A 56,571-nucleotide genomic window follows, 5' to 3' on the forward strand; every position below is an offset into this window, starting at 1 on the left:
CTTCCCACCCGGGCCCCTCCTGAACCCGCCCCAACAGCCCTGGTCACACCCAATCCGCACGGAAGACGACCTTCCGGACCTGCCGTACGGGGGCGGGGGGCCGGGTGCGATGATGGGCCCGCCATGTCTGTGTCTGTGGGACGCGCCGGAGCCGGTCTGCGGCTACTGAGGGCCGCGGTGTTCGCCGCGGTCTGCGTCGCGTTGTCCGCGGCCGGGCACGCGCTGGCCGCCTGCGCGACCGTCCCCTGGTGGACCTTGCTCGCCGCGTTCACCGGTGTCCTCGCGGTGGCCGTCCCCCTCGCGGGGCGCGAACGCTCCCTGCCCTCCATCGCCGCTGCCCTGGCCGGCGGACAGCTCGCCCTGCACACCGTGTTCGGGGTGGGCACGCATACGACGGCCTCCGGGGCCACGGGCGGCGAGGACGCGCTGATCCGGTTCGCGGCGAGCCTCGTCTGCGGCGCCGGACCCCATCAGCTGAACGCCACCGACGCGCGGCACATCGTCAGCACCGCGGGCATCGACCCCGCGGCGGTGACCGCCCAGGCGCACCAGCACCTGGTCGCTGCCCCGGCCGGCGGCATGGACGGCCTCTCCGGCACGCTGCCCAGCCTGCCCATGCTGCTCGGGCATCTGCTGGCCGCCCTGGCCACCGGCTGGCTGCTTCGACGCGGCGAGGTCGCCCTCTTCCGCCTCGCCCGGCTGTCGGCGCACGGTGCCCAGCAGGTCGCGGCCGGGGCGAGGCTCCGGGCGCTGCGGGACGCGTTCCGTCTCGTCTCCGCCCTGCGCGCGGGCCTGGGCGCCGAGCCCGCGGCCGGGCCGCGCACCCCTCGTACGGCCGTGGACGCACCGCGCCCGGTCACCGGGGATCCGTTGCAGCACATGGTGATCAGGCGCGGACCTCCCTCCGCACTCGCTCTCGCAGCCTGACGCGACGCCCTCCACGCGATGCGTACCGGTCCCCGCACCCTTCGGTGCGGACACGGGCCCGGCGCGCATTCCGCTCGTACGGAAGAGGCGTCGCGATGCCGGTGCGCACCCGTGCGCCGGAGCACCTTCCTTCGTGCCTCTGTGGAGTGATCCCTGTCATGAACGTTTCCCGCATCGCCCTCGCCGGCGGCGTCGCCGCGTCCACCGTGCTGCTGCTCGCCGGTACGGCCTCGGCCCACGTCAGCGTCCAGCCGCAGGGCGAGGCCGCCAAGGGCGGCTACGCCGTCATCAACTTCAAGGTCCCCAACGAGCGTGACAACGCCTCGACGACCAAGCTGGAGGTCAGCTTCCCGACCGACCACCCGCTGGCGTCCGTCATGCCGCAGCCGGTGCCCGGCTGGGACATCGAGGTGACGACGAGCAAGCTGGCCAAGCCGCTGGAGATGCACGGCAAGACGATCAACGAGGCCGTCTCCAAGGTCACCTGGACCGGAGGCAAGATCGAGCCAGGCCGCTTCCAGCAGTTCCCGCTCTCCGTCGGCCAGCTCCCCGAGGACGCCGACCAGCTGGTGTTCAAGGCCATCCAGACGTACTCCAACAAGGAGGTCGTCCGCTGGATCGAGGAGCCGAAGGAAGGCGCGGACGAGCCCGAGACCCCGGCTCCCGTGCTCAAGCTGACGGCACCTTCCGACGACGCGCACGGCGCCACCGCCGCGGCCGGCTCGGACGCCTCGAAGTCCTCCGGTTCCTCCCACGAGGACGAGAAGACCACCGCCGCTTCGTCGTCCTCCCAGGACGGCACCGCCCGGGTGCTCGGCATCGTCGGCATCGTCATCGGTGTCGCCGGCGTGGCCTTCGGTGTCCTGGCCGGGCGCCGTCGTACGACCTGACCGGCCCACGGGGGCCAGGGATCTCCTGGCCCCCATCTGCTCCACCGACCCATCAGGAAAAGTGCTCCATGGTTAAGAAGATCGTGCCGGCCGCGGCGCTCGTCGTCGCGGCCGCCCTCACCCTGTCCGCCTGCGGCGGCAGCGACAACGACAGCAAGAAGCCCATCGCCGATGTGTCGATGCAGACGAAGACGCAGGCCGCGACGGTGCTCGACCAGCCGTTCACCAAGCCGGACCTCGTCCTTACCGACACGCACGGCAAGAAGTACGACCTGCGCAAGGAGACCGAGGGCAGGCCGACGCTCATCTACTTCGGCTACACCAACTGCCCCGACGTCTGCCCGCTCATCATGAGCAACATCGCCGTCGCCAAGAAGTCCCTGCCCAAGGCCGACCAGGACAAGCTCCGGGTCGTCTTCGTCACCACCGACCCGGAACGCGACACCCCCGCCTCCCTCGGCAGCTGGCTCAAGGCGCAGGACCCCTCCTTCATCGGCCTCACCGGCGACTTCCCGGCCATCCAGGCCGGCGCCCGGCAGATCGGCATCGGCATCGACGCGCCGAAGAAGGAGAAGGACGGCACGGTCGTCTCCATGCACGGCTCGCAGGTCATCGCGTTCTCCCCGAGGACCGACAAGGGATACGTGCTGTACAGCGAGGACACAACGCCCGACGACTACACCAAGGACCTCCCCAAGATCGTCGAGGGGAAGAACCCGTGAACCACCGCACGGCCCTCGCCGGTGTCCTGGCCCTGACCACGGGCCTGGCGCTGGCGGGGTGTTCGTCCTCGTCGGACGTGCCCGAGCTGAAGGTCATCGGCGGGTTCATGCCGCAGCCCGTCAACGACATGGCGGCCGGCTTCCTCGTCGTGCAGAACAACGGCACCGGGGACGACCGCCTCACCTCGGTCACCAGCCCGCTGTCGGACGACGTCACGATCCACGAGACGAAGGACCAGGTCATGCGCGAGGTGACGTCCTTCGACGTGCCCGCGGGCGGCGAGCTGGACCTCGAACGCGGCGGCAGCCACATCATGTTCATGAAGCTCAAGCGGCAGCCCAAGCAGGGCCAGAAGGTGTCCGTGGAACTGCACTTCGAGAAGGCCGGCGCCGTCAAGGTCGACCTTCCCGTGAAGGAGACCACCCACAACCCGAAGAAGCAGTGAGGGACTGACAGACATGACAGCCACCGCCCCGCCCTTCGGGCCGTCCCCGTCCGCCCCGCGACGGCCGCTCACCGCGGCCGGACTCCTCACCGCGCTGCTCGGCGCCGTGTTCGGTCTGCTGCTGGCCGTCGCGAGCCCCGCGTCGGCCCATGCCGCACTCACCGGGAGCGATCCGCAGGACGGGGCGGTGGTCGCCACCGCGCCCAAGGAGGTCACCCTCACCTTCTCCGAGCAGGTCGCCCTCGGCAAGGACTCCATCCGTGTCCTCGACCCGTCGGGCAAGCGCGCCGACACCGAGGCCGCCCCGCGCGACCTGCACAGCGGCTCCACCGTGAAGTACGGCGTCGCCCTGCGCGGCAGCCTGCCCGACGGCACGTACACCGTGGCCTGGCAGGCCGTCTCCGCCGACAGTCATCCGGTCTCCGGTGCCTTCACCTTCTCCATCGGGGCGCCCTCCGAGACCACCGTCGCCCTCCCGGACAACGAGGCCGGGGGCGGCCTGGTCGGCACGCTCTACGACATCGCGCGCTACGCCGCGTACGCCGGGTTCATCGTGCTCGCGGGCGGCGCCGCGTTCGTCCTGGCCTGCTGGCAGCGCGGTGCGGGCGCGCGTCCGCTGCAGCGTCTGGTCGTACGTGGCTGGATGACGCTCACCGCGGCGACGCTTGCGATGCTGCTCCTGCGCAGCTCGTACACCGGTTCCGGGAAGCTCGGGGACGTCCTCGACCTCGACGGTCTGAAGGCGGTCCTCGACACCAAGCCCGGCGCCGCGCTGGTCTCACGGCTCCTGCTGCTCGGCGCGAGCGCGCTGTTCGTCGCGGTGCTGTTCGGCACGTACGCCAAGCGCGAGGACCCGCGCGAGAAGAAGGACCTCACCTTCGGCCTCGCCATCGGCGGCGCGGTCATCGCCGCCGGTATCGCCGGCACCTGGGCCCTGGCCGAGCACGCGTCGACCGGCATCCAGCCCGGCATCGCCATGCCCGTCGACGTGCTCCACCTGCTGGCCGTGGCCGCCTGGCTGGGCGGTCTGGTGGCCCTGCTGACCGCGCTGTACCGCACGCCCGACCTGACCTCGGCCGCCGTACGCCGGTTCTCCACGATCGCGTTCGTCAGTGTGCTGGTCCTCGTCGCGACCGGGGTCTACCAGTCGTGGCGGCAGGTCGGTACGTGGTCGGCGCTGACGGATACGGGTTACGGGCAGCTGCTGCTCGTCAAGGTGGGGCTCGTCGCCGTCCTGGTGGGCATCGCGTCCGTGTCGCGCCGGTGGACGGGGCGGCTCGCTGCGGGCAACGGCACGGACGAGGCGGAGGCCGATGCCCCGGGCACGGAGGAGGCCGAGGCGGTCGCGGCCGAGGCGGTCATCGCCGGCCGGACCGAGGCGGAGGCTTCCGAGGATCCCGCCCGCGCCGCCCAGCTCGCCCGGCAGCGGGCCGCCGTGGCCACCGCCGAGAAGAAGCGGATACGCGACGCCGACCCCGGACGTTCGGGACTGCGCCGCTCCGTGCTGGCCGAGGTCGGCGTCGCGGTGGCCCTCCTTGCGGTGACCACGATCCTCACGTCGACCGAGCCGGGCCGTACGCAGGAGGAGGCGGCACGCTCGTCGGCGGCGGCGGCCGGACCCGTGGAGAGCGGACCCGTCACACTCGCCCTGCCCTTCGACACGGGCGGCGAGAACGGCAAGGGCACGGTACGGATGGACATCGACCCGGGACACACCGGGGCCAACGTGATCCACCTGTGGATCGAGGACCCCGGCAAGAAGCCCATGGACGTCCCCGAGGTGAAGCTCTCCTTCACACTCAAGTCCAAGGACATCGGCCCACTGCCTGCCGTCCCGGTCCGGCTGACCGAGGGGCACTGGACCGCCACGGGACTCCAGCTCCCGATCGCGGGCGACTGGGAGGTCGCGGTGACGGTGCGGACTTCGGACATCGACCAGACGACGGTCGACAAGAACGTGAAGATCGGCTGAGCAGGACCGTGAGCGGAAACAGCGCAAGCAGCGACAACAGCAAGGACCGGGCCGTGTCCCGGCGGCGGCTGCTCGGCACCGCCGGGGCGGCCGGGGCGACGGGACTGGTGCTCGGGGCGGCCGGAGGCGCCACCGGCTATGCCATGACCCGCGACGAGGCACCGACCGCGCTGACCGCGGTCGGCTCCACCGAGGTGATGTTTCACGGGAAACATCAACCGGGGATCACCACTCCGCTTCAGGCCCGCGGCCATCTCATCGCCTTCGACCTCGCCCCCAGTGCCGGGCGCAAGCAGGCCGCCGCCCTGATGCGCCGCTGGTCCGCTGTGGCCCAGCGGCTGATGGCCGGTGAACCCACCGGCGGTGCGGCGGACGGCCCCGGACATGACACGGGTGTCGCGCTGGACGCCGGCCCGTCCTCGCTGACCGTCACCTTCGGCTTCGGCGCCACCTTCTTCGAACGGACGGGCCTCGTCGCGCACCGGCCGCCGGGGCTCGACCCCCTCCCTCCGTTCTCCTCCGACCATCTCGACGCCGGCCGGTCCAACGGTGACCTCTGGGTCCAGATCGGCGCCGACGACGCACTGGTCGCCTTCCACGCTCTGCGCGCCGTACAGAAGGAGGCCGCCTCGACGGCGACCGTGCGCTGGCAGATGAACGGCTTCAACCGCACCCCCGGCGCCACCGCGAAACCGATGACGGCCCGCAACCTGATGGGCCAGATCGACGGCACCGGCAACCCGAAGCCCACGGACGGCGACTTCGACAAGCGCGTGTTCGTCCCCGGTGGCCAGGACGCGGCGTACGACTGGCTCGCGGGCGGCTCCTACGCGGTGGTCCGGCGGATCAGGATGTTGCTCGACGACTGGGAGAAGCTTCCGGTCGAGCGGCAGGAACGGGTCATCGGCCGGCGCAAGGCGGACGGCGCCCCGCTCAGCGGCGGCACCGAGACGACCGCGATGGACCTCGACAAGGCGGGCCCGGACGGCAAGCTGCTGATCCCGGACAACGCGCATGCCCGGATCTCCTCCCCCGAGCGCAACAGCGGTGCGGCGATGCTGCGCCGGCCGTTCTCGTACCACGACGGCATCTCCTCGGACGGCACCCCGGACGCCGGGCTGCTGTTCATCTGCTGGCAGGCCGACCCGTTGCGCGGATTCGTCCCGGTGCAGCGGAAGCTCGACCGGGGGGACGCCCTCTCCCCCTTCCTGCGCCACGAGTCGAGCGGCCTGTTCGCGGTGCCGGGCGGTGCGTCGGACGGGGAGTACGTGGGCCAGCGGCTTCTGGAGTCCTGAGCCGTCACCGCGCATTAGGGTGACGGTATGTCCGCCACGCGCTACGCCTATCTCGGCCCCGAGGGCACCTTCACCGAGGTCGCCCTCCGTACGCTTCCGGAAGCCGCCACCCGCGAACTCGTTCCGATGGTCTCCGTGCCGGCAGCTCTGGACGCGGTACGCAGCGGTACGGCCGCCGCGGCGCTCGTACCGATCGAGAACTCCGTCGAGGGCGGCATCACCACCACGCTCGACCAGCTGACCAGCGGCGAACCGTTGATGATCTACCGCGAGGTGCTGCTCTCCATCACCTTCGCGCTGCTCGTGCGGCCGGGCACCAAGCTGTCCGACATCAAGACCGTCACCGCTCACCCCGCCGCTCAGCCGCAGGTACGCAACTGGATGGCCGACCATCTCCCGCAGGCGGTGTGGGAGTCGGCGGCGTCCAACGCCGACGGCGCGCGGCTCGTGCAGGAGGGCCGTTTCGACGCGGCCTTCGCGGGGGAGTTCGCGGCGGCCACGTACGGGCTCGAACCGCTGGTGACCGAGATCCACGACGCGGAGAACGCACAGACCCGCTTCGTGCTGGTGGGCCGGCCGGCCCGGCCCGCGGCACCGACCGGCGCGGACAAGACCTCCGTGGTCATCTGGCTGGGCGACGACCACCCCGGCGCTCTGCTCGAACTGCTCCAGGAGTTCGCGGTGCGCGGGGTGAACCTGATGCTGATCCAGTCGCGGCCGACCGGGGCGGGCATCGGCAACTACTGCTTCGCGGTGGACGCCGAAGGCCACATCTCCGACCGGCGGGTCGGCGAGGCGTTGATGGGGCTCAAGCGCATCTGCCCGAATGTGCGGTTCCTCGGCTCCTACCCGCGGGCCGGTGTGACGCCGGCGGATGTACGCCCCCTGCGCGCGGGCACGTCCGACGCCGCGTTCACCGAGGCTTCCGACTGGCTGGCCCGCAACCAGGACGGGCGAGCCTGACAACAGCCGGGTCCGGCCGCCGGGCACCCGGTGGGCCAGTGCCGGCACCTGCCCGCACGACCGGTGGGATCAGAGGATTGTCTTCACCGGAAAGTTATCCACAGGTGCGGGTCGACGCCTGGGGACAAGTCGACACCGCAATCCGACATGGTCGACAAATCAACGCAGCCCACTCGGACAGGTCCACAGGGCTTCACAGTGCCCGATGTCAGCCCAATTCCATTGATCAACTCTTTAGAGCTAGCAATTCCCACTCGAACGAGCGCGTGAAGCGGGTTTGAGCAGTGAATCCGCATGCATTGACCAACCCCCCGGAATGATCTCCTCCACGTCCACAGACTTCCCCCACAGCCTGTGGATAACTTTGACAGTGCACCCCATCCTGTGGACAAGAGGCACTCAACTACCCCGCCACGCAAGGTCGGTGCGTCAAGATTCGCCACCCCTTCTGCACCTTTTAGGGGAATAGGCCGCCGCTCCTTCGCGCACGCCCGAACCCCCGCCTCCCGCTCGACCCAGAATGCCGAATACCGGCAATTCGGGCAAAGCGCCACGCTTACCTCTATGCGTTCAAGCGGGGGAAGCCGACACCGGTAGCCTGGAGAGGTGATTGACCTTCGCCTGATTCGTGAGAACCCCGACCGTTTTCGCGCCTCCCAGCGCAACCGGGGAGAGGACGTCGCACTCGTCGACGCCCTGCTCTCCGCCGACGAACGGCGCAGGTCGTCCGGGGCCGCGTTCGACGTGCTCCGTTCCGAGCAGAAGTCGCTCGGCAAACTTGTCGCCCAGGCCTCTCCCGAGGAGCGCGCCGGGCTCCTGACCCGGGCCGAGCAGCTCAAGGCCGATATGAAGGCGGCGGACGCGGCCCAGCACGAGGCGGACGCGGAGACCAGCAACCTGCTGCTGCGGCTCGGCAACCTCGTCCACCCGGACGTGCCGGTCGGCGGCGAGGAGGACTTCGTCGTCCTGGAGACGCACGGCACGATCCGCGACTTCGGCGCCGAGGGATTCGAGCCCAAGGACCACCTGGAGCTCGGCGAGGCACTGGGCGCGATCGACATGGAGCGCGGCGCCAAGGTGTCCGGTTCGCGCTTCTACTACCTGACGGGCGTCGGCGCACTGCTGGAGCTCGCGCTCGTCAACGCGGCCATCGCCCAGGCCACGGAGGCCGGCTTCACCCCGATGCTGACCCCGACCCTGGTCCGCCCGCGCGCCATGGAGGGCACCGGATTCCTCGACCAGGCCGCCGAGGACGTCTACCACCTGGACAAGGACGACCAGTACCTGGTCGGCACCTCCGAGGTACCGCTCGCGGCGTACCACATGGACGAGATCATCGACGCGGACAAGCTGCCGCTGCGGTATGCCGGTTACTCGTCCTGCTACCGCCGTGAGGCGGGGACGTACGGCAAGGACACCCGCGGCATCTTCCGGGTCCACCAGTTCACCAAGGTCGAGATGTTCTCGTACGTCGACCCGGCGGACGCGGAGGCCGAGCACCTGCGCCTGCTGGACTGGGAGAAGCAGTGGCTCACCGGCCTCGAACTGCCCTTCCAGGTCATCGATGTCGCCAGCGGGGACCTGGGGGCCTCGGCCACCAGGAAGTACGACTGCGAGGCGTGGATCCCGACCCAGGGCAAGTACCGCGAGCTCACGTCGGCGTCCAACTGCGGTGAGTTCCAGGCGCGCAGGCTCTCGGTCCGGATGCGCGAGCACCGCGACGGCAAGAAGATCACGCAGCCCCTGGCCACGCTGAACGGCACGCTCTGCGCCGTCCCGCGCACCATCGTGGCGATCCTGGAGAACCACCAGCTGGCCGACGGTTCGGTACGGGTGCCCGAGGTGCTCCGCCCCTACCTGGGCGGGCGCGAGCTCCTGGAGCCGGTCGTCCGATGACCTTTCCCTACAAGCTCGTCGCCACCGATCTCGACGGCACCCTGCTGCGCGACGACGAGACCGTCTCCGCACGGACGCGCGAGGCGCTGGCCGCCACCGCCGCGGCCGGTGCCGCGCACATCGTCGTCACCGGCCGGGCCGCCCCGTGGACCCGGCACATCCTGGAGGACCTCGGTTACGAGGGCCTCGCCGTGTGCGCACAGGGCGCGCAGGTCTACCACGCGGGTGAGCGCAAGCTGCTGACGTCGCTCACCCTGGACCGGCAGCTCGCCGGGCTCGCCCTCTCCAAGGTCGAGGCCGAGGTCGGTCCGCTGGCGCTGGCCGCCAGCCGTGACGGGCTCGACGGCGAGGTGCTGGTCGGGCCCGGCTACCACGTGAAGGAGGGCCCGCGTCCGGCCGTCCCCGTCCGGGACCCGGCCGAGCTGTGGGCCGCCCCGCTGAACAAGGTGTACATACAGCACCCGGAGCTGGACGACGACGCCCTGGCCAAGGCCGCGCGGGCGGCGGTCGGGAATCTGGTGGACGTGGTCATGGCGGGCCCCGGGATCGTGGAGATCCTTCCGCTGGGACTGAGCAAGGCCACCGGCCTCTCGCTGGCGGCGCGCCGGCTCGGCGTGAAGGCGGCGGACACGATCGCCTTCGGCGACATGCCCAACGACATCCCCATGTTCGCCTGGGCCCGGCACGGTGTGGCGATGGCCAACGCGCACGACGACCTGAAGGCCGTCGCTCAGGAGACGACCACGTCCAACGACGAGGACGGCATCGCGGTGGTCCTGGAGCGGCTGCTCCGGGAGTCGTAGGCCGCCGCTCCTTCTGCGCGGCTCAGGGACCGGGGCGCCGCCTCGGTCCCTGAGCCTTTTTCTACGCCTGCCGGGGCCGGATCAGCGCTGGTTGCGCCGGTTCAGCTCCTTCAGATTGCGCGCGAGAGCGTCCATGCGCCCGTCGAGCCGGTCGATGTCCCCGGACACCCCGCTCAGCCGCACGCTCATGGCGCCGACGACCTGGTGGGTCGCCTCCAGCCTGCGGTCGAGGCTGTCCAGCCGGTGCGACATCCGGTTGAGGACCGGGCCCAGCTCCTGGAGGGCGGTGCCCACACCGGCCAGGTGGCTTTCGACCCGAGTGACGCGGTATTCGAGCGAGGCGTACCCGGCGCGCAGGTCCTGTTCGGCGTCGAGCAGATACGTACGCACGCACCGCGCGACGTCGCTGTCGCGAAGAAGCATGGCGACGTTGAGGACGGTCCGACGGGTGTAGAGGCGGAGCTGAGTGGCTGCCTGTGGATAACTTCCGGCACCCTCGCCACCCCATAGCGACAGCATGTCGCTATGGAAGTCACGCAGCTCAGAGCCTCGCAGCACGCGCATGCCGTTCTCCGCGAGCTCACTCTGATGCCGGTCGGTCAGCCTCCTGACCGCCCTTGTGGATACTTCGAAGTAACGAGCCACATCCTCGGTGCGAAGGTGAATCCCGTCCGGGAGCATGACAAGGCACTTCACCTTGTCCAGGGCGTCGACGCGCCCCATCTGTTCGACGCGCAGGGCGTGTGATTCGAGCAAGGCGACTTCCGTCGGCATGAGCTGTCTTCCGTTCGTGAAAGCTACGGGCGAATGGACAGCCCTCTCCCCGGGCTTCAGGGGCGGAGGACGCTCACGGTTGCCACTCACTCAAGGAACCGACCGGCGGGTGTTCCCTCGCCGCATCGGCCATCTGCTCATTGACGAACGCTACGACGCCACGGATTCCAGTTGCCTCCACGCACCGTGAACAACGCACCGATAACCGTACAGTTACGCGTAGGACTGTCCGAAGTGTGAAAAGCCCCCGACCGAAGGGCCGAGGGCTTTTCACATCGGAAGACAGGCGCTCACTCCTCGCCGGCGAGCTTCAGCGTGCGCAGCTTCTGCCCCGCGTACCAGGTCGCCGCCACGGTGACCACGGCCAGCAAGACCGTGGCGAGCGGCAGCCCCACGTCCGAGGTGATCGCACCGTTGCCGCCGGTCTTCTCGGCCAGCGCGAGCGACCACTGCTGCACGCTGAGCGTGCGCGCGCCCGGCACCAGGCTGCCGAACAGGGCCTCCCACACCAGCGCGTAGACGAGGCCCAGCACCACCGCGTGCCGGCTGACCGTGCCCAGCAGCAGGAACAGCGCGCTGTAGGCGATCGACGCGACCAGGGCGGCGATCGTGTACGCCACCGCGATCTGCTGGCCGTTGCCGTTGAGGATCAGTCCGGCGATCAGCGTCGGCACCGCCGAGAACACCATGGTCACCGCGATGGCGACGATCAGCTTGGTGAAGATGATCGTCGGCCGGCTCACCGGCTTGGCCAGCAGGTAGACGATCGATCCGTCGTCGATCTCCGGGCCGATGGCGCCCGTACCGGCGATCACGCCGATCAGCGGCACCATGGTGGCGATGGCGAATCCGCCCAGCACGTCCGAGGCCACCTGGTCGTCGGCCCCCGCGAACATCCGTACCGCCACCGCGATGACGATCAGCAGCGCGGGCAGGACGAAGAGGATGGCGGCCCGGCGCCGGCCGAGCAGCGCCCGGTAGGTGAGCCGGGCGACTGTGGGGTCGTACATGACGTCACAGCTCCTTGTCGGCCTCAGGCCGCTACGAGATAGGAAAAGACCGATTCGAGGGACTCGTCGGACGGTGAAACGGTCAGAAGACGAATGCCCTGCTCGCGTGCGACCTTGGGCAACAGTGTGGTGAAGCGGCCGAAATCGATCGCCTGGATACGCAGAGCGTTCTCGCTCAGGTCGACTTCGATCCCGGCCGTCGACGGGTCGGCGATGAGCGCCGCCGCCAGGGCCCGGTCGTCGCTGGACCGTACGAGATAGCGGTGCGGGCGGTCCGTCATCAGCCGGCGGATACGGCGGAAGTCGCCCGACGCCGCGTGCCGTCCCGCGACGATCACCTCGATGTGCGAGGCGAGTTGCTCGACCTCTTCGAGGATGTGCGAGGAGAAGAGGACCGTCCGGCCCTCCGCGCCCATCCGGCGCAGCAGGTCCATCAGCTGCATCCGCTGGCGCGGGTCCATCCCGTTGAACGGCTCGTCGAGCAGCAGCACGGACGGGTTGTGGACCAGCGCGGACGCCATCTTCACCCGCTGGCGCATGCCCTTGCTGTACGTCGAGATCTTGCGGTCCTGCGCGTACTCCATCTCGACCGTGGCGAGTGCGGAAGCCGCCTCGGCGTCGCCCAGTCCGTGCAGTTCGGCATTGGCCACCACGAATTCGCGGCCGGTCAGGAAGTCGTACATACCCTCCCGCTCCGGCACGATGCCGATCTCCCGGTACACCGCCTCGTTGCGCCAGATCGGCTTCCCGTCGAGCGTGACCGTACCCGTCGAGGGGGCGAGGAATCCGGCCATCATGTTGATCAGCGTCGACTTTCCGGCGCCGTTGGGGCCGAGCAGACCGGTGACCCCGGGACCCACGGTCATGCTCACGTCGTTGACGGCGACCACATTGCCGAACCAGCGGGAGGTGTGGTCGATCTCGATGGTGGTCACAGCCCGACCCTCCGGTAGCGGCGCATCAGCACGGCGTACGAGCCGGCGATCAGCGCGAGAACAACGAGCAGGTAGACGACGCCGATACCGGCGCCGGGCCCGTTCCCGCCGGGGAAGGCCGAGGTCGCCCCGAGGAACGCGGTCTGCACCCCGTCGATCAGCGTGATCGGGGAGAACAGCCCGAGGTACGGCACCGCTCCCTCCGAACCGGTCGACCAGGCGATGCCCTGGACGGTGGTGACCGCGCCGTAGGTGATGGTCAGCAGTGCGATGACCGCTGCGACGCCGAAGCCGCGGCGGGGCGTCAGCGCGGCCATCACGAGGCCGAGGCCGGCGAAGAGCACGGACAGCAGCAGCACGGAAACCATCCCCTGGGCGAACCACTTGGTCTGGTCCGCGAAGTCGAACTTCCCCAGCAGCGCGCCGATGTAGAGGATCACCACCGGCGCACCGGTGAGCACGAAGACGGCGGAGGCCATGGCGGCGAACTTCGCGAGGACGTAATCGCCGTGCTCGATCGGCCGTGAGAAGTACAGCGGCACGGTCTTGAACCGCAGGTCCCTGGAGACCGCTTGCGGCGCCTGCGCGGCGATGAACAGGCCGATGACGGCCTGCAGGTAGATCGCGAAGGACGTGTACTTGATCGGGAGTTTCGTCGTCCCCGGGGCGGCAATGGCGACGGCCACGATGATCGCCGCCACCAGGCACATCACGCCGAACAGCAGCATGGGCAGCACCTTTGACTTGGCCGAGCGGCCGAGTCCGAAGGAGCCGCGCAGGGTCTGCGAGTACAGCGAGCGGCGGGCGTAGGCGCGCCCGAGCCTCGGGCCGTCGTAGGCACGGTAGCCGATGTTGTGGATCCGGGAGGTCTCGCTCCCGGTCGCGGCGCCGGTCTCAGTGCTCATCGCGTCCGCTCCCCTTCTGCAGTACGGCTCCGGTCTGCTGTGCGGCCGCGGCCTGCTGCACGATCCCGTCCGGTACGGGCGCGGGCCGCGCCGGCGCCGCCTCGTCGCTGCGGAACACCTCGGCGATGTGGTGGCGGCGCTGTTCCATCCGTACGAGGCCGAGTCCGAGGGCCGCGACGCTGTCGCGTACGAGGTCGTACGTCTCCTCGCCGGTCGCCTCGATCAGCAGGATGTGGCCGGCGCCGGGCAGGCCCTGGGTGTCCAGCCCGTCGAGCCCGACGAGTTTGACGCCCGCGTCGGTGAGGGAACGGCGCAGGGCACCCGTCCCGTCGGGGTGGGTGTCGCTGTCGGTGACCTCGACCGCGAGGGTCGTGGTGGTCTGGGTGAAGTCACTGGTGGAGCTGGAGCGCAGCAGCGTTCCGCCGTCGATGACGACGACGTGGTCGCAGGTGCGTTCCAGCTCGCCGAGCAGGTGCGAGGTGACCAGGACCGAGATGCCGAAGTCGGTGTGGATCCGGCGGATCAGCCCGAGCATCTCGTCGCGTCCGACCGGGTCGAGCCCGTTGGTCGGCTCGTCGAGCAGGACCAGCTGGGGGTCGTGGACCAGCGCCTGCGCCAGCTTCACCCGCTGCTTCATGCCCGTCGAGTAGCCGCCGATGGGGCGGTAGCGCTCCTCGTACAGGCCGACGTGGCGCAGGGTGTCGGCGGTGCGTTCGCGGGCGGCGGTCGGCGGCAGTCCGGACATCCGCGCCATGTGCACGACGAACTCGGTGGCCGAGACGTCGGGCGGCAAGCAGTCGTGCTCCGGCATGTAGCCGACCCGCTCGCGGATGGCGGCGCCGCTGGTCGCGACGTCGAGCCCGAGCACAGCGGCCCGGCCCTCCGTCGCGGGCGACAGCCCCAGCAGGATCTTGATCAACGTGGACTTGCCGGCCCCGTTGGCACCCACCAGCCCGGTCACACCCGGGCCGATGTCCAAGGAGAGCCGGTCAAGCGCGGTCACCCGGGGGAACCGTTTGCTCAGGCCTTCGGCAGCAATGACATTCACAGGTTCGACGGTAGTGGCGCGGACCACAGCGGTCGTCAGACCAGACGGCTGGATCGGCGTCAGACTCGAGTTGTAGGGGACCCGTAAGGGGACCTCAGTGAGGACTACGCGCGGGACCGGCCGAAAGCCGCCGCGGCCTGCACGGAGAGTTGTCCACAGGCCATGCACACCCCTTGACGCAGCCGCCGGTCATTGTCACATTCATCAGTGTCACGTTACGAGCACGTACCGCACACGGCAGGGGACGGACGGTCGCATGGCGTCACGAGGAAAGAAGCAACGGCCTTCGGAGACCGGGGAGTCCGGAGGGAGCGGCGTGCGTCTGCGTGACCTTCCGGGGGCGCGCGAGCGCCGGGTGGCCACGGGCGGCATCGAGCTGTGCGTGGTCGAGCTGGGTGACGTGGGGCGGCCGACGATCGTGCTCGTGCACGGCTATCCGGACAGCAAGGAGGTCTGGACCCAGGTCGCCGTCCGGCTCGCCGAGGAGTGGCATGTCGTGCTGTACGACGTGCGCGGGCACGGCGCTTCGACGGCGCCCAAGCCCCTGCGCGGCGGCTTCACGCTGGAGAAGCTGACCGACGACTTCCTGGCCGTGGCCGACGCGGTGAGCCCGGACCGCCCGGTGCATGTCGTCGGGCACGACTGGGGTTCGGTCCAGTCCTGGGAGTTCGCGACGGTCAGCCGTACGGAGGGCCGCATCGCGTCGTTCACCTCGATGTCCGGCCCGTCCCTGGACCACTTCGGCCACTGGATCAAGCGGCGGATGAACCGCCCCACCCCGCGCCGGGTCGGCCAGCTCCTCGGCCAGGGCGCCAAGTCCTGGTACGTGTACATGCTGCACACCCCGGTCCTGCCGGAGCTGGCCTGGCGCGGGCCGCTCGGCAAGCGGTGGCCGGCCATCCTGGAACGGCTGGAGAAGGTCCCCCCGGGCGACTACCCGACATCCTCGCTGCCCAACGACGCGGCGCACGGGGCCTGGCTCTACCGGGACAACGTGCGCCCCCGGCTGCGCAGGCCGCGCAACGACGCCTACGCGCACGTGCCGGTGCAGCTGATCACGCCGACCGGGGATGTGTTCCTCTCGGAGCGGCTCTACGACGAACTCGAATCATGGGTGCCCCAGTTGACGCGTCGGGCGCTTCCGGCCAAGCACTGGGTGCCACGTACCCGGCCGGACCAGCTTGCCTCCTGGATCGGGGAGTTCGCGGCCGCGACCGAGTCGGCCGGGCAGACCGGCACACCGGTGGAGGTCAGCCCTCAGGGGCTCCACGCGGAGCGGTTCGCCGGTCAGCTCGTGCTGGTGACCGGGGCGGCGGGCGGCATAGGCCGGGCCACGGCTCTGGCCTTCGCGGAGGCGGGCGCCCGGGTGGTGGCCGTCGACCGGGACGCCGAGGGGGCCGAGCGGACCGCCGAGTCGGCCCGGCTGGCCGGAGCACCGGCGGCATGGGGCGAGGCGGTGGACGTGAGCGACGAGCAGGCCATGGAGAAGCTCGCCGCCCGTGTGGCCGATGAGTACGGCATCGTGGATGTGCTGGTCAACAACGCGGGCATCGGGCTGTCCGGTCCGTTCCTGGAGACCACCTCCGAGGACTGGAAGAACGTCCTCGACGTGAACCTGTGGGGGGTCATCCACGGCTGCCGGCTCTTCGGCCGGCAGATGGCGGAGCGCGGGCAGGGCGGCCACATCGTCAACATCGCTTCGGCTGCTGCCTTTCAGCCTTCCCGCGCGCTGCCCGCGTACAGCACGTCGAAGGCCGCCGTGCTGATGCTCAGCGAGTGCCTGCGCGCCGAGCTCGCGGAGAAGTCGATCGGGGTCAGCGCGATCTGCCCCGGGTTCGTCAACACCGGCATCACGTCCACCGCACGGTTCGTGGGGACGGACGACGCGGAGGAGCAGAGGCTGCGCAAGCGGGCCGGCAAGCTCTACGGCGTGCGGAACTACCCGCCGGAGAAGGTCGCGGCCGCGATTCTCCGGGCGGTCGTCCGCAACCAGGCCGTCGTACCGGTGACGCCCGAGTCCCATGCCGTGCGCTTCCTGTCCCGCGTCGGTCCCGGCGTGCTGCGGGGCGTCGCCCGGCTGAAGCCGCCGCTGTGAGCCGGGCCGGTGGCGGCGGCAGCGGATCCGCCGCGGACGGCGCCGTGGTGTCGTCCGGCGGGCGGAGTGGAGCCGAGTACCGGATCGACGGCCTGGCGCACGCCAGCGGTGCCACGGTCCGTACGATCCGCGCCTACCAGGACCGTGGCCTGCTGCCGGCCCCCGAACGGCGTGGGCGGGCCAATGTGTACGGGGTCACCCATCTCGCCCGGCTCCGGCAGATCGCGGATCTGCTGGACCGGGGCTACACCCTGGCCAGCATCAAGGAGTTGCTCGACGCGTGGGACGCGGGGCGCGGCCTCGGCGGGGTGCTGGGGCTCGTCGCCGAGGTGCACGGCCCCTGGACCGACGAGCGGGCCGACCGCGTCAGCCGCGCTCAACTCATGGCACAGTTCGGGGGCATCGCCGATGACCGCGCCGTGGCCGAAGCCGTGGAGCTGGGCGTCCTCGAACCCGTTCCCGGCCACGAGGACGAGTTCATCGTCCCGAGCCCCCAGGAACTTGCCGTGGCAGTGGAGTTGTTCGCCGCGGGCGTGCCGCTGTCCGCTATCGCCGCTCAGCTCAGGGAAGTTCGTGGCCAGGTCGAACAGATAGCCTGCCGGTTCCTGGAGTTCACCACCGAGCATGTCTTCGCCCGGTGGCTCGGCCATCGGCCCCCTACTGATGCGGATGCCGCCGACGCGGCATCGATGGTGCGACGGCTGCGCCCACTCGCTCAGCAGACCGTCGATGCGGAACTGGCCCGCGCCATGCGGCTGTTCGCGACGCGTCACCTGGAGGAGCACCTCACCGCGGAGGGGCCCTACACCCCTGGCTCCGCCGGACCGCGTGAGATGTCCGTCGCATTGCCGGTCGCCACAATCGAGGCGGTGGAGAGCTTGGTTGGCCGGGATCAGGTGGGGGACTTCGTCGCGGCGGCCGCACAACGTGAGGTGAACAAGAGGACGTTGGATGCGCTGGCTTCATCGACGGGCAGGGAGTGACAAGTTGGGCAAAACACCCATTTCGTAAGCCACTTGTCCACAGAATCGCCAACCAGCCTGTGGATAAGTCAAGTTGGCTGTGGATCAAACCTCTGCGCGAAAATCGTTCCGGTGAAGCCCCGAAGAAATGCGGATGCGCCAGGCGCGTGTCACGAGCACGCTGAAGGGATGGACGAAAGACGCACCGTCAAGGTGTCCAAGTACCTCTCCAAGCACCTGCGGCATCAGCCCGAACGGATCGGGCTCACGCTCGACGCCCAGGGATGGGTGCCGATCGACGAGCTGCTGCGTGCGGCGGCCCGCCATCACTTCCCGATCAGCAGGGCGGAGCTCGACCATGTGGTCGCCGCCAACGACAAGCAGCGCTTCGCCGTCGCGGATGACCGCATCCGGGCAAGCCAGGGGCACACCGTGGCCGTGGACCTGGGCCTGCCACCGGCCGAGCCGCCCGCGTACCTCTACCACGGCACGGTGGGGCGCTCCCTGGACGCGATCCGTGCCGAGGGGCTGCACCCGATGAACCGCACGCACGTTCACCTCTCGCCCGACCGCGAGACCGCCACCCGCGTCGGGGCCCGGCGCGGCCGTCCCGTCGTGCTGTCCGTGGACGCGGGCGCCATGCACCGGGCCGGCCACACGTTCTGGGTCAGCGCCAACGGGGTGTGGCTCACGGACGCCGTACCCGCCGAGTTCCTGCGCCTGCCGGGCTGAGGCGGGGCACGCGGACGCACGGGCCCCGGACGACCGGCACGGAACGCGGGAACCCCGGACCGCTGTCACCCGGCGGTCAGCTGCGCCGCGCCCCTCGTCGCGATCTCCTCGAACAGCTTCCCGTCGGGCACCGCGGCGTCGAACCCGGGCCCCTCGGCGGGCACCGGTGCGTGGATGACGATCTCGGTGAACCCCAGCTCCGCATGCCTGCCCGCGAAGTCCACGAACGCGTCGACCGAGTCGAAGGGCCGGCCACCGCCCGCGGCGAGGACCGGGTTGAACTCCGGGGTGAACCCGGTGAGCAGGACCTTGTCGAGCTCCGCCACGTCCCGCCCGGCCTCCGCACAGGCACGGCCCAGCCCGTCCACCTGCCGGCCGAGGGCGTCGAGCGACTGCGCGGCACTGCCCGCCTCGTACAGCTTCGGGTCGCCCGTCGTCACCCACGCCTGACCGTGCCGCGCGGCGAGCGCCAGCCCGCGCGGACCCGTGGCAGCGACGGCGAAGGGCAGGCGGGGGCGCTGCACACAGCCGGGCAGATTCCGCGCCTCGGTGGCCGAGTAGAACTCGCCCTCGTACGACTTCCCGGCCGGCTCGCACAGCAGGGCATCCAGCAGGGTGACGAACTCGCCGAAGCGGTCGGCGCGCTGCTTCGGCGTCCACGGAGCCTCGTCGCCGCGCAGCAGGGTCGTCGCGTCGAAGCCGTTGCCGCCCGCGCCGATGCCCAGCGTGAGACGCCCGCCCGAGATGTCGTCGAGCGTGATCAGCTCCTTGGCCAGGGTGACCGGGTGGCGGAAGTTCGGCGAGGTGACGAGCGTGCCGAGGCGGAGCCGTTCGGTGACCGCCGCCGCAGCCGTGAGCGTGGGCACCGCGCCGAACCACGGCCCGTCCCGGAAGGCCCGCCAGGAGAGGTGGTCGTAGGTGTAGGCGGTGTGGAAACCCAGTTCCTCGGCGCGCCGCCAACGCTCGCCGCCGCCGTCGTGCCAGCGGTGGATCGGCAGAATCACAGTGCTCAGTCGCATGGAACGACCCTATGAGAGGCCGAGCAGGTCCCGCATCGGCTGCGCGGCAGGGGCGGGGCGGGCGGACCCGTTTCGACGGCTGCGATTCCGTCCCAGCGGCACCGCATCGACTGTTCATATGCCAGAGGAATGTTTTCCAGGTCAGGGGCGCGTGCTCTCAAATGTGCGCCCCTCCGCACGCCCGTGCGCCTTCGTACGCGAGAATGTACGGGTGACCACCGTTATCGAACAGTCCGCTCCTGTCGCTCCCCGGCTGATCGCCACGGATCTGGACGGCACCCTTCTGCGCGACGACAAGACCGTCTCGGACCGCACGGTCCGTGCGCTCGCCGCCGCCGAGGAAGCGGGGGTCGAGGTCTTCTTCGTCACCGGCCGTCCCGCTCGCTGGATGGATGTCGTCAGCGACCACGTTCACGGCCACGGTCTGGCGATCTGCGCCAACGGCGCGGCCGTCGCCGATCTGCACGCGGGCGGACGCCTGCTGAAGATCCGGGGTCTGGAGCGGGAGACGGCCCTCGATGTCGTCCACACGCTGCGCGCCGCCGCACCCGGCACGTCCTTCGCCGTGGAACTGGCCACCGGCATCCACTACGAGCCCGCCTACCCGCCCTTCTATCTCGATCCGGCGGCCACGGTGGCGGTCGCGGAGAAGCTGCTGCACGAGGAGGCGCCGGGCGACGGCGTGCCCGTGCTGAAGCTCCTCGCCCGGCACGGCGAGCTCGACCCCGACGAGTTCCTGACCATGGCGCGCGCCGCCGCAGGGGAGCGGGCCACCTTCACCCGGTCGAGCCCCACCGCGCTCATCGAGATCAGCGGGCCCGGTGTCTCCAAGGCCAGCACCCTGGAACTGTGCTGCGCCGAGCGAGGCATCTCGGCCGCCGAGGTGGTCGCCTTCGGCGACATGCCGAACGACGTGGACATGCTGAGCTGGGCCGGGTCCTCCTACGCGATGGGCAACGCCCACCCGGCCGCCCTGGCCGCCGCATCCGGCCGTACCGTCACCAACAACGAGGACGGCGTGGCCGTCGTCATCGAGCGCATCCTCGCCGAACGGACAGGCAGCCTCGCGGACCGCTGAGCCCGAGCCCCACGGGGTGCACGCAGCCCACCACCGGCCGGCCGCCGTCGGCAGGCCCGCTCACAACGGGGCCTGCCACACCACCGTCGTACCGCCGCCGTCCTCCCCGATCCCGGGTCCGAACCAGCTGGCCCCGCCCAGCGACTCCGCCCGGCGGGCCAGGTTCCGCAGGCCGCTGCGCCGCCCGCCCTCCGGCATACCCACGCCGTCGTCGGCGACCGAGAGCCGCACCGCGCCCCGCCCGTCGTCCAGCGTGGCGGTCGCGTCGACGACCACCTCGATGCGCGCGGCACCGGCATGCCGGAAGGCGTTGGACAGCGCCTCCCGCAGCGCCGCGATCAGGTTCTTGCCCGTCAGCTCACCGACCAGGGAATCGACCGCCCCCACGAAGCGGTGGGACGGTGCGAAGCCCAGCGGTACGGCCGCCATGTTGATCTCGCGCAGCACCCGGGTGCGCAGACCGGACGGCGCCTCTGCCGGCTCCTGCTGGAGCGCGAAGATCGCGGTACGGATCTCCTGGATGGTCACGTCCAGCTCGTCCACCGCCCGGCCCACGCCGGTCCGCACCTCCGGCACGTCCGACCGCCGCTGCGCGCTCTCCAGCATCATCCCGGTCGCGAACAGCCGCTGGATGACCAGATCGTGCAGGTCACGGGCGATCCGGTCGCGGTCCTCGTAGACCGCGAGACGCTCCCGGTCGCGCTGGGCATCGGCCATCATCAGGGCCAGCGCGGCCTGCGAGGCGAACTGAGTGGCGAGCGTCCGCTCCGTTTCCGTGAAGGGACGGGCGCCCCTGGACCGGGGCGTGGCGAGCGCGCCCAGTACCCGGCCGCCGCTGTGCAGGGGCAGCAGCATGTTCGGCCCGAACCGGTCCGCCAGCCTGGTGATCATGCGGGTGTCGGTGGCCGAGTCGTCGACGAAGACCGCCTCACCGCTCAGCAGCATCCCCACCACGGGGCTCTGGGCCGGGATGATCACCCCGAGCGAGTCTGTCGGGTCGTCCGCCGAGACGGCGACGATCTCCAGCCCCCCGTCCTCGGCCGGCAGCAGCACGATGCCCGCGGCGGAACCCGCGAGACGCCGGGCCTGCTCGGCCACGACCGTGAGCGCGTCGTCGGCATCGCCGCCGGACAGCAGCGCGGTCGTCACGGCGACCGACCCGTCGATCCACCGCTCGCGCTGCCGGGCTGCCTCGTACAGCCGGGCATTGCCGATGGCGATCCCGGCCTCCGTCGCCAGTACGCGCACCAGGTGCAGGTCGTAGTCGCTGAACTCGCCGCCGCCGTCCTTCTCGGCGAGATACAGATTGCCGAAGATCTCGCCCTGGACCCTGATCGGAACGCCGAGAAACGTGCGCATCAGGGGATGGCCCTGCGGAAACCCGGCGAATCTCGGATCCTTGGTCAGGTCCGCGAGCCGCAGGGGGCGTGGATCGTGGATGAGGGCGCCGAGCAGCCCGTGGTGGCCGTCCGGCCGTCGGCCGATCTCCCGTGCGACGGGCTCCGGAACGCCGTAGGTGACGAAGTCGGAGAGCCCTTCGCCCTCCGCGTCCACGACTCCGATCGCGGCGTAGCGGGCGTGGGCCAGTTCGGCCGCCGTCTCGCAGATCCGGTCGAGCGTCGAGTGGAGTTCGAGGCCGGTGCCCACGGAACGCATGGCTTCCAGCAGGCGCGGCACCCTTGCGGTGAGTTCGGTGGACAGGCCCCTCAGGCTCCGGGTCACATCGGTCGTATCCGCTGCTTCCGTTACGTCGCCGGGCGCGTCCTTCGAGGGGCCCGAGTCCTTCGAGGGCTCTGCGCGGTTCGGGTCCTCCTCTGCCATACCCAGAGCGTAATTAGTCCTATTTGCTAGGGAAAGTCGGGAGCTATGGTCTTCTCCGCTCAGACGCGCGCACCCACGGCCGCGCCCGGCCCTCCCACGCTCTCGCGCTCCCGCGCCAGCATCCGGCGCAGCGGCCCGTCCACCGATGCCAGTACGTCGTACGGGCCGCGCTGTACGATCGCGCCCGCCTCCAGGACCACCACCTCGTCCACCGCTTCGAGGCCGGCGAGCCGGTGCGTGATCAGGACCGTCGCGCATCCCAGGGTCGCCTCCAGCAGGTCCGCCGTCAGGGCGTCCGCGGTCGGCAGGTCGAGGTGCTCGGCGGGCTCGTCCAGCACGAGGACGGGGAAGTCGGCGAGCAGGGCACGGGCCAGGGCGAGCCGCTGGCGCTGTCCCCCGGAGAGGCGGGCGCCGTGCTCACCGACGAGAGTGTCCAGCCCGTCCGGCAGCGCGTCCGCCCAGTCGAGCAGGCGGGCCCGAGCCAGGGCGTCACGCAGTTCCGGCTCGCTCGCGGCGGGGCGCGCGAGCCGCAGGTTCTCCCGGAGCGAGCTGTCGAAGATGTGGGCGTCCTGGGCGCACAGCCCGACGAGCCGCCGGACGGTGTCCCCGTCCAGCGCCGAGGCCTCCACACCACCGATCCGGTAGGTGCCCACCCGCGCGTCCAGGAAGCGGAGCAGCACCTGGGCCAGCGTGGTCTTGCCGGACCCGGAGGGCCCCACGACGGCGATACGGCGGCCCGCCTCCAGGGTGAGGTCGGCGGAGGTGAGCGCGTCGTGGGCGGTGCCCGGGTACCGGGCCGAGAGCCCGTGCACCTCCAGCGGGAAGGGGCTCGCCGGGGGCGTGGCCGGGTGGGCCGGCTCCCGTACGGGCACGGGGGCGTCCAGCACCTCGTACACGCGCTCCGCGCTCCGCCTGACCCGCTGCCGGTACTGGGCGGCGAGCGGCAGCCCGGTCACGGCCTCGAAGGCGGCCAGTGGGGTGAGGACGACGACGGCCAGTTCCACACCGGCGAGCCGGCCGTCCGCAACGGCGGGCAGAGCGACCAGGGCGGCGGCGACCACGGTGAGCCCCGCGATCAGGGCGATGAGGCCGCCCCCGAGCGCAGTGGCGGTCGCCGCGCGGGAGGCGATCCGGGTGAGCACGGCGTCGGCCGCGCGCGTCCGAGCGGTACGCCCCGGGAGGGCGCCCGCAACGGTCAGCTCGGCCGTTCCGCCCAGCAGATCGGTGATCCGCGTGGCCAGGTCGGCGCGTGCGGGGGCCAGCCGCCGTTCCGCGCGGCGGGCGCAGGCGCCGCTGACGAGCGGGACTCCGATGCCGGCCAGCAGCAGCCCCACGGCCAGGACGAGCCCGGCCTGGGGGAGGAGCCAGCCGGTGAAGCCGACGGTCGCGGCGCCCACGAGAACCGCGGTACCGGCGGGGAGCAGCCACCGCAGCCAGTAGTCCTGGAGGGCGTCCACGTCCGCGACCAGCCGCGAGAGCAAGTCCCCGCGCCGGGTGGTGCGCAGGCCGCCCGGCGCGATGCGCTCCAGGCTGCGGTACACGGCGACGCGCAGTTCGGCGAGCATCCTCAGGACCGCGTCGTGCGACACAAGGCGCTCGGCGTAGCGGAAGACCGCCCGGCCGATCCCGAAGGCGCGGGTCGCCGTCACCGCGACCATCAGATAGAGGACGGGGGGCTGTTCGGAGGCGCGGGAGATCAGCCAGCCGGAGACCGCCATGAGCCCGACGGCGGACCCCAGGGCGAGGCTTCCCAGGAGCAGGGCCAGCCCGAGCCGGCCGCGTTGGGCTCCTGCGGCTTCCCGGATCCGGGTCAGCACATGGCCGCCGGGGGTCGTGGTCTCCTGCGGAGCCTCGGGCTCGGATGCGGGTTCGGCGGTCCGGATGCCGTCGGGCGCGCTCGCGGGGCGGGCCGGCGCGGCAGGGGCTTCGAGGGCCGGGGCCGTCAGGGTGACCACCCGGTCCGCGACCGACAGCAGCGCCGGCCGGTGCACCACGAGCAGCACGGTCCGGCCCGCGGCCAGCCTTCGTACGGCCTCGACGATGCCCGCTTCCGTCTCGCCGTCCAGGCTCGCGGTCGGCTCGTCGAGCAGCAGCACCGGCCGGTCGGCGAGGAACGCGCGGGCGAGCGCGATCCGCTGGCGCTGGCCCGCCGAGAGTCCCGCGCCGTCCTCACCGAGAAGCGTCCTGTCGCCGTCCGGGAGGCCTTGCACGAAGTCGTACGCCCCCGCGTCGCGCAGCGCAGCCGTCACCGCGCTGTCGTCGGCGGCGGGCCGGGCGAGCCTGACGTTCTCCGCGATGGTGCCCGCGAAGAGGTGCGGGCGCTGCGGCACCCAGGCGATGCGTTCCCGCCAGCGGTCGAGCGAGAGGTCCGCCAGGTCGGTGCCGCCGACCCGTACGCGCCCCTCGTCGGGTGCCGTGAAGCCCAGCACCACGTTCAGCAGGGTGGTCTTGCCGATACCGCTCGGGCCGACCAGGGCGACCGTCTCCCCCTCCTCGACGGTCAGCGAGGTGGGGGCGAGAGAGGGCTCGGAGCGCCCTTCGTGCCGGACGGTCACCTCGTCCAGCTCCAGCCGCAGCGACGCGGGGACCTCCCCCGTACCGCTCGTGCGGGGCTCCGTCTCCAGGACGGCGAAGACCTCCTCGGCCGCCGAGAGCCCCTCGGCGGCGGCGTGGAACTGCGCCCCGACCTGCCGGATGGGCAGGTAGGCCTCAGGCGCGAGGATCAGGACCAGCAGGCCGGTGTAGAGGTCGAGTTCACCGTGCACCAGCCGCATGCCGATGGTGACGGCGACCAGGGCCACCGAGAGCGTGGCGAGGAGTTCGAGGGCGAACGACGACAGGAAGGCGATGCGCAGGGTGCGCAGCGTGGCCTGCCGGTACTGCGCGGTGATCCTGCGGATCTGTTCGGCCTGGGCCTTGGCACGTCCGAACACCTTCAGCGTCGGCAGTCCGGCCACCACGTCGAGGAAGTGACCGGAGAGCCGGGAGAGCAGCCGCCACTGACGGTCCATCCGTGACTGGGTCGCCCAGCCGATCAGGATCATGAAGAGCGGGATCAGCGGAAGCGTGACGACGATGATCGCCGCCGACACCCAGTCCTCGGTGACGATCCTGGCGAGCACGGCCACCGGCACGACTACCGCGAGCCCGAGCTGCGGCAGATAGCGCGCGAAGTAGTCGTCGAGTGCGTCGATCCCCCGGGTGGCCAGCGTCACCAGCGAGCCGGTGCGCTGCCCGCTCAGCCAGTCCGGCCCCAGCTCCGCCGCCCGGTCGAGCAGCCGCCCGCGCAGTTCGGACTTGACCGCCGCACCCGCCCGGTGGGCGGCCAGCTCGGTGAGCCAGGCCACCAGGGCCCGCCCGAGCGCCACCGCCGCGAGCAGCAGGAGCGGAGTACGCAATCCCCCGGCCGTGAGCCCGTCCTCGAAGCCGCCCACCACGATCTCGGCGACCAGCATCGCCTGGGCGATGACCAGCGCCGCCCCGGCCAGGCCGAGAACCACCACGGCCACCATGAACAGGCGCGTGGCACGGGCGTGGCGGAGCAGACGCGGGTCGATCGGTTTCACGTGAAACACCCCATGCGGCTCGGCTCGGTCGGGACACTCACTGCGTCAGTGCGCATCGGCGATGTGCTGGGTACCGATCCGCTTGCGGAACACCCAGTACGTCCACCCCTGGTAGAGCAGCACCACCGGGGTGGCGATCCCGGCGCACCAGGTCATGATCTTCAGCGTGTACGGGCTGGACGAGGCGTTGGTGACCGTGAGGCTCCAGGCGTCGTTCAGCGAGGAAGGCATGACGTTCGGGAAGAGCGTCAGGAACAACATGGCGACCGCTGCGGCGATGGCCACGCCGGAAAGCGCGAAGGACCAGCCCTCACGCCCCGCCGCGATCATCGCGATCGCCCCGACCAGCGCCACCGCGGCGACGACCATCGCGACCAGGCTCCGGCCGTTCCCGTTGTCGAGCTGGGTCCAGATGAGGAAGGCGAGCGCGACCACCGCCGTGACAGCGCCCAGCTTCAGGGCCATCCCCCTGGCGCGGGCCCGGATCTCCCCCGTCGTCTTCAGCCCGGCGAACACCGCGCCGTGGAAGGTGAAGAGGGTGAGGGTGACCAGGCCGCCGAGGAGCGCGTAGGGGTTGAGCAGATCCAGAACGTTGCCCGTGTACTCCATGTGCGCGTCGATCTTCACGCCCCGCACGATGTTGCCGAAGGCCACACCCCACAGCACGGCGGGGATCAGCGAGGTCCAGAAGATCGCGTGCTCCCAGTTGGTCTGCCACTTCTCCTCCGGCCGCTTCGCCCGGTACTCGAAGGCGACGCCGCGCACGATCAGACAGAGCAGAATCAGCAGGAGCGGCAAGTAGAAGCCGGAGAACAGCGTGGCGTACCACTCGGGAAACGCGGCGAAGGTCGCTCCGCCGGCGCTGAGCAGCCAGACCTCGTTTCCGTCCCAGACCGGGCCGATCGTGTTGATCAGCACCCGCCGTTCCTTGCGGTCCCGGGCCAGCAGCTTGGTGAGGACACCGATCCCGAAGTCGAACCCCTCCAGGAAGAAGTAGCCGGTCCACAGGACGGCGATGAGCACGAACCAGACGTCGTGGAGTTCCATTTCTCGGCTCCCGCTCTCAGTAGGAGAAGGCCATGGGCCGGTCGGCGTCTTCGTGGTCGCCGCCGATCCGGGTGGGCGGGTTGAGGTCGTCGTCCGTGAGCTCCGGGGGCCCTGCCTTGATGTACTTCAGGAGGAGCCGGACCTCGATCACGGCGAGCACCGCGTAGAGCACGGTGAAGACGATCAGCGAGGTGAGCACCTCACCCTGGGAGACGCCGGGGGAGACCGCGTCACGGGTCTGGAGCACGCCGTAGACCACCCAGGGCTGACGGCCCATCTCGGTGAAGATCCAGCCCCAGGAGTTGGCGATCAGCGGGAAGAGCAGGGTCCACAGCGCCACGATCCAGTAGCACCGGGCCAGGCGTGGGCTGAGCGCCTTGTTCTTGAAGAGGACCAGGTTCGGCACCTCGTCCTCGCCCGTGCGCATCGCCTCCGGCAGCATGAACTTCTTCCGGGTGAGCCACAGCCCGAGGATGCCGAGACCGAAGGAGGCCATGCCGAAGCCGATCATCCACCGGAAGCTCCAGAAGGCCACGGGGATGTTCGGCCGGTAGTCACCGGGGCCGAAGCGCTCCTGCTCCGCCTTGTTGATGTCGTTGATGCCGGGCACGTACGAGTGGAAGTCGTCGTCGGCGAGGAAGGACAGCACCCCGGGGATGGAGATCTCCACCGAGTTGTGGCCCTTGCTGACGTCCCCGTAGGCGAAGATCGAGAACGGCGCGGAGTTCTGTCCGTCCCACAGCGCCTCGGCCGCTGCCATCTTCATCGGCTGCTGCTTGAACATCACCTTGCCGAGCTGGTCACCGCTGACAGCGGTCAGGAGGCCGGAGATCACCACGGTGATCAGTCCCAGCCGCAGCGAGGTCCGCATCACCGGGATGTGCTTCTTGCGGGCCAGATGGAAGGCCGCGATCCCGACCATGAACGCCCCGCCGACCAGGAAGGCGGCGGTGATGGTGTGGAAGAACTGGGTGAGCGCGGTGTTCTGCGTGAGCACGTGCCAGAAGTCGGTGAGCTCGGCGCGTCCGCGTTCCTTGTTGATGCGGTACCCGACCGGGTGCTGCATCCAGGAGTTGGCCGCCAGGATGAAGTAGGCGGACAGGATGGTGCCGAGGGACACCATCCAGATGCAGGCGAGGTGGATCTTCTTCGGCAGCTTGTCCCAGCCGAAGATCCACAGACCGATGAAGGTGGACTCGAAGAAGAACGCGATCAGGGCCTCGAAGGCGAGCGGGGCCCCGAAGATGTCACCGACGAATCGCGAGTAGTCGGACCAGTTCATGCCGAACTGGAACTCCTGGACGATGCCGGTGACAACACCCATCGCGATGTTGATCAGGAAGAGCTTTCCCCAGAACTTTGTGGCCCTGAGGTACTTCTCCTTGTTCGTCCGCACCCAGGCGGTCTGCAGGCCGGCGGTGAGCGCCGCGAGAGAGATCGTCAGAGGAACGAAGAGGAAGTGGTAGACGGTCGTCGTACCGAACTGCCATCGCGCCAGGGTCTCCGGCGCCAGAGCTAGCTCCACGTCGTCTTCTCCTTACGTCACCGCCGTCACGCCGGCGATTTGTCCGTGAAATCCAACGGATCACGGGAGGAAGCAGGACACGCTTGTGAACGCGTTCACATTCACAAGCAATTATGGCGCACATGCTTCCGAGACCTTCCTCCGGGGGTCCCCTGTCAGACGCGGGCTCCGCGCCGGGCACACGATAGGCCCCGTACCTCTCGCGAAATACGGGGCCCGGCTGCCGAGGTGCGTCGGCTACAGCTCCCTGCGGTACAACTCCGTCACCTTCAGGAACAGGTCGTTCGCCTCGTTCTCACCGATCGTGACGCGCACACCCTCGCCCGCGAACGGCCGGACCACCACGCCGGCCTTCTCGCAGGCCGCCGCGAAGTCCAGCGTCCGGTCCCCCAGACGCAGCCAGACGAAGTTCGCCTGGGACTCGGGCACGGTCCAGCCCTGACGCGCCAGGGTCGCGTACACCCGGTCCCGCTCGCACACCAGCGAGCCGACCCGGCCGAGCAGCTCGTCCTCGGCGCGCAGCGAGGCCACCGCCGCGTCCTGGGCGAGCTGGCTGACACCGAACGGCACCGCCGTCTTGCGCAGCGCCGCCGCCACCGGCTCATGGGCCACCGCGAAGCCGACCCGCAGCCCCGCCAGGCCGTACGCCTTGGAGAACGTCCGCAGCACCGCCACATTGGGGCGGTCCCGGTAGATCTCGATGCCGTCGGGGACCTCGACATCGCGGATGAACTCCTTGTACGCCTCGTCCAGCACCACGAGCACATCGCTCGGCACCCGGTCGAGGAACCGTTCCAGCTCGGCCCGGCGCACGACAGTGCCGGTCGGGTTGTTCGGGTTGCAGACGAAGATCAGCCGCGTCCGGTCGGTGATCGCGTCCGCCATCGCGTCCAGGTCGTGCACCGCACCGTCGGTCAGCGGCACCTTCACCGAGGTCGCGCCGCTGACCTGCGTGATGATCGGGTACGCCTCGAAGGAGCGCCAGGCGTAGATCACCTCGTCACCCGGGCCCGAGGTGGCCTGCAGCAGCTGCTGGGCCACGCCGACCGAGCCCGTACCGGTGGCCAGGTGCGAGACGGGCACACCGAAACGGTCGGACAGCTCGTTCATCAGACCCGTGCAGGCCATGTCCGGGTAGCGGTTGAAGTGCGCCGCCGAGGCGAGGGCTGTCTCCATCACTCCCGGCAGCGGCGGATACGGGTTCTCGTTGGAGGACAGCTTGAACGCGGCCGGTCCGTCCGCCGACGCCGGTTTGCCCGGCACATAGGCGGGAACGCCGTCCAGCTCGGCACGCAGCTTGGGGCTCGTCTCGCTCACCGCAGGTCCTCCTCGACCGTCCGCACACATCAATACTGCTCACCTTATGAGGATTGGGCGCCGCTGCGAACGGGTGGACAGCGGATTCGTCCGGTGGACCCCGGAATGAGGGGGAGCGCGCCAGGCCGTGGCGCGCGCCGGTGGCTCACTCCGTGGCGCGCGTCCCTCGAAGAGGTGAGTTGAGACCTCTTCGAGACCTCGCCCCGTCGCCAGGCCCATCCGGTCGGATGCATGACACATGACGGTAGACCCCACCAACCCCCTTGATTAGTAAGGTATTTGATGCCTGATGACCTTGCAGAAACGTGCCTGTCAACGCCTGCATATGCGACCAGGCCAACTGCCCGCCCGAGCCCTACTATCGGCTCGCCATGACAGCAGCAGGGAAGCACCAGGTGAGCCGGACGGAGACCCCCCGGCGCGGCGGCAGGCAGGGACGTGCCGGAATCCGGGATGTGGCCGCCGCCGCCGGCGTCTCCATCACGACCGTCTCCGACGCGCTCAACGGCAAGGGCAGGCTCCCGGACGCCACCCGCCGCCATGTCCGCGAGGTCGCAGAGCGCCTGGGCTATCGCCCTTCCGCCGCGGCCCGAACGCTCCGTACCGGCAAGTCCGGCCTCATCGGCCTGACCGTGACGACCTACGGGGATGAACCTTTCACCTTCACCGAGTTCGCGTACTTCGCGGAGATGGCGAGAGCCGCCACCTCCGCGGCCCTGGCCCGCGGCTACGCGCTGGTCATCCTCCCGGCCACCTCACGCCACGATGTCTGGTCGAACGTGGCACTCGACGGCACCGTCGTCATCGACCCCTCCGACCAGGACCCGGTCGTCACCGAGCTGGTCCGCCAGGGGCTGCCCGTGGTCTCCGACGGCCGCCCCGCCGGGTCGCTGCCGGTCACCGCCTGGGTGGACAACGACCACCGGGCCGCCGTACTCGACCTCCTCGACCATCTCGCCGCTGCCGGGGCCCGCCGCATCGGGCTGCTCACCGGCACCACCACCGACACGTACACCCGGCTCTCCACCACCGCCTACCTGCACTGGTGCGAGCGCGTGGGGCAGGACCCGGTCTACGAGTCCTATCCCGCGCACGACCCGTGCGCGGGCGCGGTGGCCGCGGACCGGCTGTTGGCCCGTCCGGACCGCCCGGACGCCGTCTACGGGCTCTTCGACCCCAACGGCACGGATCTGCTGGCCGCAGCCCGCCGCTACGGTCTGCGCGTCCCCGAGGACCTGCTGCTGGTCTGCTGCAGCGAGTCCACGGTCTACGCGACGACCGAGCCGCCCATCACGACGCTCTCGCTGAAGCCCCGGCGGATCGGCACGGCAGTCGTCCAGCTCCTCATCGACGCCATCGAGGGCGTCGACCAGGACGGTCCGGTGGAGCGGGTGATACCGACGGAGCTCATCGTCCGGACGTCCTCGCAACGCCGTCCGCCCCGCACCACGGTCAGTGCGCCACGTTCCCCGGCAGGGGATTGATCAGCCCAATTGGGACCAATCGACCGATGAACCTGGCATGCGGAAGGATTCACCACCCCTGGTGCGTCCCAGAGCACGATCCGCATTCCTATGATGGGCGCACGACACCGCGGACCAACCCGACCAGCAGGGCCCGTCAGGTGTACGGCGGCGCGACGGTGGTGTGGAGGGGTCGATGACACAGGGGGCCGGTCAGGAACCCGTGGTGCGGACGGCGACGTTGCGCGACTTCCGCGTACCGCCCTATGCGCAGTCCCCTGCGCCGCCCGCCTCACCGCAACCCGGAAGCGCTTTCCCGGAGGGCGACGCGCCGGAGGGGTACACCCCGACGGCGCGCGATCTTCCCGTCATCAGCGTCGACAAACCCGCCCAGGTGCAGCCCGTGCCCGAACCGCGCCCCGCAGCCAACCCGGGGCTCGGCCCCCTGTACGTGGTCGGCGACGTCCACGGGTACCTGGACGAGCTGCTCGCCGCGCTCGCCGAGCAGGGCCTGATCGACGCCGAGGGCCGCTGGGCCGCCGGCAACGCGCGCCTCTGGTTCCTCGGCGACTTCACCGACCGGGGCCCCGACGGCATCGGCGTCATCGACCTGGTCATGCGCCTCTCCGCCGAGGCCGCGGCCGCGGGCGGCTACTGCAAGGCCCTGATGGGCAACCACGAGCTGCTGCTCATCGGCGCCAAGCGGTTCGGAGACACCCCCGTGAACTCCGGCGCGGGCACCGCCACCTTCCAGGCCGCCTGGCTGCTCAACGGCGGCCAGAAGACGGACATGGAGCGCCTCCAGGACGTCCACCTCCAGTGGATGTCCCGGCTCGACGCGGTCGTCGAGGAGGACGAGCACCTCCTGATGCACTCGGACACGACGGCGTACCTCGACTACGGCTCCACCATCGAGGACGTCAATGACACGGTGCACGCCATTCTCACGCGCAACGACGCCGACGAGTGCTGGGACCTGTTCCGCAAGCTCACCAAGCGGTTCGCCTTCCGTGACGACTCGGGCGCCGAGGCCGTCCAGGAACTGATGGCGGCCTACGGCGGCCGACGCGTCGTCCATGGTCACAGCCCCATTCCGTACCTGACGGGCGAGGTCGGATCGGAGGACGGCGAGGACGGCGCGGGTCCTCAGGTCGACGGTCCCCATGTGTACGCGGACGGGCTCGCCATCGCCATGGACGGCGGGGTGACCATGGCCGGAAAGCTACTGGTCGTCCAACTGCCACTGCATGACTGACGGCCAGCGGGGAAGACGCATCCTGTCCTGACCACGCCGGGCACTGGGTCTATTTCCGGAAACCCTCTGTCACCCCGTGCTGTGCGCGCTCTACCATCGGCGTATCAGTAGCAGGCTCTCCTCCGTTTCCGCCCAACTGCCCGGACCGAGCGGGCACACAGGCCCGACGGAGCATCGGGGGATGCACATGAACAGCGCTCCGCACCTGCTGACCGAGGACCGGCCCGAGTACGAACGGCTCCTCGACGACGCACTGCGCCACGCTCATGAACGACCGGAACTGGCCGCCGTCGGCGAACGCCTCAACGCCGTCCAGCTGCGCACCATGGCACTGGCGGCCGTCGCCCTGATCACGGCCACGGCCGCCGTCGAGTACGAGCAGTACGTGAAGGCCCGTGACGACCTGCGCGCCGACCCCGACCGCGACGCGGCGGACGACGGCTTCGGCCAGTCGGGCGCCGGCATAGGAGCGGTCGTCACCGTCCTGGCACCGATGCTGGCGGGCACGGCGGCAGCCATCTTCCTGCTGGTCGGCTACCTGCTGAAGCTGCTGGAGCCGCCACCAGCGTTCGCCAGGACCATGATCGGCGCCGGCTGGTTCTTCGCCGCCGCCACCGCCGCCGCCATCTTCGTCGCGGCCGTGGGGCTGCTCATCACCGCCCTGCGCAACGGTTCCACGTCCCTGGCGGCCCGGGAGGCCGACGAGGAGCTGCCCGACGACGTGGCACGGGCCAAGGAGGCCTGGCGGCACGCGCTGCTGGAGCGTGGCATCGTGCCCTTCCTCCGTGACGCGCTCACCGAGCCCGCCGGCCCCGTGATCCCCGCCCCGCACCGCCCTGCGGGCCGCCTCCCGAAGATCGGCTACAGCAGGCCCGACTTCGCGGGCCCGGACGAGGGCCCTGCCGCCGCGCCGCGCCCCAGGTACAGCAGCCCGGACTTCACGAGCCCCGACTTCGGCGGCCCCGAGCACGAACTGGACTGACCGGGGCGGGGCCGCGCCGGGCCCGCAGGCGTCAGAGGCTCCGTACGACCTGGGCCACCGCTCGCTCGACCGCCGCCCGGCCATGCGCCCGGACGAGGGCGAGATGGAAGAGCGACGGCGCGACCGGCGCCCAGTGCCCGACCCGTTCGGGATCCAGCAGGTACCCGATCACGGGCACCGGGCGGAACGGCACGTAGTCGATCCTCCCTGCCTCCCACCGGTCCGCGACCCCTCTGCTCATGCGCGCGCGCAGATCCGCGCCCGTCAGGTCCCTCAGCCGGGCACAGAAGTGGACGCCCCACTGGCGCCTGCCGACGTCGAGGACGAAGGCGAGCAGTTCGAGCGTGTAGTCCTCGGGCTCGACGGACAGCTCTTCCCGCATGCCGCGCCGGGCAACCGCGAAGAGATCAGGAGTGTTCCCGCCCTCGGAGTCGATGTGCCGGGCCAGGCCCTCGTTGACGGAGGAATTCCAGAGGTCCGGCGCCATGCGGACCCGGCCGCTGCGCCGGGTCACGAGCAGCGAGTCGTCGGCGGTCACCACCGCGACGTTCACGCCGAAACTGCACTGCAGGAACGCGGGCGCGCGCAGGACGTCGTCCGGGTCGAGGTAGCGGGACCGCGGGCTCGTGCCGTCGGCGAAGGCCCGGTCGAGCTGCTGAGCCGCGAGAAACGTGTAGTAGTCCGTCGGGCGCAGCCGCAGCCTCACCTCGGGCCGCTCGTCGGATGCGGCACGTGAGACATCGAGCGACTCGACAGCGTACCGGGGGCCGTTCCACGGGGGAGTACGGCCGTCGTCCCGCGCCCCTGCGCTCTCCTTCTCGATCTCGTCGCGCCACCCGGCCATTTCCTGGGGCAGCTCAGTCTCCTCGTCGAGCACCTCGATGCGGACGTTGCCGGCGGGTATCGCTCGCTCGCCGTCCCCCTCGACGATCAGCGCGTCGGTACGAAGGGGGCCCAGTGAGAAGGTGCTCCACACAGAGCAGGAATCAGCCTGTGAACCGCCTCCGTCTTCCCCGCCGCTCCGGCGTTCACGCAGTCCGGACCAGGCATTCCTCACAGTCTGTGCGGCCAACGCCCCGAGTACCGCACCGACAACTCCGCTGATCACTTCGTTTCGTCCCATGCCCAGGAAACTAGGGAAGTTGATCACGCGGCAGGCGGTCTTGCCCCTTCCGTTACACCCTTCGTACACCCCCGTCCCGGGGCGCACAACGGACCGTACGGCCCCGGCGGCGGACACCGGAGCCGTACGCGATCAGTCCCGCATCGGGTCAGTCGGCCAGCGGCAGGTACACCCGGTTCCTGCTCGCCGCGAACTCACGCGACTTGCGCAGCATGCCCTCGGCGACCTCCTCGGCCGTCGCCTCCGCACCGTCCTGCGCGCCGAACTGCTCGCTGATGCTGTGGCTGATCTTCATCGAGCAGAACTTCGGACCGCACATCGAGCAGAAGTGCGCCGTCTTGGCGGGTTCGGCCGGCAGGGTCTCGTCGTGGAACTCCCGCGCCGTGTCCGGGTCGAGCGCCAGGTTGAACTGGTCCTCCCAGCGGAACTCGAACCGGGCGTCGGACAGCGCGTCGTCCCACTCCTGCGCGCCCAGGTGCCCCTTGGCCAGGTCGGCGGCGTGGGCCGCGATCTTGTACGTGATGACCCCGGTCTTCACATCGTCCCGGTTCGGCAGCCCGAGGTGCTCCTTGGGCGTCACGTAACAGAGCATCGCCGTCCCCCACCATGCGATCATCGCGGCGCCGATGCCCGAGGTGATGTGGTCGTACGCGGGCGCGATGTCGGTGGTCAGCGGGCCCAGCGTGTAGAACGGCGCCTCCTCGCAGATCTCCTGCTGGAGGTCGATGTTCTCCTTGATCTTGTGCATCGGGACATGGCCCGGTCCCTCGATCATGGTCTGCACCCCGAACCTCTTGGCGACCGTGTTCAGCTCGCCGAGCGTGCGCAGTTCGGCGAACTGGGCCTCGTCGTTGGCGTCCGCGATCGACCCGGGGCGCAGTCCGTCACCCAGCGAGTACGTGACGTCGTACGCGGCGAGGATCTCGCAGAGCTCCTCGAAGTGCTCGTACAGGAACGACTCCTTGTGGTGCGCGAGGCACCACGCCGCCATGATCGAGCCGCCGCGGGAGACGATGCCGGTCTTGCGGCGAGCCGTGAGCGGCACATACGGCAGGCGTACGCCGGCGTGCACCGTCATGTAGTCGACGCCCTGTTCGGCCTGCTCGATGACGGTGTCCTTGTAGATCTCCCAGGTCAGTTCCTCCGCCCGGCCATCGACCTTTTCGAGGGCCTGGTAGAGGGGGACGGTTCCGATCGGTACGGGTGAATTGCGAAGAACCCACTCACGGGTGGTGTGGATGTTGCGGCCGGTGGAAAGGTCCATGACCGTGTCCGCACCCCACCGGGTCGCCCACGTCATCTTGTCCACCTCCTCCTCGATGGAGGACGTCACCGCGGAGTTGCCGATGTTCGCGTTCACCTTCACCAGGAACCGCTTTCCGATGATCATCGGTTCGGTCTCCGGGTGGTTGACGTTGGCGGGCAGCACCGCGCGGCCTGCGGCGATCTCCTCGCGCACCACCTCCGCCGCCACGTTCTCCCGGACCGCGACGTACTCCATCTCCGGGGTGATCTCACCCCGCCGGGCGTACGCGAGCTGGGTGACGGGCCGGCCGTCCCGGCTGCGCCGCGGCCGGCGAGGACGGCCGGGGAAGACCGCGTCCAGGTTGCGCAGTCCACCTCGCGGCGAGGTGTGCTTGAGCCCGTCGTCCTCGGGACGGGCGGGGCGGCCCGCGTACTCCTCGGTGTCGCTGCGGGCGATGATCCAGTTCTCCCGGAGCGGGGCGAGTCCGCGGCGGACGTCGGTGGCGGTCGCCGGATCGGTGTACGGCCCCGACGTGTCGTACAGCGTCACGTCCTTGCCGTTCGTGAGGTGCACCTGACGGACCGGCACCCGGATGTCCGGGCGCGGGCCCTGGACGTATCCCTTGTGCCAGCCGATGGACTTCCCGGCCTCGTCGCCCTGATTGGAGGCAGGCGTGCGTGTGTCCGATGTGGTCATGAGACCTACTCCCTACGCCGGCATTACCCGGTAACAGGTTCGGCGGTCGGCGCAGCGTTTCCCGTACGTACGTACGGCGATCAGCGCCCTCTCAGCCCGGTGCTCCGAGCTCCCGCGTGTGCAAAGGTGCCACCACGCTAGCCCCCGGACGGGCGGGCTGAACAGAGGGCCCCGTCCTTCTTGCGATGATCGGCCGGTGACGCCCCCTCTTCGCGACCCAGAACCGCAGGGCCACCAGCACGCCCACACGCACAGCCATGGCCCGGCCGCACCCGTCTCCGCCCATCTGCGCAAGGTGATCGCCGCCGTGCTGATCCCCTTCGCAGTCGCCGTGTTCGTCGGCCTCGTCGCACTCTGGCCGGGAGGTGCACCGGGGCACGAACGGACCGGCGTCGGCTTCGACCGGCAGACCCAGCAGGGAAAGGTGGTGAGTGTCGTCAAGGTCGACTGTGAGGACGTGAACGCCGCCCAGCTCCCCGTCGACGGCGCCGCCACCCCGCCGGAGGGGCAGTCGGCAGTCGGCCGCGGCCGCTGCTCGAAGGCCACCGTCGAGGTCGCCAGCGGCCCCGACGAGGGGCGCCGGTTTGTCGAGGTGGTCCAGCCGGACGCGCCCCGGCAACTACGGCAGGGTCAGGGGGTGGTGGTGGCGTACGCCCCCGACGCGCCCCACGACCTCCAGTACTCCGTGACGGACGTGAACCGGAAGTTCCCGCTGGTGCTGCTGGCCGGGATCTTCGCACTCGCGGTGGTGCTCGTGGGCAGGATGCGCGGGGTCATGGCCCTGGTGGCGCTCGCCCTGTCATTCGCCGTGCTGACCCTGTTCATCCTCCCGGCCATCCTCCAGGGGTCGAACCCGCTGCTGGTGGCGGTCGTCGGAGCCGGCGCGATCATGCTGATCGCGCTCTACATCTGCCACGGGCTGACCGCCCGCACCTCCGTCGCCGTCATCGGCACCCTGATCTCACTGCTCCTGATCGGGCTGCTCGGCTCGCTCTTCATCGGCTGGGCGAGCCTGAGCGGGAACACCGACGACAACACCGGCCTCATCCACGGCCTGTATCCGCACATCGACATGAGCGGCCTGCTGCTGGCCGGCGTCATCATCGGCTCCCTGGGGGTACTCGACGACGTGACGGTCACCCAGACCTCGGCGGTCTGGGAGCTGCACCAGGCGAACCCCACCATGAATGCGAGGCAGCTCTACCGGGCAGGGATCAGAATCGGGCGCGATCACATCGCCTCGGTCGTCAACACCCTGGTGCTCGCCTATGCGGGCGCCGCGCTTCCGCTCCTGTTGCTGTTCTCGGTCGCGCAGAGCGGTGTGGGCACGGTCGCCAACAGCGAGCTGGTGGCGGAGGAGATCGTGCGCACCCTCGTCGGCTCGATCGGGCTGGTCGCCTCCGTGCCGGTGACGACCGCGCTCGCGGCACTGGTCGTCTCCGCGGACCGCACGGGGCTCGGCGCTGAAGCCGGAGCTTCGGCGCCCGTACGGAGCGGGAGGGGCCGGCGACGGCGGGCGAGGCTGTGAGGGAAACACGGAGCGTGATTCACCCGTTCGGCAGGTGTTGTGTTCGAGTGGCACGGAGGGCCCTAGGACAGGGGCTTCAGCCCGCGTTCTGCTCTTCGGCCAGAATGCGCCCCAGCGCCTCCTCCAAGTTGCCGTCGAAGTCACCCTGCGTGCCCTCCTGCCCGAGCGGCACCAGCTTGTCCGTGCGGTCGAGGAAGGCGACAAGAGGGGCCGTGCCCGCCCGGAAGAGCGCACGGTCGGCACCCACCTGCAGCCGGATGTGGACATCGGACAGCCCCTCGGGCTCGGTCGGCGCAATGTGCACATCGCCGTCGCCACTGGGGCTGTTGAGGCCGTCGAGCAGCAGCTCACGACCGAAGGCCCAGGTGACGGGGGCGTCGCCGGGCAGATGGAAGGTCATCCGGATCGCGTACGGATCGCACACTTCGTACCGGAGCTCCACCGGGATACGGAATGAGAGCTCCTCGGAGACGAGGAAGCTCATCATGACCTCAGCTTGAACCGACTCACGCATCGTTCAACCCCGCAGTAGATGAATCTGGCCAGGAATGATCCCCCATGGCCCTATTGACGCCATCGTGATGCACGCGATAGCAGATCACAAGGAGTGATTTTTCAGATACTGATAGAGAACACGAACGAACGCAAGAGGCTGGCCACTTCACCGCGTAGTCGTTCGACTGCGGGGAGCAACCGTTCTTCTTCGTCGAGGGGTACCGAAATGGCCATCGCGGCAGCGGTGAATCCGGCCGCGATCGGGATGGCCGCACAGACCGTCCCGAGGGCGTACTCCTGGCGCTCGATGACCGGTTCCGTGCGCTCCAGCGAGCGCAGGCGCGTCAGGAACGCCGAGCGGTCGCGCACGGAGTACCTGGTCAGCGGACGGACCGGGTGCCGGTCCAGATGGTCCTCGCGGGCCTTCTCGTCGAGCCGGCTCAGCAGGCACTGGCCGATCGCGTGGGCGTGCCCGGTCTCGCGGAAGGCTGCCCACTCGTCCACCGCGGGCTGCTCGGGGGTATCGGCCACGGCGAGTAGTTCGATCTCGCCCTCGCGGTAGATGGCGCAGTACACCGGGGCTCCCACGATGTCCCGCCAGCGGCTCAGCGACTGGGTCAGGGTGCCGCGCCGGTTCTGCAGGGCGCCGTCACCCATCAGCCGTTCGGCGGCTGCGCCGAAGAGGAAGACGCCGTTCTCCCGGCGCAGGTATCCCTCATGGGTCAGCGTCCGCAGCAGGTGGTAGGCGGTGGGCAGGGGGAGCCCCGCTTCCCTCGCGAGCTGTTTGGCCGGGGCCCCGTCGCGATGGGTACCCACAGCCTCCAGCAGCCTCAGCGCCCGCTGCACCGACCCGATGAGCGTCGGAACAGACGTACTCGATGCCGTGGTCAACGGTCACCCCCAGGCGTGGTGACGGGCGGTCAGCCCGCCCGTGGGGGCCGCCCCCACAGGTCTGCCGCGGACCTGGGGGTCCGGAGGCCGGATCCCGCACAAACCACTGGTCGGGGTGGTGACTTACGGTGCTTTTCCCAGGCGGCGGGCAGCGGACTGTCACTGTATCGGCAGCCCTGTGACCGGGTGCCGATTCGCCTTTCCCTTAGCTCAGCTGGGCTAATCCCCCGTCTGGCGTGCGGTCACCAGCCGTTGCGCGAGGACGACGACATGAACTTCCGTACGAGGAAGACGAGCCCGCCGACCAGGAGCACGAAGATCAGGATTTTGAACAGCAGACCGACCACGAACGCGACCAGGCTGGCGATCAGCCCGCCGAACACGACGATCGCGATTACGGGCACCGCGATCCACTTCACCCACCAGGGCATCCCAGCGAATATCTCCCGTACAGCCATCGTCCTTACCTCGTCTCTGTGAGTTCCTGCTTCGATGCTAGAGGCGAGAGGGCGGTCTCCGGGTCCCGGGAAGCCCTTGTCCTCCCCTGATCGATCCCCTAGGGAACCCGGAGAGACGCCGGCCGCGGACTCATCCCTCGGGCGGTGAGAAGACCACCATCACACGCAGGTCCTCGGTGATGTGGTGGAACTTGTGGGCCGTGCCGGCGGGTACGTACACGACACTCCCTCGTCCCACCTGGGTGGTTTCCATGCCGACGGTGATCGACGCGCGACCGCTCACCACGAGGTAGACCTCGTCCTGGCCGTGCGGCCGCTGCGGGTCGAGCTCTCCCGCGTTCAGGGCGTACAGGCCGACCGACATGTTCCTCTCGCGGAGGAACTGCAGGTACGCGCCGTCGTTGGCGACCCGTTCCGCCTCGAGTTCGTCCAGTCTGAAAGCCTTCATGGCCCGTCCGCCCCTTGCCTCTGCCCAGCCGGTGTTCGCCACCGATCATGTCTGCCACGATCAGACACATGAAGAATTTCGTAGTCAAGACGATCGCCAACGCGGGTGCGCTGGCCGTGGCCATCTGGCTGCTCCACGACATCACGCTGACCGGCGGCAGCACCGGCCGCAAGGCCCTCACCCTGATCCTGGTCGCCTTGGTCTTCGGCCTGGTCAACGTGGTGGTCAAGCCCATCGTGAAGCTGCTCACCCTGCCCCTCTTCATCCTCACCCTGGGCCTGATCACCCTCGTGGTGAACGCGCTGATGCTGCTGCTCACCTCCTGGCTGGCCGGTGTACTGAACCTGAGCTTCCACGTCGACGGCTTCTGGACCGCCGTCCTCGGCGGCCTGATCGTCTCGATCGTGTCCTGGGCGCTGAACGTCGTCCTCCCGGACGAGGACTGATCCGCCCGGCGGCGAATGATCCACAGCCACCTGAAACAGTGCGGTCGGGACCGGTGACCGGCCGGGGAGAGAAGCGAGGACGAAGCATGAGCACCATGGGCGACGGAACCCGGGCGGTACGCGCGGGGCTGCCGGAACCGCAGCAGTACGAGCCCACCCTCCCCGGACCGGTCTTCGCCGCGCACTTCCACCTGTCCGGCGAGCCGACCGGTCCGTACACCTACGGCCGGGACAGCAATCCGACCTGGACCCATCTGGAACGGGCCATCGGAGAACTCGAAGCACCGGGGGAGGACGTGGAGACCACCGTCTTCGCCTCCGGGATGGCGGCGATCTCGGCCGTCCTCCTGTCCCAGGTGCGCAGCGGCGACACCGTCGTACTCCCTGACGACGGCTACCAGGCGCTCCCCCTGCTGCGTGCCCAGCTGGAGGCGTACGGAGTCGAGGTGAGGACCGCGCCGACCGGCGGTGACGCGCAGCTGGCCGTTCTGGAGGGCGCGAAGCTGCTGTGGATCGAGACGCCTTCCAATCCGGGACTCGACGTCTGCGACGTGCGACGCCTCGTCGAGGCCGCCCACGCCGGCGGCACGCTGGTCGCCGTCGACAACACCCTTGCCACCCCGCTCGGCCAGCGCCCGCTGGAGCTGGGCGCCGACTTCTCGGTGGCCAGTGACACCAAGGGCATGACGGGCCACGGGGACCTTCTCCTCGGCCACGTGACCTGCCGCGATCCGGAACTGGCGGCGGGGGTACGGCGCTGGCGCAAGGTCGTCGGTGCGATCCCCGGCCCGATGGAGGCCTGGCTCGCGCACCGGTCGCTGGCGACGCTGGAGCTACGCATCGAGCGGCAGTGCGCCAACGCTCTCGCGCTCGCCGAGACACTCGCCAAGCACCAGGCCGTGTCCGGGCTGCGCTACCCCGGCCTGCCCACCGACCCCGCGCATCAGAACGCGGTACGGCAGATGCGGCGCTTCGGCTCGGTGGTGTCGTTCGTGCTGGCCGACCGGGAAACCGCGGAGCACTTTCTGTCGGCCCTGAGGCTGGCCGAGGACGCGACGAGCTTCGGCGGCGTACGCTCCACCGCCGAGCGGCGGGGCCGCTGGGGCGGCGACGCCGTACCGGAAGGCTTCATCCGCTTCTCCGTCGGCGCCGAGAACACCGCCGACCTGGTGGCCGATGTCGAACAGGCACTGGCCGTGGCCACCGGCGGGAACTGACCGCCTACTCCACCCCTGCGCGGTACGGACGGTCCGAGCCTCCCCCCTCGTGGCTCGGACCGCCCCGGCCCTTCGTGTTCTCCTCGCGAAGAACCGCCTCGACAAGGCTAGTTGACTCTGCGTCAGTGTCCAATCACAGTAGTGACAGAGGCCTATCGACATATTTATAGCTGTTCGGGCCCCATCGGATGCGTCGCTGCGTGCGGGCGGAAGGGAGGGGACGTGGATCTGGCCTTACTGCGCACCTTCGTCACCGTTCACCGAGCGGGTTCCTTCACCCGCGCCGCCGCCCTCCTCGGCCTCTCGCAGCCCGCGGTGACCTCGCAGATCCGCACGCTGGAACGACAGCTGGGCCGCCCGCTCTTTCTGCGCAGGGCCCGCGGGGTGACCCCGACGACGATCGGCGACGAGCTCGCGCACCGGGCCGCTCCCCACCTGGACGCGCTCGTCGAGATCACCGAGACCGACCTCGACGAGGAATCGGGCGTGCGGACCCTGCATCTGGCCGGGCCCCCGGAGTTCCTCTCGCTGCGGGTCCTGCCCGCACTGACCCCACTGATCACCCAGGGGCTCGCACTGCGGGGTTCGTTCTCCGCCGACACGGACGAGACTCTGGACGGCCTGGCCGCCGGACACCACGACCTGGCCGTCGTGACGGCCCGGCCGCGCGGGGAACTGCTCACCGCCACTCCGCTCTGCGACGAGGAGCACATCCTCATCGCCGCTCCTCGCTGGGCCGGCCGCCTGGGGCCGGGAACGCTGCGGCGCAACGGCCCCGTGGTCCTGGAGCAGCTGCCCGTGGTCGAGGTGCACGAGAGCCTTCCGCTCGTCTCCAGCTACTGGAACGCCGTCTTCGACAGCCCACCCGCAGCCGCGGGAGCCGTCATCGCGCCGGATCTGCGGGCGGTCCTGGAGTGCGCGGCCGCCGGCGCCGGGCTCGCCGTGCTGCCGCGCTATCTGTGCGAGGGCGCGCTTGAACGGGGCGAGGTGGTGGCACTTCTCGACCCTCCGGTGCCGCCCCTGCGCACCTACTTCCTGGCCGCGCGAACCGGCACACTCGCACTCCCTCACCTCTCCCGGGCGCATGAGTGGCTGCTGCGGGCTGCGGCCGACTGGTGACCCCAGGAGCGCTCAACGGCGTTCCGGTGTTTCAGAACGGGTCGCGCGGGCCACGCTTCTGCCATGACCGAACGTCCTGTGGTCAAGCGCACCGCACGCGCCATCCTGCTCGACGGCGACGACCTCATCCTCATCAAGCGCACCAAGCCCGGGGTTGACCCGTACTGGCTCACGCCGGGTGGCGGGGTCGAGCCCGAGGACGCCACCGTCGTCGACGCTCTGCACCGCGAGGTGGACGAGGAACTGGGCGCGAAGATCACCGATGTGGTGCCCTGCTTCGTCGATACCGTGGAACACATCGAGGAGGGCGGGGTGAAGGGCGTCAAGGTCCAGCACTTCTTCGTCTGCCGCCTCGATTCCATGGACCTGTCCCTGCGCCACGGACCCGAGATTGACAAGCCCTGCGGGGAGTACGACGTCGTCCGGGTGCCCTTCAGCCGGGTCGGCATCGCCGCAGTGCACCTGGTGCCGCTGTCGCTGCGGCACTACCTGGACGGCAATATCGAGGGGGTCCGGGCCTTGCACGCCGCCGACCTGGGCTGATGTGCCGAGCCACTGGTCCGGGCTCGCGCCCCGCTCCCTGCGGCGTGTTTCACGTGAAACGGTTCCCGGTCTGGACCAGGAGCAATTTTCGGCTGCGCGTCTCGGCCAGTTCCGGTAAAGCGGTGGACGGCGATCATCGAGTCGGACAGCCTGGCCCGTATGCCCAGCTCACTGCCCCGCCCGCTGTCCGATCTACCCATCCGGCGCCTCACCCGGGACGACCTGGCCGCATGCGCCGATCTCAGCGAGGACCGCGGCTGGCCGCGCGACGAGGAGCGCTGGGCTCTGCTGCTCGCCGCCGGTACGGGCTACGGCATCGACGACCCCGATACCAAGGGGCTGATGGCGAGCTGCGTGGCGGTCCCGTACGGCCCCGGGATGGCCGCCGTCGGGATGCTGCTGGTCTCCGGGCGTCACGCCCGGCGGGGAGTCGGCCGGTATGTGATGCAGAGGGTGATCGAGGCCTCCGGGGGAACCCCGCTCAGCCTCCATGCGACATCGGCGGGACGCCCTCTCTACGAGGAGCTCGGGTTCGTCCCGGTCGGGCGCACCATCCGTCTGAGCGGATCCTTCCAGCCGCCTGCGGTACCCGCGCCGTTGCCTCTCGATGGCGCAGGGCTCGTCATCCGGTCTGCCTCCGCCCATGATCTGCGGGCCATGGTGCAGCTGGACTCGGTCGTCTTCGGCCTCGACCGAACCCATCTGCTGACCCGGCTCCCCACGTTCGCCGACCACCTGCGGGTCGCCGAGGAGAACGGGGAACTGATCGGGTACGCCGCGCTCTCCCCCAGCGCCGAGAACCACGCGGTCGGGCCGTTGATCGCCCGGGACACCGCCACGGCGAAGCTGCTCGTGGCCTCGCTCGCCGAGGCGACGGACCGGCCGCTGCGCGTGGACGTAGACGCCCGCCACGAGGAATTGCTCGACTGGCTCGGAGCCTGCGGCCTGCGGTCCAGTACGGAGACCACGGTGATGGTCCTCGGCGGGCAACGGTACGGGGACTGGTCCCGGTACTTCGCGCCCCTGAGCCTCGCCACGGGCTGACCCCCGCCCTCGCCCCGGTCACGTGCCCCCCTGCGCGGGGAGGACCCGAGGCTCAGCTCCGGGAGGCGGGCACCGCCGCCGGCTCCGGGGTGTGGGCGGCGACGAGGCGGCTCGGCATGGTCGTCCGGCGCTCCAGCGCACGGGAGGCGAGGGCGAGCACGAGAGCCGACGCGGCAAGTGCCGCTCCGACCCAGTTCGGGGCGGTGTAGCCGAGTCCGGCGCCGATGACGAGGCCGCCGAGCCAGGCCGAGAGCGCATTGCCGAGGTTGAAGGCACCGATATTCACCGCTGAGGCCAGCGTCGGGGCGCCCGCCGCCTGGTCGAGCACCCGCTTCTGCAGCGGAGGCACGGTCGCGAAGCCGAGGGCCCCGATCAGGACAAGGGTGACAGCTGCCGTGATCTTGTTGTGGGCGGTCAGCGTGAACAGGGCCAGGACCAGGGTGAGCCCGCTCAGCGACACAAAGAGCAGGGGCATGAGGTGACGGTCGGCGAACCTGCCACCGAGCAGGTTGCCGCCGACCATGCCGAGGCCGAAGAGGACCAGGAGCCAGGTGACCGCGGAGGCCGAGTATCCGGCGACCTCCGTCATCATCGGCGACACGTAGGTGATCGCAGCGAAGACGCCGCCGAAGCCGAGGACCGTCATCGCCATGGCGAGAAGGACCTGCACATTGCGGAAGGCGGCGAGTTCCTGCCTCAGCCTGACGCCCTCGGTACGGGGCTGCTCGGGAACGAGACGGGCCACGCCGAGCAGGCCTACAACGCCCAGCGCGGCGACGACGAGGAACGTGGAACGCCAACCGGCGTGCTGACCGATGGAGGTGCCCACCGGCACACCAACGACGTTGGCGATGGTGAGTCCTGTGAACATCAGGGCGATGGCGCCCGCCTTCTTCTGCGGGGCGACGAGATCGGCTGCCACGACCGCTCCGATGCCGAAGAAGGCACCGTGGGCGAGCGAGGCGATCACACGGCCGACGACCATCACTTCGAAGACGGGTGCGGTCGCGGTGACCACATTGCCGGCGATGAACAGGCCCATGAGGATCATCAGCATCCGTTTGCGGCTGACCCTCGTGCCGAGCACAGTCATCAACGGTGCCCCGAGGACGACGCCGAGCGCGTAGCCCGTGACCAGGAAGCCGGCGGCCGGGATGGACACCTGGAAGTCCGCGGCCACATCGGGAAGCAACCCCATGATCACGAACTCGGTGGTCCCGATACCGAATGCCCCGATGGCCAGGGCGAGGAGTGCGAGCGGCATGGATACGCCTTCCCAGAAGATTGCTACTGCGCCTTACATGCGTAGACAATAGTTGCAGACGCTCTTTAATTGCAAGCGCTGGCTATTGCGATGTTCGGCTACTCTGGACGCAAGCAGCTCCGGCACGGAGGAGAGACCATGACAGCCACGGACCCGGCCCTGACCGCCCTCTCCCAGGGCTGGATCGCGCTCTCCCTGCTCCACGGCAAGATCGAGACCCGCATCGAACGCGCTCTGCAGAGCGGTCACGACCTGAGCGTGCGGGAGTACTCCCTGCTGGACGTGCTCAGCCGTCAGCACAGCGGGCCGGGCGGCCATCTGCAGATGAAGCAGGTGGCGGACGCCGTGGGGCTGAGCCAGAGCGCCACCACCCGCCTGGTCACCCGTCTCGAAGACCGCGGGCTGCTGACCCGGTACCTCTGCGACACCGACCGCAGGGGCATCTACACCGATGTCACCGACGACGGGCTCGTACTGCTCGCCGAGGCCCGGCCCACCAATGACAGCGCCCTGCGTTCCGCACTCGACGAGGCCGCGCAAAACGCCGAGCTCGCCCCGCTCGTCAGGGCGGTCGAGGAACTGAAGTCCGTCCCCGTGTAGCCACGCCCGCCGACTGCGTAGGCTGCGGATCATGAGCGATCTGGACATACGCCGTGCGACCGCTGACGATCTGGCCGAGATCGTGGCACTGCTCGCCGACGACCCGCTGGGTGCCCAGCGCGAGTCGCCGGACGACCTCGCGCCCTACCGGCCGGCGCTCCGACGGCTGACCGACGACCCGAACCAGCACATGATGGTGGCCGTGCGCGAGAAACGCGTCGTCGGAACCCTGCAACTGACAGTGATCCCGGGGCTGTCCCGGCGCGGTTCGACCCGTTCCGTGATCGAGGGCGTCCGTATCCACGCGGACGAACGGGGCAGCGGTCTCGGCACCCGGCTGATCCAATGGGCGGTGGACGAATCACGCCGCCAGGGCTGCCAGTTGGTGCAGCTCACCTCCGATGCGACCCGTACCGACGCGCATCGCTTCTACGAGCGGCTCGGCTTCGTGGCCAGCCATGTGGGCTTCAAACTCGCTCTCTGACCCTGCCACCCCCCGAGGAGCCGATGTGCAACGCATCAGTGACGAACAGCGCCGCGTCCGGATCGGGCGCCGCCATCTCCTCGCACCCGAAGCGCGGGCCTCCTCACCCGTCGCGGTGGCCGATGCACTTGTCGCACTCCACGCGACCGACGCGGCCACCGTGTTCCTCTCCACATGCGCCAGGCTCACCGAGCCAGGCATCGACGCAGTGGAGCACTGCTTGTACGAGGACGTCTCACTGGTACGGATGCTCTCGATGCGCAACACCCTCTTCGTCGTCTCGGACGAGATGGCTCCACGGGTCGAGGCCGCCAACGCGCGCGCTGTGGCCGCCAAGGAACGCCTCAACCTGCTCAAGCACCTGCGGGACGACGGCAACGGCCTGGACGAACACTGGCTCGACGAGGCCGAGAGGAGCGCCCTCGCCTTCCTGGAGGACGGCGGCCCGGTCTCGGGCAGCGAACTCGCCGCCGGTGTGGCTGCGCTCCGCACCAAGATCACGCTGTTCCCCGGGAAGAAGCAGGAGGCGGTCCAGGGCGTCGCGACCCGGGTCATCCGAGTGCTGGCCGCGGAAGGGAGGATTCGCCGGGACCGGCCGAGGGGTTCCTGGACCTCCAGCCAGTTCCGCTGGGCCCTGGCCCGGCCTCGGCCGGTGGAGGAAACCGCCCCGGCCCAGGCGGAGCTGGCCCTGCACTGGCTCCGGGCCTACGGACCGGGCACCGAAGGCGACCTCAAGTGGTGGACCGGATGGGGTGCGCGCGAGGTCCGTACGGCGCTGGCGGCAGTCGGAGCCGTGGAGGTACGGCTCGACGACGGCGCCGCCGCCTGGGTCGCTCCCGGGGACACGGAACCCGAATCCGCTCCCGCTCCCTGGGCGGCCCTGCTGCCCGCGCTCGACCCCAGCGGGATGGGCTGGGCGGACCGCGGCTTCCATCTGCCGGCCGAGCACCGGGCAGCCCTCTTCGACCGCTCGGGCAACATCGGCCCCACGGTGTGGTGGAACGGCCGGATCGTGGGCGGCTGGGCACAGCGCGCCAACGGCGAGCTGGCCTGGCGGCTGCTGACCGATCCGGGCAAGGAGGCCTCCTCGGCGATCGAGGCCGAACTGTCCCGGCTGACCGCCTGGGTGGGAGGGGCCAGGATTACCCCGCGCTTCCGGACCCCTCTGGAGCGGGAGTTGACGGCCTGAGCCGCTGGGTTGCCCGTTTCACGTGAAACGGGCAACCCCAACCCGCCTGATGACGCTCGCCTTTCACGCCCCGGGCGGCCACCAGTCACGGTCAGCCCATGGGCCCCGCTCAGTCCCCCAGGCCGCGCCACCCCTCCTCGTCCACGCCACCGGGCACCGCCGCCGCCGGGTCGTACGGCTCACGCGTGAAGACGAAGGACCCCAGATCGAGGTGGTTCACGCTGCCGTCGGCGTTCCGCACGACCCGCAGCGTCTCCCCTGCGTAGTAGCCGTCCAGGCCGACCCAGGTGCCGTCCGGCCGTGCGGTAAAGCGGGCGCCTCGGCCCGGTCCGTTCGCCGGCCACAGCTCCAGCCCGCGATCGGCGGTCAGCCGCAGGATGTTGAGGCGCGTTGCCCAGTACCACGGACCGGTCAGGGCAAGGAGCTCCGCGTCGACCTCGGGCAGTGGGCGCCACGGCTCGGGGATGCGGGGCTCCGCCTCGGCGACGATGTCCACGAGGTCGGCAGCCACCTCACCGATCGCAGCCCCGGAGGTCGCGTTGACGAGCACCACGGCTGCCACGTCGTCCTCGGCACTGACCCAGAGGGCGGCAAGGAAGCCGGGAAGGGAGCCCGTATGGCCGATGAAGGTGCGGCCCTTCCGCCGTACCAGCTGCACTCCCAGGCCGTAACCGTTGTCCCAGTCGCCGGGTTCTGGAGCAGCCGAGGGCCGCTTCATCTCCTCCACCGACGCGGCGCGGAGCACCCGGTCGTCGCCCTCGGCAAGGAAGGCCGCGAAGCGCAGCAGATCCGCGGTGGTGGACCAGAGCTGTCCGGCGGGAGCCATCAGGCCCAGGTCCTCGGCCGGTTCGGGAAGCATGGCGTCGGCCCACGGGTGCACGGCCCAGCCGCCGGCGTGCGGAGCCTGCGGGAGGGAGGTCGTGCGGTGCATGCCGAGGGGCTCCAGCACCTCGCGGCGCAGCACCTCTTCCCAGGAGGCCCCGCGCACGGCCTCCACCAGCGAACCGAGCAGGGTGTAGCCGGGGTTGGAGTAGTGGTGGCGGTGGCCGGGCGGGTGCATGGCGATCTGCTCGCCGAGCACGTCTCCGAGAGCGGGCCGGAGGGTGCCCGGGGTCCGCTCCCACCAGGGCGCGGTCGTCTCGGCACCGAGGCCCGCAGTGTGACCGAGCAGCTGATACAGGGTCACGTCACCCGCACCGGTGCCGGGCAGGTGCTTCTCCAGCGGGTCGGCGAGATCCAGCAGTCCTTCGTCCCGCAGCCGAAGCACCAGCACCGCGGTGAACGTCTTGGTGAGGGAGCCGATCCTGAACTGCGTGTCCGTGTCCGGGGCATGGCCGTCGACACAGCTGCGTGAGCCGTCCCAGACGATCTGCCCCTGCCGTTGCACGGCGGCGACGAGAGAGGGTGTACGCCCTTCGGCCTGGGCCGTGGCGATGCGGTGCAACAACGCGCGCCGGGTACCGGGAAGCAACTGTTCAGCATGAGAAGTCATCGTCAACAACTACCGCCCGCACGCACGTATGGCGACTCGATTTATCCCTCCCTCGGCCTCCACCTCGCGCGATGCCGGAAGCCCTACGGGCAGGTCATACTTCGCGTTCGAAGCGCATGCTGGCCCGCTGCCATCCGGGGAGCAGTACTTCGCCCCTCGGGGCGAATCCCAGCCGCTCGTACCAGGAGCACAACCGCGCATTGGCCGCGACGGCGTCGAGACGCAGGAGCAGGCATCCCCGCACGGCAGCCGTCCGTGCGGCCCAGTCCACAGCGAAGGCTCCTATGCCTCGCCCGTGGTGGAACGGAAGAACGGCCAACCGGTGCAGATAGGCCGCCTTCGGCCCATCCGAGCCGGGCCAGACCGCAGCGTCCTCACTTTCCAGGGCGAACGTCCCCACGGGGTCCCCCGCCAGCTGAACGAGGTAGGTCTCGCCCCGGTCGATTCCGGCTGCCACGGCCGAGTGGGGGAGCACCCGCCAAGAGGGCGGGAGCCCTTGCCGCACCTGGTCCTCCCGGGCCTCGGACAGTACGTCCAGCAGCACGCCGAGGTCGCTGCGCCCGGCCGGCCGCACATCAGGATTCGCATGACTCGCTGCTGGAAACACCGGTTGCCTCTCCCCGGTCCGGTCAGGTCTGCGCCATGTCCACGAAGCGGGAGTAGTGGCCCTGGAAGGCCACCGTGATCGTCGCCGTCGGGCCGTTTCGGTGCTTGGCCACGATCAGGTCCGCCTCACCGGCGCGCGGCGACTCCTTCTCGTAGGCGTCCTCGCGGTGCAGCAGGATCACCATGTCGGCGTCCTGCTCGATGGAGCCGGATTCGCGGAGGTCGGAGACCATCGGCTTCTTGTCCGTGCGCTGCTCGGGGCCACGGTTCAGCTGGGAGAGCGCGATGACCGGCAGCTGCAGTTCCTTGGCCAGCAGCTTGAGGTTTCGCGACATGTCGGAGACCTCCTGCTGGCGGCTCTCGGCACGCTTGGAACCGCCGGACTGCATCAGCTGCAGGTAGTCGATCACCACCAGCTTGAGGTCGTTGCGCTGCTTGAGGCGACGGCACTTCGCCCGGATCTCCATCATGGAGAGGTTGGGGGAGTCGTCGATGTAGAGCGGAGCCGCGGAGACATCCGGCATCCGCCGGGCCAGCCGCGTCCAGTCCTCGTCGGTCATCGTGCCGGAGCGCATGTGGTGCAGAGCTACCCGTGCCTCGGCGGACAGCAAGCGCATGGCGATCTCGTTCCGCCCCATTTCCAGGGAGAAGATCACGCTGGGGAGGTTGCTCTTGATCGAGCAGGCACGGGCGAAGTCCAGCGCGAGCGTCGACTTACCCATGGCGGGACGGGCCGCGATGACGACCATCTGGCCCGGGTGCAGCCCGTTGGTCAGGGCATCGAGATCGGTGAACCCCGTGGGCACACCCGTCATCTCGCCGCTGCGGGAGCCGATCGCCTCGATCTCGTCGAGGGCGCCTTCCATGATGTCGCCGAGCGGCAGGTAGTCCTCGCTGGTCCGCTGCTCGGTGACGGCGTAGATCTCGGCCTGGGCGGAGTTGACGATGTCGTCGACATCGCCGTCGGCCGCGTATCCCATCTGCGTGATCTTCGTGCCGGCCTCGACGAGCCGCCTCAGGACCGCGCGTTCGTGAACGATCTCCGCGTAGTACGAGGCGTTGGCCGCCGTGGGTACCGACTGCACCAGCGTGTGCAGATACGGCGCCCCGCCCACCTTGGTGATCTCGCCGCGCTTGACCAGCTCGGCGGCCACGGTGATCGGGTCGGCCGGCTCGCCCTTGGCATAGAGGTCGAGGATCGCCTGATAGACGGTCTCGTGTGCGGGGCGGTAGAAGTCGTGGCCCTTGATGATCTCCACGACATCGGCGATGGCGTCCTTGGACAGCAGCATGCCGCCGAGCACGGACTGCTCCGCGTCCAGGTCCTGAGGGGGCACGCGCTCGAAGCCCGAGGAGCCGCCCTCCCAGTCGCGGCTCTCCCGGCCCCGGTCGTGGCGCTCGCCCCGGTCCCGGTCCTCCCCCCGGCGCTGGCGGGAGACGGGCAGCCGGTCACTGGGGCCGGTGTCCGCCCAAGGGTCGTCCAAGGGTTCGGGAATGCTCATCCGGCCACCTCCTCCCGTCCGCTCCGCGGACCTAGCCGTGCTCCTCTTTCTTACGGCACGGCACCGACAAACAAGACGCCCGACTCCGGTTCCGGTGTGTCGAGTTCTGCGATGCCGCAGAGCCGAAACGGGGTGGGGGCGCCGGACTACGGTAGGCGGCTCGGCACCGTCAGCCAATCTGGTTATCCACAGGCTCTGTGGACGACGGGCCAGATGCTGTGGAGAACTCCGCAGAACCTGTGCACGGACCGGGGGACAGCACTGTGGACAAACTCATAACGAAGCTGCGACTACCACCGTGACCTGGCCTTTCCCCATCCACGGGCTGTGGGGGAGAAAAATTTCGGCTACCGGGCCGAGATCGGCGCAGGTCCCGCACAGGAGTGACCCGCAGGCAAGTAAATGTAAGGACCCCTGCCTCATTGCATCTCTTACCTGTGGAAGATTAGATTGACTGCCATGACCCAGCCACAGGGAACCCTGTCTTCCCGTCGTCGACGCCATGACCGCGAGATCATCGCGCTCGCCGTCCCGGCCTTCGGCGCGCTTGTGGCCGAGCCCTTGTTCGTGATGGTCGACAGCGCGATCGTCGGCCATCTCGGCACCCCGCAACTGGCGGGTCTGGCGGTCGCCGCCGCTCTGCTGACGACCGCAGTGAGCATCTTCGTCTTCCTCGCCTACGCCACCACGGCCGCAGTCGCCCGACGGGTGGGCGCGGGCGATCCGGCCGGCGCGATCCGCCAAGGCATGGACGGCATCTGGCTGGCCCTCCTGCTCGGCCTCGCTGTCATCGCGCTGACGCTCCCCCTGGCTCCCTGGCTCGTCGACGTGTTCGGCGCCTCCCCCACAGCGGCCCCCCACGCGATCACCTACCTCCGGATCTCCAGTCTCGGCATCCCCGCCATGCTGGTGGTCATGGCCGCGACCGGCGTACTCCGGGGCCTCCAGGACACCCGCACCCCGCTCTACGTCGCCATCGGCGGCTTCGCGGCCAACGCGGCCCTCAACGCAGCCCTCGTCTACGGTGCCGGACTGGGCATCGCCGGCTCGGCCTGGGGCACGGTCATCGCCCAGCTCGCGATGGCGGCCGCCTACCTCGTCGTGGTCGTACGCGGCGCCCGGCGGCACGGAGCGTCGCTGCGCCCCGACGCCGCGGGTATCAGGGCCTGTGCCCAGGCCGGCGTGCCCCTCCTGGTCCGTACCCTGTCGCTGCGCGCCGTCCTGCTCATCGCCACGGCGGTTGCCGCCCGGCTCGGGGACACCGACATCGCCGCACACCAGATCATCCTGTCCCTGTGGAGCCTGATGGCCTTCGCGCTCGATGCCATCGCCATCGCCGGGCAGGCCATCATCGGACGGTACCTGGGAGCGGGCGACACCCAGGGGGCCCGCGACGCGTGCCGTCGGATGGTGGAGTGGGGCATCGCCTCCGGAGTGGTGCTGGGCGTGCTGATCGTCCTGGCCCGTCCGCTCTTCGTGCCCCTGTTCACCAGCGACACATCGGTCCAGGACGCCCTGCTGCCGGCCCTCCTCGTAGTGGCCGCCACCCAGCCGATCGCCGGGGTCGTCTTCATCCTGGACGGCGTGCTGATGGGCGCCGGCGACGGACCGTACCTCGCCTGGGCCATGCTCGTGACCCTCGCCGTGTTCGCACCGGCCGCCCTCCTGGTCCCGGCCCTGGGCGGCGGGCTCGGGACCCTGTGGTGCGCGATGGCGCTGATGATGATCGTGCGGATGGCGACGCTCTGGCTCCGTACCCGCTCGGGAAAGTGGCTGGTCACCGGCGCGACCCGCTGACCCTGCCACGTAACGCCGAACAGGCCCGGGGAACCCAAGAGGATCAGCGCCCGGGTTCGGCAGCTTGTTTCACGTGAAACGGCGAAGGGCCGCACCACCAGGGTGCGGCCCTTCACTGTTCTGCTGATGCGGCCCGATCAGGCAGCAACGACCTCGATGCCGAGCTTCGCAGCGACCTCGGGGTGCAGACGCACGGACACCTGGTGTCCGCCGAGCGTCTTGATCGGCGAGCCGAGCTCGACGCGACGCTTGTCGACGTCCGGACCACCGGCGGCCTTGATCGCCGAGGCGATGTCGGCCGGGGTGACGGAGCCGAAGAGCCGGCCGGCGTCGCCGGAGCGAACGGCCAGACGGACCTTCACGCCCTCGAGCTTGGCCTTGATCTCGTTGGCCTGCTCGATCGTGGCGATCTCGTGGATCTTGCGGGCGCGGCGGATCTGCGCCACGTCCTTCTCGCCGCCCTTGGTCCAGCGGATGGCGAAGCCACGCGGAACCAGGTAGTTACGGGCGAACCCGTCCTTGACGTCGACGACGTCGCCGGCGGCACCGAGGCCGGAGACCTCGTGGGTGAGGATGATCTTCATGATTCGGTCACCCTTCCCTTATCGCGCGGTGGACGTGTAGGGCAGCAGCGCCATCTCACGGCTGTTCTTCACAGCCGTGGCGACGTCACGCTGGTGCTGCGTGCAGTTGCCGGTGACGCGGCGGGCACGGATCTTGCCGCGGTCGGAAATGAACTTCCGCAGCATGTTCGTGTCCTTGTAGTCCACGTACTGGGTCTTGTCCTTGCAGAACGCGCAGACCTTCTTCTTAGGCTTGCGCACAGGCGGCTTCGCCATGGTGTTTCTCCTGTGTGATCAAGAAGTGGGGGTACGAGCTTCCCTAGAAGGGAGGCTCGTCCGAGTAGCCGCCGCCGGAGCCGCCGGAGCTTCCGCCCCAACCGCCTCCGCCTTGCTGGCCCCCGCCCTGGCCGCCGGCCGGAGCGCTCGTGGCCCACGGGTCGTCGGCGGGAGCACCGCCACCACCCTGCTGGCCACTACCGGGACCGCCGCCCCAGTTACCGCCACCCTGCTGGCCGCCGCCGTATCCACCCTGGCCGCCCTGACCACCGCGACCGGTGGTCTTGGTGACCTTGGCCGTGGCGTTCTTGAGGCTGGGGCCGACTTCTTCGACATCCAGCTCGTAGACCGTGCGCTTGACGCCCTCGCGGTCTTCGTACGACCGCTGCTTCAGCCGGCCCTGCACGACAACGCGCATGCCTCGCGTGAGCGACTCGGCGACGTTCTCCGCCGCCTGCCGCCAGACCGAGCAGGTGAGGAACAGGCCTTCGCCGTCCTTCCACTCATTGGTCTGCCGGTCGAAGATGCGGGGAGTGGACGCGACACGGAACTTCGCGACCGCCGCACCGGACGGGGTGAAGCGCAGCTCGGGGTCGTCGACGAGATTGCCGACGACCGTGATGACGGTCTCGCCTGCCATGGATGAACCTCTCGGCGGGGATTTCTTGGCTGCTTGCTGCTACTCGGACCCGATGACCGCTGAGCTGGAAGCTCAGTGAATCTCGGGACGGAGGACCTTGGTCCGGAGGACCGACTCGTTCAGGTTCATCTGGCGGTCGAGCTCCTTGACGACCGCAGGCTCGGCCTGCAGGTCGATGACCGAGTAGATGCCCTCGGGCTTCTTCTTGATCTCGTAAGCGAGACGACGACGGCCCCAGGTGTCGACCTTCTCAACCTTTCCTTCGCCCTCACGGACGACGGAGAGGAAGTTCTCGATCAGCGGGGAGACTGCTCGCTCCTCGAGATCGGGGTCGAGGATGACCATCACCTCGTAGTGACGCATGTGGAACCCACCTCCTTTGGACTCAGCGGCCACGGTCGTTCCGTGGCAGGAGGGTCGTGATGCGTTGAGCAACGGTGCCCGAGTAGAACAGTCGGCACTGACAGCGCCCTCGGTGAGGAGGGGCGGACCGTGCCGGCCTGGGCAGACACCGGTGCAGACCGACCAGAGTACCCGCAGACCCGCTTCCGGTTGAAATCCGATGGTCAGCGGACGCAATCTGTACACATCGGGTGTGAGCGGCGCCACGATCGCGCCGCATGTCGGCCAGGAGGTAATCCATGGCACACGTAACGCGGACCCGCCCCTCCGTCTCCCTCTTCGCCACGGACGGCAGGTCCCACCCACTGCAGGACGCGCTCGTGGTGGTCACGCTCGTCCTCGGCGCCCTCGCCTTCATCTCGGCGATGTTCCACAACCTGCATCTGCTGAGTTCGTGGGCCGGGCTCATCGGCATCATCACGGGGGCGTACGGCCAGTACATCTCCGTGACCACGCGTGAGAGGTTCCCACTGATCATCGGCATGGGCGCCTCCGCCCTCGGATTCTTCCTCGGCATGGCCCATGGCGGACTCTTCGGCGGCGTGATCGGCTGACCTCGCACGTCCGTCCCCGGGGCGGCTCCGTCACCCGGCGGAGCCGCCCTCGCACGCGGTGCGGAGGCGGACGGGTACGACGGGGCCAGACGGCGCACTTCCCGGTCACAGTAGGCTTCGGCGCGAGAGCCGGAGCCCCTGACCCATGGGGACACACCTGCCGAGGAGCGCCCCGCATGAGCCTGACCCTGAGGACCATCAGCCGAGAGCAGCATCTGGCCTACATCCAGAGCCTGCCCGCGGCCAGTCACATGCAGGTCCCGGCATGGGCGGATGTGAAGGCCGAGTGGCGCTCGGAGAGCCTGGGCTGGTTCGACAAGACCGGACAGCTCGTCGGCGCGGGCCTGGTGCTCTACCGGCAGCTCCCGAAGATCAAGCGATACCTGGCGTATCTGCCCGAGGGCCCCGTCATCAACTGGTACGCGCCCAACCTGAGCGACTGGCTGCAGCCGATGCTGGCGCACCTGAAGCAGCAGGGTGCCTTCTCCGTGAAGATGGGC

The 56,571-nt window shown here is 69.9% G+C and carries 53 protein-coding genes and 1 riboswitch (1 of these 54 cut by a window edge); of the genes, 28 read left to right on the plus strand and 25 right to left on the minus strand.

Features of this window, described 5'->3' with window-relative positions; all coding sequences use genetic code 11:
* Positions 1–123 precede the first annotated feature (123 nt).
* The 9 genes from EAO73_RS33320 (at position 124) to EAO73_RS33360 (ending at position 9,914) form a co-directional block, all read left to right on the plus strand.
* A complete protein-coding gene (locus tag EAO73_RS33320; RefSeq protein WP_191134310.1) occupies positions 124–927 on the plus strand; it encodes a hypothetical protein in 804 nt (267 codons plus the stop codon).
* A 158-nt stretch (positions 928–1,085) separates the two neighbouring features.
* On the plus strand, positions 1,086–1,817 hold the full coding sequence (locus tag EAO73_RS33325; RefSeq protein WP_147975185.1) for a YcnI family protein: 732 nt from the start codon (positions 1,086–1,088) through the stop codon (positions 1,815–1,817).
* A 68-nt stretch (positions 1,818–1,885) separates the two neighbouring features.
* Positions 1,886–2,539: an SCO family protein gene (locus EAO73_RS33330; protein WP_147975186.1), complete on the plus strand. Its 654-nt coding sequence runs from the start codon at positions 1,886–1,888 to the stop codon at positions 2,537–2,539.
* Positions 2,536–2,985 carry a copper chaperone PCu(A)C gene (locus EAO73_RS33335; RefSeq protein WP_147975187.1) on the plus strand — a complete coding sequence of 150 codons (450 nt, stop codon included), beginning with the start codon at positions 2,536–2,538 and terminating at the stop codon, positions 2,983–2,985. Before EAO73_RS33330 ends, EAO73_RS33335 begins: the two co-directional genes overlap by 4 nt.
* Positions 2,986–2,998: 13 nt before the next feature.
* Positions 2,999–4,957: a copper resistance CopC/CopD family protein gene (locus EAO73_RS33340; RefSeq protein WP_147975188.1), complete on the plus strand. Its 1,959-nt coding sequence runs from the start codon at positions 2,999–3,001 to the stop codon at positions 4,955–4,957.
* 8 nt (positions 4,958–4,965) lie between these two features.
* Positions 4,966–6,252 (plus strand): iron uptake transporter deferrochelatase/peroxidase subunit, encoded by a 1,287-nt coding sequence (gene efeB, locus EAO73_RS33345; RefSeq protein ID WP_147975189.1) that lies wholly within the window; start codon positions 4,966–4,968, stop codon positions 6,250–6,252.
* A 27-nt stretch (positions 6,253–6,279) separates the two neighbouring features.
* Positions 6,280–7,215 (plus strand): prephenate dehydratase, encoded by a 936-nt coding sequence (gene pheA, locus EAO73_RS33350; protein WP_147975190.1) that lies wholly within the window; start codon positions 6,280–6,282, stop codon positions 7,213–7,215.
* Between the two features lie 606 nt (positions 7,216–7,821).
* Positions 7,822–9,111 (plus strand): serine--tRNA ligase, encoded by a 1,290-nt coding sequence (serS, locus tag EAO73_RS33355; protein WP_147975191.1) that lies wholly within the window; start codon positions 7,822–7,824, stop codon positions 9,109–9,111.
* Positions 9,108–9,914 carry an HAD family hydrolase gene (locus tag EAO73_RS33360; RefSeq protein ID WP_147975192.1) on the plus strand — a complete coding sequence of 269 codons (807 nt, stop codon included), beginning with the start codon at positions 9,108–9,110 and terminating at the stop codon, positions 9,912–9,914. The genes serS and EAO73_RS33360 overlap by 4 nt, the downstream gene beginning before the upstream one ends.
* Positions 9,915–9,995: 81 nt before the next feature.
* On the opposite strand, the gene EAO73_RS33365 is transcribed toward EAO73_RS33360, so the two are convergent.
* The 5 genes from EAO73_RS33365 to EAO73_RS33385 form a co-directional block, all read right to left on the minus strand.
* A complete protein-coding gene (locus EAO73_RS33365) occupies positions 9,996–10,688 on the minus strand; it encodes a hypothetical protein (protein WP_147975193.1) in 693 nt (230 codons plus the stop codon).
* Positions 10,689–10,978: 290 nt separating this feature from the next.
* On the minus strand, positions 10,979–11,698 hold the full coding sequence (locus EAO73_RS33370; RefSeq protein WP_147975194.1) for an ABC transporter permease: 720 nt from the start codon (positions 11,696–11,698) through the stop codon (positions 10,979–10,981).
* A gap of 23 nt (positions 11,699–11,721) precedes the next feature.
* A complete protein-coding gene (locus EAO73_RS33375; protein WP_147975195.1) occupies positions 11,722–12,633 on the minus strand; it encodes an ABC transporter ATP-binding protein in 912 nt (303 codons plus the stop codon).
* Positions 12,630–13,538, minus strand: coding sequence for an ABC transporter permease (locus EAO73_RS33380; protein ID WP_147975196.1), 909 nt, complete (start codon positions 13,536–13,538; stop codon positions 12,630–12,632). Before EAO73_RS33380 ends, EAO73_RS33375 begins: the two co-directional genes overlap by 4 nt.
* Positions 13,528–14,541, minus strand: coding sequence for an ABC transporter ATP-binding protein (locus EAO73_RS33385; RefSeq protein WP_147975197.1), 1,014 nt, complete (start codon positions 14,539–14,541; stop codon positions 13,528–13,530). The genes EAO73_RS33380 and EAO73_RS33385 overlap by 11 nt, the downstream gene beginning before the upstream one ends.
* Positions 14,542–14,908: 367 nt before the next feature.
* On the opposite strand from EAO73_RS33385, the gene EAO73_RS33390 reads away from it, so the two are divergent.
* The 3 genes from EAO73_RS33390 (at position 14,909) to EAO73_RS33405 (ending at position 18,375) form a co-directional block, all read left to right on the plus strand.
* Positions 14,909–16,681 (plus strand): SDR family oxidoreductase, encoded by a 1,773-nt coding sequence (locus EAO73_RS33390; RefSeq protein ID WP_412075903.1) that lies wholly within the window; start codon positions 14,909–14,911, stop codon positions 16,679–16,681.
* A 47-nt stretch (positions 16,682–16,728) separates the two neighbouring features.
* A complete protein-coding gene (locus EAO73_RS33395; protein WP_412075905.1) occupies positions 16,729–17,664 on the plus strand; it encodes a MerR family transcriptional regulator in 936 nt (311 codons plus the stop codon).
* A 168-nt stretch (positions 17,665–17,832) separates the two neighbouring features.
* On the plus strand, positions 17,833–18,375 hold the full coding sequence (locus EAO73_RS33405) for an RNA 2'-phosphotransferase (protein WP_147975200.1): 543 nt from the start codon (positions 17,833–17,835) through the stop codon (positions 18,373–18,375).
* Between the two features lie 65 nt (positions 18,376–18,440).
* On the opposite strand, the gene EAO73_RS33410 is transcribed toward EAO73_RS33405, so the two are convergent.
* Positions 18,441–19,394 carry an LLM class flavin-dependent oxidoreductase gene (locus EAO73_RS33410; protein ID WP_147975201.1) on the minus strand — a complete coding sequence of 318 codons (954 nt, stop codon included), beginning with the start codon at positions 19,392–19,394 and terminating at the stop codon, positions 18,441–18,443.
* Between the two features lie 211 nt (positions 19,395–19,605).
* On the opposite strand from EAO73_RS33410, the gene EAO73_RS33415 reads away from it, so the two are divergent.
* Positions 19,606–20,472, plus strand: a complete 867-nt coding sequence (locus tag EAO73_RS33415) for a Cof-type HAD-IIB family hydrolase (protein WP_147975202.1) — start codon at positions 19,606–19,608, stop codon at positions 20,470–20,472.
* 60 nt (positions 20,473–20,532) lie between these two features.
* Here EAO73_RS33415 and EAO73_RS33420 read toward each other — a convergent pair whose 3' ends face one another.
* From EAO73_RS33420 to hisC, 5 genes are all read right to left on the minus strand, one after another.
* A complete protein-coding gene (locus tag EAO73_RS33420) occupies positions 20,533–22,293 on the minus strand; it encodes a GAF domain-containing sensor histidine kinase (RefSeq protein WP_224756553.1) in 1,761 nt (586 codons plus the stop codon).
* Positions 22,294–22,352: 59 nt separating this feature from the next.
* Entirely contained in the window at positions 22,353–25,859 is a 3,507-nt protein-coding gene (gene cydD / locus EAO73_RS33425; RefSeq protein WP_147975203.1) for a thiol reductant ABC exporter subunit CydD, read from the minus strand.
* A 45-nt stretch (positions 25,860–25,904) separates the two neighbouring features.
* Positions 25,905–26,906 carry a cytochrome d ubiquinol oxidase subunit II gene (gene cydB / locus EAO73_RS33430; protein WP_147975204.1) on the minus strand — a complete coding sequence of 334 codons (1,002 nt, stop codon included), beginning with the start codon at positions 26,904–26,906 and terminating at the stop codon, positions 25,905–25,907.
* A gap of 16 nt (positions 26,907–26,922) precedes the next feature.
* Entirely contained in the window at positions 26,923–28,431 is a 1,509-nt protein-coding gene (locus EAO73_RS33435) for a cytochrome ubiquinol oxidase subunit I (protein WP_147975205.1), read from the minus strand.
* 237 nt (positions 28,432–28,668) lie between these two features.
* Entirely contained in the window at positions 28,669–29,748 is a 1,080-nt protein-coding gene (hisC, locus tag EAO73_RS33440) for a histidinol-phosphate transaminase (protein ID WP_147975206.1), read from the minus strand.
* A gap of 371 nt (positions 29,749–30,119) precedes the next feature.
* Between hisC and EAO73_RS33445 the strand changes: the two genes are divergently transcribed.
* The 3 genes from EAO73_RS33445 to EAO73_RS33455 all read left to right on the plus strand — a co-directional run bounded on the left by EAO73_RS33445 (position 30,120) and on the right by EAO73_RS33455 (position 33,448).
* The gene (locus EAO73_RS33445) at positions 30,120–31,232 is read left to right on the plus strand and encodes a LacI family DNA-binding transcriptional regulator (protein ID WP_026242993.1); all 1,113 of its coding nucleotides are present in this window, start codon (positions 30,120–30,122) and stop codon (positions 31,230–31,232) included.
* 175 nt (positions 31,233–31,407) lie between these two features.
* A complete protein-coding gene (locus EAO73_RS33450) occupies positions 31,408–32,466 on the plus strand; it encodes a metallophosphoesterase (protein WP_147975207.1) in 1,059 nt (352 codons plus the stop codon).
* Positions 32,467–32,647: 181 nt separating this feature from the next.
* Positions 32,648–33,448, plus strand: coding sequence for a hypothetical protein (locus EAO73_RS33455; protein WP_147975208.1), 801 nt, complete (start codon positions 32,648–32,650; stop codon positions 33,446–33,448).
* Positions 33,449–33,479: 31 nt separating this feature from the next.
* Here EAO73_RS33455 and EAO73_RS33460 read toward each other — a convergent pair whose 3' ends face one another.
* Together EAO73_RS33460 and thiC are read right to left on the minus strand one after the other, a co-directional pair.
* Complete coding sequence (locus EAO73_RS33460; protein ID WP_224756554.1) at positions 33,480–34,424, minus strand: hypothetical protein; 945 nt, start codon at positions 34,422–34,424, stop codon at positions 33,480–33,482.
* A 295-nt stretch (positions 34,425–34,719) separates the two neighbouring features.
* Positions 34,720–36,513 (minus strand): phosphomethylpyrimidine synthase ThiC, encoded by a 1,794-nt coding sequence (thiC, locus tag EAO73_RS33465; protein ID WP_147975210.1) that lies wholly within the window; start codon positions 36,511–36,513, stop codon positions 34,720–34,722.
* Positions 36,506–36,639, minus strand: a riboswitch (TPP riboswitch). It overlaps the preceding gene by 8 nt.
* Positions 36,640–36,709: 70 nt before the next feature.
* Here thiC and EAO73_RS33470 point away from each other — a divergent pair.
* Positions 36,710–38,041: a YibE/F family protein gene (locus EAO73_RS33470; RefSeq protein ID WP_147975211.1), complete on the plus strand. Its 1,332-nt coding sequence runs from the start codon at positions 36,710–36,712 to the stop codon at positions 38,039–38,041.
* Between the two features lie 76 nt (positions 38,042–38,117).
* On the opposite strand, the gene EAO73_RS33475 is transcribed toward EAO73_RS33470, so the two are convergent.
* The 4 genes from EAO73_RS33475 to EAO73_RS33490 form a co-directional block, all read right to left on the minus strand.
* The gene (locus tag EAO73_RS33475; protein WP_147975212.1) at positions 38,118–38,555 is read right to left on the minus strand and encodes an SsgA family sporulation/cell division regulator; all 438 of its coding nucleotides are present in this window, start codon (positions 38,553–38,555) and stop codon (positions 38,118–38,120) included.
* 101 nt (positions 38,556–38,656) lie between these two features.
* The gene (locus EAO73_RS33480) at positions 38,657–39,427 is read right to left on the minus strand and encodes an IclR family transcriptional regulator (protein WP_318153311.1); all 771 of its coding nucleotides are present in this window, start codon (positions 39,425–39,427) and stop codon (positions 38,657–38,659) included.
* 242 nt (positions 39,428–39,669) lie between these two features.
* Positions 39,670–39,885 carry a DUF5326 family protein gene (locus tag EAO73_RS33485; RefSeq protein WP_147975213.1) on the minus strand — a complete coding sequence of 72 codons (216 nt, stop codon included), beginning with the start codon at positions 39,883–39,885 and terminating at the stop codon, positions 39,670–39,672.
* A gap of 130 nt (positions 39,886–40,015) precedes the next feature.
* Positions 40,016–40,333 (minus strand): cupin domain-containing protein, encoded by a 318-nt coding sequence (locus tag EAO73_RS33490; protein WP_147975214.1) that lies wholly within the window; start codon positions 40,331–40,333, stop codon positions 40,016–40,018.
* 68 nt (positions 40,334–40,401) lie between these two features.
* Between EAO73_RS33490 and EAO73_RS33495 the strand changes: the two genes are divergently transcribed.
* The 5 genes from EAO73_RS33495 (at position 40,402) to EAO73_RS33515 (ending at position 44,702) form a co-directional block, all read left to right on the plus strand.
* The gene (locus EAO73_RS33495; RefSeq protein ID WP_147975215.1) at positions 40,402–40,779 is read left to right on the plus strand and encodes a phage holin family protein; all 378 of its coding nucleotides are present in this window, start codon (positions 40,402–40,404) and stop codon (positions 40,777–40,779) included.
* 86 nt (positions 40,780–40,865) lie between these two features.
* Entirely contained in the window at positions 40,866–41,996 is a 1,131-nt protein-coding gene (locus EAO73_RS33500) for a cystathionine gamma-lyase (protein WP_147975216.1), read from the plus strand.
* Positions 41,997–42,218: 222 nt separating this feature from the next.
* Entirely contained in the window at positions 42,219–43,115 is an 897-nt protein-coding gene (locus tag EAO73_RS33505; protein ID WP_147975217.1) for a LysR family transcriptional regulator, read from the plus strand.
* Positions 43,116–43,178: 63 nt separating this feature from the next.
* Positions 43,179–43,658, plus strand: a complete 480-nt coding sequence (locus tag EAO73_RS33510) for an NUDIX domain-containing protein (RefSeq protein ID WP_147975218.1) — start codon at positions 43,179–43,181, stop codon at positions 43,656–43,658.
* Between the two features lie 159 nt (positions 43,659–43,817).
* A complete protein-coding gene (locus tag EAO73_RS33515) occupies positions 43,818–44,702 on the plus strand; it encodes a GNAT family N-acetyltransferase (protein ID WP_147975219.1) in 885 nt (294 codons plus the stop codon).
* A gap of 52 nt (positions 44,703–44,754) precedes the next feature.
* Here the strand turns inward: EAO73_RS33515 and EAO73_RS33520 are convergent, their stop codons facing one another.
* Positions 44,755–45,966 (minus strand): MFS transporter, encoded by a 1,212-nt coding sequence (locus tag EAO73_RS33520; RefSeq protein WP_147975220.1) that lies wholly within the window; start codon positions 45,964–45,966, stop codon positions 44,755–44,757.
* Between the two features lie 138 nt (positions 45,967–46,104).
* Here EAO73_RS33520 and EAO73_RS33525 point away from each other — a divergent pair, with 138 nt between their 5' ends.
* The 3 genes from EAO73_RS33525 to EAO73_RS33535 are packed head-to-tail and all read left to right on the plus strand — an operon-like array spanning position 46,105 to position 48,239.
* Positions 46,105–46,566: a MarR family winged helix-turn-helix transcriptional regulator gene (locus EAO73_RS33525; protein WP_147975221.1), complete on the plus strand. Its 462-nt coding sequence runs from the start codon at positions 46,105–46,107 to the stop codon at positions 46,564–46,566.
* 31 nt (positions 46,567–46,597) lie between these two features.
* Positions 46,598–47,050, plus strand: a complete 453-nt coding sequence (locus EAO73_RS33530; RefSeq protein ID WP_147975222.1) for a GNAT family N-acetyltransferase — start codon at positions 46,598–46,600, stop codon at positions 47,048–47,050.
* 25 nt (positions 47,051–47,075) lie between these two features.
* On the plus strand, positions 47,076–48,239 hold the full coding sequence (locus EAO73_RS33535) for a winged helix DNA-binding domain-containing protein (RefSeq protein ID WP_147975223.1): 1,164 nt from the start codon (positions 47,076–47,078) through the stop codon (positions 48,237–48,239).
* A 109-nt stretch (positions 48,240–48,348) separates the two neighbouring features.
* On the opposite strand, the gene EAO73_RS33540 is transcribed toward EAO73_RS33535, so the two are convergent.
* From EAO73_RS33540 to dnaB, 3 genes are all read right to left on the minus strand, one after another.
* Positions 48,349–49,731, minus strand: coding sequence for a serine hydrolase domain-containing protein (locus tag EAO73_RS33540; RefSeq protein ID WP_147975224.1), 1,383 nt, complete (start codon positions 49,729–49,731; stop codon positions 48,349–48,351).
* 94 nt (positions 49,732–49,825) lie between these two features.
* Positions 49,826–50,275 carry a GNAT family N-acetyltransferase gene (locus EAO73_RS33545; protein WP_191134311.1) on the minus strand — a complete coding sequence of 150 codons (450 nt, stop codon included), beginning with the start codon at positions 50,273–50,275 and terminating at the stop codon, positions 49,826–49,828.
* 85 nt (positions 50,276–50,360) lie between these two features.
* Positions 50,361–51,839: a replicative DNA helicase gene (gene dnaB, locus EAO73_RS33550; RefSeq protein WP_147975226.1), complete on the minus strand. Its 1,479-nt coding sequence runs from the start codon at positions 51,837–51,839 to the stop codon at positions 50,361–50,363.
* Between the two features lie 459 nt (positions 51,840–52,298).
* Between dnaB and EAO73_RS33555 the strand changes: the two genes are divergently transcribed.
* Positions 52,299–53,636: an MATE family efflux transporter gene (locus EAO73_RS33555; protein WP_147975227.1), complete on the plus strand. Its 1,338-nt coding sequence runs from the start codon at positions 52,299–52,301 to the stop codon at positions 53,634–53,636.
* A gap of 137 nt (positions 53,637–53,773) precedes the next feature.
* Here the strand turns inward: EAO73_RS33555 and rplI are convergent, their stop codons facing one another.
* The 4 genes from rplI to rpsF form a co-directional block, all read right to left on the minus strand.
* Positions 53,774–54,220 (minus strand): 50S ribosomal protein L9, encoded by a 447-nt coding sequence (rplI, locus tag EAO73_RS33560; protein WP_147975228.1) that lies wholly within the window; start codon positions 54,218–54,220, stop codon positions 53,774–53,776.
* A gap of 18 nt (positions 54,221–54,238) precedes the next feature.
* Complete coding sequence (rpsR, locus tag EAO73_RS33565; RefSeq protein ID WP_003967857.1) at positions 54,239–54,475, minus strand: 30S ribosomal protein S18; 237 nt, start codon at positions 54,473–54,475, stop codon at positions 54,239–54,241.
* A 43-nt stretch (positions 54,476–54,518) separates the two neighbouring features.
* Positions 54,519–55,115 (minus strand): single-stranded DNA-binding protein, encoded by a 597-nt coding sequence (locus EAO73_RS33570; protein WP_147975229.1) that lies wholly within the window; start codon positions 55,113–55,115, stop codon positions 54,519–54,521.
* Positions 55,116–55,187: 72 nt separating this feature from the next.
* Positions 55,188–55,478 (minus strand): 30S ribosomal protein S6, encoded by a 291-nt coding sequence (gene rpsF / locus EAO73_RS33575; RefSeq protein ID WP_018101872.1) that lies wholly within the window; start codon positions 55,476–55,478, stop codon positions 55,188–55,190.
* A 278-nt stretch (positions 55,479–55,756) separates the two neighbouring features.
* Between rpsF and EAO73_RS33580 the strand changes: the two genes are divergently transcribed.
* Positions 55,757–56,071, plus strand: coding sequence for a hypothetical protein (locus EAO73_RS33580; protein ID WP_147975230.1), 315 nt, complete (start codon positions 55,757–55,759; stop codon positions 56,069–56,071).
* Positions 56,072–56,247: 176 nt separating this feature from the next.
* Positions 56,248–56,571, plus strand: the 5' portion of a protein-coding gene (locus tag EAO73_RS33585) for a lipid II:glycine glycyltransferase FemX (RefSeq protein ID WP_147975231.1). Its footprint extends 795 nt past the window's final position; 324 of the gene's 1,119 nt are visible here — the first part of the coding sequence; it begins with the start codon at positions 56,248–56,250; its stop codon lies beyond the right edge, outside the window.

Source organism: Streptomyces sp. col6 (assembly GCF_008042035.1).
Classification (GTDB): domain Bacteria; phylum Actinomycetota; class Actinomycetes; order Streptomycetales; family Streptomycetaceae; genus Streptomyces.

What these genes read in the sequence shown, in the direction of transcription:
- EAO73_RS33330 (WP_147975186.1), top strand. Translation starts at nt 1,886, where the DNA reads ATGGTTAAGAAGATCGTGCCGGCCGCGGCGCTCGTCGTCGCGGCCGCC.
- EAO73_RS33530 (WP_147975222.1), top strand. Translation starts at nt 46,598, where the DNA reads ATGAGCGATCTGGACATACGCCGTGCGACCGCTGACGATCTGGCCGAG.
- EAO73_RS33365 (WP_147975193.1), bottom strand. Translation starts at nt 10,688, where the DNA reads ATGCCGACGGAAGTCGCCTTGCTCGAATCACACGCCCTGCGCGTCGAA.
- EAO73_RS33450 (WP_147975207.1), top strand. Translation starts at nt 31,408, where the DNA reads ATGACACAGGGGGCCGGTCAGGAACCCGTGGTGCGGACGGCGACGTTG.
- EAO73_RS33485 (WP_147975213.1), bottom strand. Translation starts at nt 39,885, where the DNA reads ATGGCTGTACGGGAGATATTCGCTGGGATGCCCTGGTGGGTGAAGTGG.
- EAO73_RS33475 (WP_147975212.1), bottom strand. Translation starts at nt 38,555, where the DNA reads ATGCGTGAGTCGGTTCAAGCTGAGGTCATGATGAGCTTCCTCGTCTCC.
- EAO73_RS33555 (WP_147975227.1), top strand. Translation starts at nt 52,299, where the DNA reads ATGACCCAGCCACAGGGAACCCTGTCTTCCCGTCGTCGACGCCATGAC.
- EAO73_RS33420 (WP_224756553.1), bottom strand. Translation starts at nt 22,293, where the DNA reads ATGGCAGAGGAGGACCCGAACCGCGCAGAGCCCTCGAAGGACTCGGGC.
- EAO73_RS33525 (WP_147975221.1), top strand. Translation starts at nt 46,105, where the DNA reads ATGACAGCCACGGACCCGGCCCTGACCGCCCTCTCCCAGGGCTGGATC.
- EAO73_RS33410 (WP_147975201.1), bottom strand. Translation starts at nt 19,394, where the DNA reads ATGCGACTGAGCACTGTGATTCTGCCGATCCACCGCTGGCACGACGGC.
- EAO73_RS33380 (WP_147975196.1), bottom strand. Translation starts at nt 13,538, where the DNA reads ATGAGCACTGAGACCGGCGCCGCGACCGGGAGCGAGACCTCCCGGATC.
- EAO73_RS33445 (WP_026242993.1), top strand. Translation starts at nt 30,120, where the DNA reads ATGACAGCAGCAGGGAAGCACCAGGTGAGCCGGACGGAGACCCCCCGG.
- EAO73_RS33340 (WP_147975188.1), top strand. Translation starts at nt 2,999, where the DNA reads ATGACAGCCACCGCCCCGCCCTTCGGGCCGTCCCCGTCCGCCCCGCGA.
- EAO73_RS33510 (WP_147975218.1), top strand. Translation starts at nt 43,179, where the DNA reads ATGACCGAACGTCCTGTGGTCAAGCGCACCGCACGCGCCATCCTGCTC.
- EAO73_RS33540 (WP_147975224.1), bottom strand. Translation starts at nt 49,731, where the DNA reads ATGACTTCTCATGCTGAACAGTTGCTTCCCGGTACCCGGCGCGCGTTG.
- EAO73_RS33515 (WP_147975219.1), top strand. Translation starts at nt 43,818, where the DNA reads ATGCCCAGCTCACTGCCCCGCCCGCTGTCCGATCTACCCATCCGGCGC.
- EAO73_RS33500 (WP_147975216.1), top strand. Translation starts at nt 40,866, where the DNA reads ATGAGCACCATGGGCGACGGAACCCGGGCGGTACGCGCGGGGCTGCCG.
- thiC (WP_147975210.1), bottom strand. Translation starts at nt 36,513, where the DNA reads ATGACCACATCGGACACACGCACGCCTGCCTCCAATCAGGGCGACGAG.
- pheA (WP_147975190.1), top strand. Translation starts at nt 6,280, where the DNA reads ATGTCCGCCACGCGCTACGCCTATCTCGGCCCCGAGGGCACCTTCACC.
- EAO73_RS33520 (WP_147975220.1), bottom strand. Translation starts at nt 45,966, where the DNA reads ATGCCGCTCGCACTCCTCGCCCTGGCCATCGGGGCATTCGGTATCGGG.
- EAO73_RS33570 (WP_147975229.1), bottom strand. Translation starts at nt 55,115, where the DNA reads ATGGCAGGCGAGACCGTCATCACGGTCGTCGGCAATCTCGTCGACGAC.
- rpsR (WP_003967857.1), bottom strand. Translation starts at nt 54,475, where the DNA reads ATGGCGAAGCCGCCTGTGCGCAAGCCTAAGAAGAAGGTCTGCGCGTTC.
- EAO73_RS33320 (WP_191134310.1), top strand. Translation starts at nt 124, where the DNA reads ATGTCTGTGTCTGTGGGACGCGCCGGAGCCGGTCTGCGGCTACTGAGG.
- EAO73_RS33495 (WP_147975215.1), top strand. Translation starts at nt 40,402, where the DNA reads ATGAAGAATTTCGTAGTCAAGACGATCGCCAACGCGGGTGCGCTGGCC.
- EAO73_RS33325 (WP_147975185.1), top strand. Translation starts at nt 1,086, where the DNA reads ATGAACGTTTCCCGCATCGCCCTCGCCGGCGGCGTCGCCGCGTCCACC.
- EAO73_RS33370 (WP_147975194.1), bottom strand. Translation starts at nt 11,698, where the DNA reads ATGTACGACCCCACAGTCGCCCGGCTCACCTACCGGGCGCTGCTCGGC.
- EAO73_RS33455 (WP_147975208.1), top strand. Translation starts at nt 32,648, where the DNA reads ATGCACATGAACAGCGCTCCGCACCTGCTGACCGAGGACCGGCCCGAG.
- dnaB (WP_147975226.1), bottom strand. Translation starts at nt 51,839, where the DNA reads ATGAGCATTCCCGAACCCTTGGACGACCCTTGGGCGGACACCGGCCCC.
- EAO73_RS33490 (WP_147975214.1), bottom strand. Translation starts at nt 40,333, where the DNA reads ATGAAGGCTTTCAGACTGGACGAACTCGAGGCGGAACGGGTCGCCAAC.
- EAO73_RS33360 (WP_147975192.1), top strand. Translation starts at nt 9,108, where the DNA reads ATGACCTTTCCCTACAAGCTCGTCGCCACCGATCTCGACGGCACCCTG.
- rpsF (WP_018101872.1), bottom strand. Translation starts at nt 55,478, where the DNA reads ATGCGTCACTACGAGGTGATGGTCATCCTCGACCCCGATCTCGAGGAG.
- rplI (WP_147975228.1), bottom strand. Translation starts at nt 54,220, where the DNA reads ATGAAGATCATCCTCACCCACGAGGTCTCCGGCCTCGGTGCCGCCGGC.
- EAO73_RS33405 (WP_147975200.1), top strand. Translation starts at nt 17,833, where the DNA reads ATGGACGAAAGACGCACCGTCAAGGTGTCCAAGTACCTCTCCAAGCAC.
- cydB (WP_147975204.1), bottom strand. Translation starts at nt 26,906, where the DNA reads ATGGAACTCCACGACGTCTGGTTCGTGCTCATCGCCGTCCTGTGGACC.
- EAO73_RS33580 (WP_147975230.1), top strand. Translation starts at nt 55,757, where the DNA reads ATGGCACACGTAACGCGGACCCGCCCCTCCGTCTCCCTCTTCGCCACG.